General features: G+C 65.7%; 50 protein-coding genes and 6 pseudogenes. 32 read left to right on the top strand and 24 right to left on the bottom strand.

The features are described 5' to 3' along the window. Positions 1-92: 92 nt before the first annotated feature. The 3 genes and pseudogenes from M8859_RS37810 to M8859_RS31070 form a co-directional block, all read left to right on the top strand. Complete coding sequence (locus M8859_RS37810) at positions 93-383, top strand: HAD hydrolase-like protein (RefSeq protein WP_372492957.1); 291 nt, start codon at positions 93-95, stop codon at positions 381-383. Next, on the top strand, positions 384-1,052 hold the full coding sequence (locus M8859_RS31075; RefSeq protein WP_249645336.1) for a hypothetical protein: 669 nt from the start codon (positions 384-386) through the stop codon (positions 1,050-1,052). A 92-nt stretch (positions 1,053-1,144) separates the two neighbouring features. Next, a pseudogene (locus M8859_RS31070) lies at positions 1,145-1,360 on the top strand (IS21 family transposase); the annotation flags it as partial. 67 nt (positions 1,361-1,427) lie between these two features. Here M8859_RS31070 and M8859_RS31065 read toward each other — a convergent pair. The 3 genes from M8859_RS31065 to M8859_RS31055 are packed head-to-tail and all read right to left on the bottom strand — an operon-like array spanning position 1,428 to position 6,243. Next, a complete protein-coding gene (locus tag M8859_RS31065; protein ID WP_195140906.1) occupies positions 1,428-3,842 on the bottom strand; it encodes a hypothetical protein in 2,415 nt (804 codons plus the stop codon). Between the two features lie 9 nt (positions 3,843-3,851). After that, positions 3,852-5,024 (bottom strand): alpha-xenorhabdolysin family binary toxin subunit A, encoded by a 1,173-nt coding sequence (locus M8859_RS31060; protein WP_159989404.1) that lies wholly within the window; start codon positions 5,022-5,024, stop codon positions 3,852-3,854. 34 nt (positions 5,025-5,058) lie between these two features. Continuing rightward, positions 5,059-6,243, bottom strand: coding sequence for an alpha-xenorhabdolysin family binary toxin subunit A (locus M8859_RS31055; protein ID WP_249645335.1), 1,185 nt, complete (start codon positions 6,241-6,243; stop codon positions 5,059-5,061). A 710-nt stretch (positions 6,244-6,953) separates the two neighbouring features. Between M8859_RS31055 and M8859_RS31050 the strand changes: the two are divergent. From M8859_RS31050 to M8859_RS37805, 3 genes and pseudogenes are all read left to right on the top strand, one after another. Next, positions 6,954-7,450 (top strand): annotated as a pseudogene (locus M8859_RS31050) (recombinase family protein). A gap of 199 nt (positions 7,451-7,649) precedes the next feature. Next, positions 7,650-8,786: an IS30 family transposase gene (locus M8859_RS31045; RefSeq protein ID WP_195140933.1), complete on the top strand. Its 1,137-nt coding sequence runs from the start codon at positions 7,650-7,652 to the stop codon at positions 8,784-8,786. A gap of 47 nt (positions 8,787-8,833) precedes the next feature. Next, a pseudogene (locus M8859_RS37805) lies at positions 8,834-9,025 on the top strand (hypothetical protein); the annotation flags it as partial. On the opposite strand, the gene M8859_RS31040 reads toward M8859_RS37805, so the two are convergent. From M8859_RS31040 to M8859_RS31020, 5 genes and pseudogenes are all read right to left on the bottom strand, one after another. Further along, positions 9,008-9,532: a GNAT family N-acetyltransferase gene (locus M8859_RS31040; RefSeq protein ID WP_249645339.1), complete on the bottom strand. Its 525-nt coding sequence runs from the start codon at positions 9,530-9,532 to the stop codon at positions 9,008-9,010. The pseudogene M8859_RS37805 and the gene M8859_RS31040 overlap by 18 nt on opposite strands. Positions 9,533-9,652: 120 nt before the next feature. Further along, a pseudogene (locus M8859_RS31035) lies at positions 9,653-10,024 on the bottom strand (ISL3 family transposase); the annotation flags it as partial. 12 nt (positions 10,025-10,036) lie between these two features. Beyond that, complete coding sequence (locus M8859_RS31030; protein ID WP_249645333.1) at positions 10,037-11,989, bottom strand: gamma-glutamyltransferase family protein; 1,953 nt, start codon at positions 11,987-11,989, stop codon at positions 10,037-10,039. A 231-nt stretch (positions 11,990-12,220) separates the two neighbouring features. Continuing rightward, on the bottom strand, positions 12,221-13,183 hold the full coding sequence (locus M8859_RS31025) for a LysR family transcriptional regulator (protein ID WP_308221241.1): 963 nt from the start codon (positions 13,181-13,183) through the stop codon (positions 12,221-12,223). Beyond that, entirely contained in the window at positions 13,180-13,875 is a 696-nt protein-coding gene (locus M8859_RS31020) for a CTP synthase C-terminal region-related (seleno)protein (protein WP_159928919.1), read from the bottom strand. The genes M8859_RS31025 and M8859_RS31020 overlap by 4 nt, the downstream gene beginning before the upstream one ends. A 124-nt stretch (positions 13,876-13,999) precedes the next feature. Here M8859_RS31020 and M8859_RS37800 point away from each other — a divergent pair, with 124 nt between their 5' ends. The 3 genes and pseudogenes from M8859_RS37800 to M8859_RS31010 all read left to right on the top strand — a co-directional run bounded on the left by M8859_RS37800 (position 14,000) and on the right by M8859_RS31010 (position 19,307). Beyond that, a complete protein-coding gene (locus M8859_RS37800; RefSeq protein WP_372492958.1) occupies positions 14,000-14,299 on the top strand; it encodes a tyrosine-type recombinase/integrase in 300 nt (99 codons plus the stop codon). A gap of 443 nt (positions 14,300-14,742) precedes the next feature. Further along, a complete protein-coding gene (locus tag M8859_RS31015; protein WP_249645331.1) occupies positions 14,743-15,888 on the top strand; it encodes an MFS transporter in 1,146 nt (381 codons plus the stop codon). 401 nt (positions 15,889-16,289) lie between these two features. Further along, positions 16,290-19,307, top strand: a pseudogene (locus tag M8859_RS31010) (Tn3 family transposase). A 510-nt stretch (positions 19,308-19,817) separates the two neighbouring features. Here the strand turns inward: M8859_RS31010 and M8859_RS31005 are convergent. Next, a complete protein-coding gene (locus M8859_RS31005) occupies positions 19,818-20,462 on the bottom strand; it encodes a class I SAM-dependent DNA methyltransferase (RefSeq protein ID WP_195095703.1) in 645 nt (214 codons plus the stop codon). Between the two features lie 338 nt (positions 20,463-20,800). On the opposite strand from M8859_RS31005, the gene M8859_RS31000 reads away from it, so the two are divergent. From M8859_RS31000 to M8859_RS30980, 5 genes are all read left to right on the top strand, one after another. After that, positions 20,801-21,805 (top strand): tyrosine-type recombinase/integrase, encoded by a 1,005-nt coding sequence (locus M8859_RS31000; RefSeq protein WP_195095704.1) that lies wholly within the window; start codon positions 20,801-20,803, stop codon positions 21,803-21,805. 139 nt (positions 21,806-21,944) lie between these two features. Continuing rightward, a complete protein-coding gene (locus M8859_RS30995) occupies positions 21,945-22,214 on the top strand; it encodes a hypothetical protein (RefSeq protein WP_159928911.1) in 270 nt (89 codons plus the stop codon). Next, positions 22,207-22,542, top strand: a complete 336-nt coding sequence (locus M8859_RS30990) for a hypothetical protein (RefSeq protein WP_159928909.1) — start codon at positions 22,207-22,209, stop codon at positions 22,540-22,542. The genes M8859_RS30995 and M8859_RS30990 overlap by 8 nt, the downstream gene beginning before the upstream one ends. A gap of 230 nt (positions 22,543-22,772) precedes the next feature. Continuing rightward, positions 22,773-22,895: an IS3 family transposase gene (locus M8859_RS30985; protein WP_249645330.1), complete on the top strand. Its 123-nt coding sequence runs from the start codon at positions 22,773-22,775 to the stop codon at positions 22,893-22,895. A gap of 184 nt (positions 22,896-23,079) precedes the next feature. After that, positions 23,080-23,424 (top strand): phosphomannose isomerase type II C-terminal cupin domain, encoded by a 345-nt coding sequence (locus M8859_RS30980; protein WP_223522060.1) that lies wholly within the window; start codon positions 23,080-23,082, stop codon positions 23,422-23,424. 323 nt (positions 23,425-23,747) lie between these two features. Here M8859_RS30980 and M8859_RS30975 read toward each other — a convergent pair whose 3' ends face one another. The 5 genes from M8859_RS30975 to M8859_RS30955 form a co-directional block, all read right to left on the bottom strand. Next, the gene (locus M8859_RS30975; RefSeq protein WP_195072154.1) at positions 23,748-24,098 is read right to left on the bottom strand and encodes a hypothetical protein; all 351 of its coding nucleotides are present in this window, start codon (positions 24,096-24,098) and stop codon (positions 23,748-23,750) included. Further along, a complete protein-coding gene (locus tag M8859_RS30970) occupies positions 24,095-24,334 on the bottom strand; it encodes a hypothetical protein (RefSeq protein ID WP_159928903.1) in 240 nt (79 codons plus the stop codon). Before M8859_RS30970 ends, M8859_RS30975 begins: the two co-directional genes overlap by 4 nt. Positions 24,335-24,403: 69 nt before the next feature. Beyond that, positions 24,404-24,604 carry a hypothetical protein gene (locus tag M8859_RS30965; protein ID WP_195072155.1) on the bottom strand — a complete coding sequence of 67 codons (201 nt, stop codon included), beginning with the start codon at positions 24,602-24,604 and terminating at the stop codon, positions 24,404-24,406. Between the two features lie 287 nt (positions 24,605-24,891). After that, on the bottom strand, positions 24,892-25,125 hold the full coding sequence (locus M8859_RS30960; protein ID WP_249645329.1) for a hypothetical protein: 234 nt from the start codon (positions 25,123-25,125) through the stop codon (positions 24,892-24,894). 218 nt (positions 25,126-25,343) lie between these two features. Next, positions 25,344-26,246, bottom strand: a complete 903-nt coding sequence (locus M8859_RS30955; protein WP_195140897.1) for a LysR family transcriptional regulator — start codon at positions 26,244-26,246, stop codon at positions 25,344-25,346. Between the two features lie 155 nt (positions 26,247-26,401). On the opposite strand from M8859_RS30955, the gene M8859_RS30950 reads away from it, so the two are divergent. From M8859_RS30950 to M8859_RS30930, 5 genes are all read left to right on the top strand, one after another. Further along, a complete protein-coding gene (locus tag M8859_RS30950; RefSeq protein WP_159928897.1) occupies positions 26,402-26,713 on the top strand; it encodes an EthD family reductase in 312 nt (103 codons plus the stop codon). 207 nt (positions 26,714-26,920) lie between these two features. After that, entirely contained in the window at positions 26,921-27,256 is a 336-nt protein-coding gene (locus M8859_RS30945; protein WP_249645328.1) for a hypothetical protein, read from the top strand. A gap of 397 nt (positions 27,257-27,653) precedes the next feature. Beyond that, entirely contained in the window at positions 27,654-27,965 is a 312-nt protein-coding gene (locus tag M8859_RS30940) for a hypothetical protein (RefSeq protein WP_249645327.1), read from the top strand. Positions 27,966-28,885: 920 nt separating this feature from the next. After that, complete coding sequence (locus M8859_RS30935) at positions 28,886-29,602, top strand: hypothetical protein (RefSeq protein WP_249645326.1); 717 nt, start codon at positions 28,886-28,888, stop codon at positions 29,600-29,602. Beyond that, positions 29,603-30,127, top strand: a complete 525-nt coding sequence (locus M8859_RS30930) for a WS/DGAT domain-containing protein (RefSeq protein ID WP_159928889.1) — start codon at positions 29,603-29,605, stop codon at positions 30,125-30,127. It abuts the gene before it with no gap. A gap of 52 nt (positions 30,128-30,179) precedes the next feature. Here the strand turns inward: M8859_RS30930 and M8859_RS30925 are convergent, their stop codons facing one another. Next, positions 30,180-30,593 (bottom strand): hypothetical protein, encoded by a 414-nt coding sequence (locus M8859_RS30925; RefSeq protein WP_159928887.1) that lies wholly within the window; start codon positions 30,591-30,593, stop codon positions 30,180-30,182. Between the two features lie 331 nt (positions 30,594-30,924). Further along, positions 30,925-31,872, bottom strand: coding sequence for a universal stress protein (locus M8859_RS30920; RefSeq protein WP_249645325.1), 948 nt, complete (start codon positions 31,870-31,872; stop codon positions 30,925-30,927). A 589-nt stretch (positions 31,873-32,461) separates the two neighbouring features. Between M8859_RS30920 and M8859_RS30915 the strand changes: the two are divergent. From M8859_RS30915 to M8859_RS30905, 3 genes and pseudogenes are all read left to right on the top strand, one after another. After that, positions 32,462-33,195 (top strand): annotated as a pseudogene (locus M8859_RS30915) (DUF4389 domain-containing protein). A gap of 113 nt (positions 33,196-33,308) precedes the next feature. Continuing rightward, positions 33,309-34,169 carry a universal stress protein gene (locus M8859_RS30910; RefSeq protein WP_195140895.1) on the top strand — a complete coding sequence of 287 codons (861 nt, stop codon included), beginning with the start codon at positions 33,309-33,311 and terminating at the stop codon, positions 34,167-34,169. Between the two features lie 139 nt (positions 34,170-34,308). Then, entirely contained in the window at positions 34,309-34,473 is a 165-nt protein-coding gene (locus M8859_RS30905; RefSeq protein ID WP_195140894.1) for a hypothetical protein, read from the top strand. A 134-nt stretch (positions 34,474-34,607) separates the two neighbouring features. Here M8859_RS30905 and M8859_RS37055 read toward each other — a convergent pair whose 3' ends face one another. Further along, complete coding sequence (locus tag M8859_RS37055) at positions 34,608-34,871, bottom strand: SulP family inorganic anion transporter (protein ID WP_195140893.1); 264 nt, start codon at positions 34,869-34,871, stop codon at positions 34,608-34,610. Beyond that, entirely contained in the window at positions 34,868-35,785 is a 918-nt protein-coding gene (locus tag M8859_RS30900) for a SulP family inorganic anion transporter (RefSeq protein ID WP_308221240.1), read from the bottom strand. The genes M8859_RS37055 and M8859_RS30900 overlap by 4 nt, the downstream gene beginning before the upstream one ends. 654 nt (positions 35,786-36,439) lie before the next feature. On the opposite strand from M8859_RS30900, the gene M8859_RS30895 reads away from it, so the two are divergent. Together M8859_RS30895 and M8859_RS30890 are read left to right on the top strand one after the other, a co-directional pair. After that, positions 36,440-37,348 carry a universal stress protein gene (locus M8859_RS30895; RefSeq protein WP_249645324.1) on the top strand — a complete coding sequence of 303 codons (909 nt, stop codon included), beginning with the start codon at positions 36,440-36,442 and terminating at the stop codon, positions 37,346-37,348. Between the two features lie 14 nt (positions 37,349-37,362). Next, a complete protein-coding gene (locus M8859_RS30890; protein ID WP_195140890.1) occupies positions 37,363-38,226 on the top strand; it encodes a universal stress protein in 864 nt (287 codons plus the stop codon). Positions 38,227-38,278: 52 nt separating this feature from the next. Here M8859_RS30890 and M8859_RS37795 read toward each other — a convergent pair whose 3' ends face one another. Next, positions 38,279-38,677 (bottom strand): glycosyl hydrolase family 65 domain-containing protein, encoded by a 399-nt coding sequence (locus M8859_RS37795; protein ID WP_372492956.1) that lies wholly within the window; start codon positions 38,675-38,677, stop codon positions 38,279-38,281. 135 nt (positions 38,678-38,812) lie between these two features. Between M8859_RS37795 and M8859_RS30885 the strand changes: the two genes are divergently transcribed. From M8859_RS30885 to M8859_RS30875, 3 genes are all read left to right on the top strand, one after another. Further along, on the top strand, positions 38,813-39,817 hold the full coding sequence (locus M8859_RS30885) for an Acg family FMN-binding oxidoreductase (RefSeq protein ID WP_249645323.1): 1,005 nt from the start codon (positions 38,813-38,815) through the stop codon (positions 39,815-39,817). An 85-nt stretch (positions 39,818-39,902) separates the two neighbouring features. Continuing rightward, positions 39,903-40,175, top strand: coding sequence for a hypothetical protein (locus M8859_RS30880; RefSeq protein ID WP_249645322.1), 273 nt, complete (start codon positions 39,903-39,905; stop codon positions 40,173-40,175). A gap of 110 nt (positions 40,176-40,285) precedes the next feature. Beyond that, complete coding sequence (locus M8859_RS30875) at positions 40,286-40,801, top strand: SRPBCC family protein (RefSeq protein ID WP_249645321.1); 516 nt, start codon at positions 40,286-40,288, stop codon at positions 40,799-40,801. Positions 40,802-40,938: 137 nt separating this feature from the next. Here the strand turns inward: M8859_RS30875 and M8859_RS30870 are convergent, their stop codons facing one another. The 3 genes from M8859_RS30870 to M8859_RS30860 all read right to left on the bottom strand — a co-directional run bounded on the left by M8859_RS30870 (position 40,939) and on the right by M8859_RS30860 (position 42,609). After that, on the bottom strand, positions 40,939-41,223 hold the full coding sequence (locus M8859_RS30870; protein WP_195140885.1) for an efflux permease Rv1217c-related protein: 285 nt from the start codon (positions 41,221-41,223) through the stop codon (positions 40,939-40,941). 175 nt (positions 41,224-41,398) lie between these two features. Then, entirely contained in the window at positions 41,399-42,073 is a 675-nt protein-coding gene (locus M8859_RS30865; protein ID WP_195140884.1) for an alpha/beta fold hydrolase, read from the bottom strand. Further along, positions 42,070-42,609, bottom strand: coding sequence for a YbfB/YjiJ family MFS transporter (locus tag M8859_RS30860; RefSeq protein ID WP_249645320.1), 540 nt, complete (start codon positions 42,607-42,609; stop codon positions 42,070-42,072). The genes M8859_RS30865 and M8859_RS30860 overlap by 4 nt, the downstream gene beginning before the upstream one ends. Before the next feature lie 243 nt (positions 42,610-42,852). On the opposite strand from M8859_RS30860, the gene M8859_RS30855 reads away from it, so the two are divergent. The 5 genes from M8859_RS30855 (at position 42,853) to M8859_RS37380 (ending at position 48,077) form a co-directional block, all read left to right on the top strand. Next, positions 42,853-43,731 (top strand): DUF302 domain-containing protein, encoded by an 879-nt coding sequence (locus tag M8859_RS30855; protein WP_249645319.1) that lies wholly within the window; start codon positions 42,853-42,855, stop codon positions 43,729-43,731. Positions 43,732-44,050: 319 nt separating this feature from the next. After that, positions 44,051-44,707: a response regulator gene (locus M8859_RS30850; RefSeq protein WP_195140881.1), complete on the top strand. Its 657-nt coding sequence runs from the start codon at positions 44,051-44,053 to the stop codon at positions 44,705-44,707. Between the two features lie 486 nt (positions 44,708-45,193). Then, positions 45,194-46,939, top strand: a complete 1,746-nt coding sequence (locus M8859_RS30845) for a GAF domain-containing sensor histidine kinase (RefSeq protein WP_195140928.1) — start codon at positions 45,194-45,196, stop codon at positions 46,937-46,939. Between the two features lie 239 nt (positions 46,940-47,178). Continuing rightward, a complete protein-coding gene (locus M8859_RS30840; protein ID WP_308221239.1) occupies positions 47,179-47,937 on the top strand; it encodes a universal stress protein in 759 nt (252 codons plus the stop codon). Next, positions 47,895-48,077 (top strand): universal stress protein, encoded by a 183-nt coding sequence (locus M8859_RS37380; RefSeq protein ID WP_308221238.1) that lies wholly within the window; start codon positions 47,895-47,897, stop codon positions 48,075-48,077. Before M8859_RS30840 ends, M8859_RS37380 begins: the two co-directional genes overlap by 43 nt. Before the next feature lie 630 nt (positions 48,078-48,707). On the opposite strand, the gene M8859_RS30830 is transcribed toward M8859_RS37380, so the two are convergent. Continuing rightward, complete coding sequence (locus tag M8859_RS30830) at positions 48,708-49,184, bottom strand: pyridoxamine 5'-phosphate oxidase family protein (protein WP_195141107.1); 477 nt, start codon at positions 49,182-49,184, stop codon at positions 48,708-48,710. Continuing rightward, positions 49,184-49,780, bottom strand: coding sequence for a sigma 54 modulation/S30EA ribosomal C-terminal domain-containing protein (locus M8859_RS30825; protein WP_249645318.1), 597 nt, complete (start codon positions 49,778-49,780; stop codon positions 49,184-49,186). Before M8859_RS30825 ends, M8859_RS30830 begins: the two co-directional genes overlap by 1 nt. Between the last annotated feature and the right edge of the window lie 183 nt (positions 49,781-49,963).

Here is a 49,963-nt window from a genome sequence, read left to right as displayed (position 1 = left end):
GCTGAGTACGCTGCGGCCTGCACCCACACCCACCACCCGGTGGACTGCGGGATCAACTGACAACTGACGAACAACCCGGGCTCTACTCCCGGGTGGTCGCATTATCGGGGACCGGCCAACCGCGCCAGGTCGTCTACGTCGGAGACAGCCTAATGAAGGACGTGGCAATGGCCCAGCGAACCGGGGCCCACGACGTCCACGCGCAGTACGGCGTCGTGCAGAATCGGGCAGAGTATGAGCTCCTCCGCCGGGTGTCGCACTGGACCGACGAAGACATACAGCAAGAGAAAGCCATCTCCGCCGGACGCGCTCTGCAGGCGAATTACACTCTCGCAAAAACGTTTTCGGAGCTCCTGCTCCACTTTGATTTCAGGGAGGCGTAGTTGGAAGAGAAGGACATCCACCACTACCTTGAGATGTGGAAGAAGACAGTGGAGGTACAGCAGCACTTCAACGACCTTGAGTGGCGCATCCGGGGACTGGCCATGACCGTCTTGACCTTCGCGTTCGGTGCCGCCGCAGTGGCAGCCAAAGACGGCACAGCAGTCAAAGTCTTCGGCTTCTCACTTCAGCTGTCCTGCATCGTGCTGGTTCTGGGCTTCGTTCTGTGGCTGGCCTTCTACTTCGTTGACAAGGTCTGGTATCACCAACTCCTGACCGGCGCTGTCAAGCACGGCGACGAGCTCGAACAGGAGCTTAGAACCCAGCTGCCACACGCAGGGCTGACCGGGCAGATCGGAAGAAGTAGCCCTCAGGTGATCAAGATCTTCTTCTGGAGTAAAGAACTTCACTCGACCGGAAAGCTCCGACTTTTTTACGCGATTGGAGCCGCAGCATTACTTTCGCGGCCATCGCCCTCCAGCTCGGATCGACTCCGCCAGCCCAGCCCAAACGAGCCGAAACAACCACTTCGATGGCCAGTTGCAACTCGCTCAGCCAGCAGGAACTACGAGCGTCCTGCGATGCCGACAGTACAGAGCCCTGTCGAACACAAAGCGCAGCAATTTGAGAAGCGGCCCACCGAAGCTCAAAATGGACCACCTGGTCGGTGACCCTGGCTCTATCCGAGCTAGGGAGAACCGAAGGGATGCTCGCTGTGGAGGATTGGGCTGAGATTCGCCGTTTGAGAAGGTCAGAGGGGCCGAAACAGCTCCCGGTGTTGACTATGGTTCTGGGGTATTCGCGGTGGCTGATGGCGCTGCTGGTCCCGACCCGGCATGCCGATCTGTTCGCGGGCTGGTGTACGCTGATCCAACGGTTGGGTTCGGTGCCAAAGGTTCTGGTCTGGGATGGTGAAGGCGCGATCGGCCGCTGGCGGGCAGGCCGCAACGAGTTCACGGCCGAATGCCAAGCCTTCCGTCGTGCGCCCCGAAATCGCTGCGAGCGCAGAGACCAGCATCGACACTGGCCTCCTCGGCGGCGGTCTGTCACGCGTCGTGGATTATCGAGCCGGAGAACTGCATGGTGATCGAAGTCGCGTTCGACAAGTCGGTTGTCGACGGGTCGACCGTGATGTTCCATCCGGCGAAGGGGGTCGGTTCGAAGTAGGCGTAGCTCACCTCATGATCGAGGGCGCCGTCGACTTCGACGTAACCGTAAGTTCCGTCGTCGAAGCTCCAGTCGGGTGGTCCGTTCTTCTTGGCGGTGACCCGGTACTCGAAGTCGAGAGCCAAAGGCTTGGAAGTGAATTGATACGTTTTCCCTCGATAGCGATCGAGGTAGTTGCCTTGGTTGCCGAGGGTCAGGTTGATCGAGCTGCCGTTTCGCGGCACGGCTTTGTCCACCCATATCCGGACGCGGGTGAGCCGGACTCGGCCGAAACCGGCGAACTCGTCGGTGTCCAGGGGTACCTCGAAGCGGGCGGTCCCTGTCTTCTTGAATCGGGCGAGGACCTCGGGGGCGTTTGTGCTGTCGATGGTGTATCTCTTGTCGGCCAGGACCTGCGGCGGCGGGGAGAAGTGTTCCAGCGCCGTCGCGGAGTCCATGGTGATGCTTGTCAGGTTCGTCAGTCCGGCATCGAGTTCGCCGATGTTGTCGAGAATGCGTGGGCGCACTACCGAGGGTGCCAGTGCCCAGTAGAAGTACGAGGCGCGGTAGCCCTGTAGGGCGGTGAACAGCGAGCTCTTGGTGTCGAGGTAGCGCTGGTACAGCTGCTGCATCAGCGCTGCCAGGGGAGCCTCGCCGTGGACCAAGGAGTCCAGGTACTGCTGCAGCCGCTGCTGTTCCTGTTCGGCCAACTGTTTTTGCAGACTGACCGCGGCGTACTGCTGGCCGGCCGCGACCGCGGCCGCTTGGGCGGCAGCCAATTCCTGCCCGTGGATGGCGACGGCGTCGACGGCTAGTTCGAGCTCGCGTGCGTAGCGGATGCCTTTCTGGACCGGATCGGCGAGCATGGCGTCGGTGTTTTGCTGGTAGATCCGCCACTGGAAGGTCGCGGTGAGATCTGCCCCGCCGGTGTCGAGGTTCATGTCCCGTAGCTTGGCGGCGTATTCCTCGGCGTCGTGGAAGTTCTCGACGGCGTCGACGATCTCCTTCGACAGGTCGTAGACCTTTTTCAGTGCCTCCGCGATTTTTTTGAGCTGGCCCATGCAGTCTTTGAGGCTCGCGGCCAGGTTCGCGATGTCACTGCCGGCCTGGGCGGCGGCTTCCACCGCCTCCGCTCCCTCGATCGCGCTGCCCGCGGCGGCGGCGCCTGCCGCAGGGTCGCCGACGAACATGGCGCCGATCCCGACGCCGAAGGTGATGACCGCGGTGCTGAGGTCGATGATCGCCTTGAGGATCTGTTGATTCTTCCATTCGGGTACGCCGATCTCCTCGAAGTCGATCTGGGTCTCCTCGGCAGTGTCCTGAGCCGCCGTCAGCCGTTGCTGCGCGGCGGCGACCGCGGCGCTGGCGTTGTCGAAGTTGTCTTTCGCCTGAGCCAGCAGTTGAGTGGCGTATTGGGTCTCGTAGGTCTTGTTCGCCAGCAGCGCCTTGGCGAGCTGGATGAAGTTGTCGGTGACGACGGTCTGGGTGCTGAGGGCCTGGTAGTCGGCCTCGTACTGTTTGGCTTCGGCGACGAAGGCCTTCGCGAGGTCGGTGTAGACCTGCCGACTCAGATACGGGACGAAGACTGTCCCATCGGATTCCGCGTTCATCTGCGCGGTGAGCAGTGCCAGCAGCGAGGAGCTGCGCAGGAGCACGCCCAGCAGCTCGACGTTGTAGCTCGACCAGTTCTTCAGCCATGCCAGCTGGCGTAGCGCCAGGTCCGGATGGGTGTCGTAGAGCAGCGAGGCGAACACGAACTCGGTGCGCATCGCCTGTTGGAAGTAGTCCGGGGCCGACAGGGCCGCGACCCCCTGGGCCCGGTCCAGAGGGCTTTGGACCGGACCACTGCCCTCGACATACTTGATCAGCACACCGCCGGAGGGCGGTGGAGCATCGATGACGGGTAGAGCGATGGTCTGCTGAGAGGCGACCACAGCCTGACCCTGCACGCTGCCCGCCAGCTCGTCGCAGAAGAGCACGAATCGGGCACCGTGATCGCTTCGGTAATCGAGGGTCACGGTGAACGGCTCATCGCTCTGCATCCGTCGCGCCTGGATCCACAGAACAGTGCGCTTCAGCTGCCACGAGATTCCGGCGGGTACGTTCACGACGTCGGCTACCAGCGTCACCAGGACAGGATCGAAACCCGAGTCGTGCAACGCGGTCTGTACCTCGCCCAGGTCGAGGTACATGGCCCGGAACACCGCGTAGGTGGCGTCGATCACGGTGGCCGAACAGCAGGGCACGTTGCCCTGCTGTTCGATGTCACCGTAGAGCGTGCGCCAATCGTAGGACTGCGCCGCAACGACATTCATGGCGCGGTCCTACACGCCCGCCAGGACGAGGTTCGGCGTGATAAGGGTCTCCAGCCGCCATGCCTCCACCGTCCACTGGTTGCGCTGCTGCTCAGTGACGTAGGCATTCATGCGGAAGCTGTCGGCCTCCTCGGCCACCGCGGCCCACTTACGGATGGCCGCGTCGACGCCCAGGTCCATGATGAGCGGGGGAACCTGCTCGATGTTCTTGTCGATCATCGTCCGGATCGTCTCGAGGTCGCTCGAGATGGCCCCCCAAACGCCCTCGATCTTCTGGATTACCGGCAGCACCGCGGTGAGGTCCTGCCCGATCGTCGTGGAGCTGTCCTTAGCGGATTCGACGGCGTGCATCAGGTTCGCGTAGGCGGCGTACTTCGCCTCCAGCGAATTGATGAGGTCCTTGGCGGCATTGATCCTGTGCAGGGCCTCCACGGCGCGACTGCCGTAGACGCCCGCCACGACTGATGCCGCGATGAAGCCGGGCAGTCCCAGCCACGCGTAGGTCGGCGTCGTCGCGGCCACCACGACATCGTGGTTGTACTCGTCGTTCGCTGCCTTCAGTACGGCCTTCGCGTCGGCGATCTGCTTCGTGACGTCGGCGACGTCCTTGCTGGCTTTGCCGTACTTGTCGTTGTAGTACGCGACGAGGCCACCATCACCGCCCGTCCCCACCATCGTCGTCTTGTCCGTCTCGGTGTCCTTCGCGAACTGATGGATTTGGGCGGTGACTGCGGTCGCTTTCTGCACCCGCGTGTCGGCGTCCTTCTTCAACACGTCCAGAATCGCCTTCAGCTTGTCTTTCGCCTGCTGGTCGTTCGGGTTGTCCGTCAGTTTTTGCGCCAGGTCCTTGATGGGCGGGTAATAGATGGGCGCTTTGTTCGAACCGTAATCGTTGATGTCGCTGGCCAGGCTGATCGTGGCAGGATAGATCGTCTCGCGCCACGTCGTGACGTGCTTGTTGATCTCCTGGTAGGCGTCGATCAACTTGGTGAAGTCGGATAGATCGCTGGGCGCGCCCGAGCCCAAGTTGTTCCGGAACTGGGTCTCGGTTGTCGGGAGAACAAGGGCCTCCTGAACGTAGGCCTGGATTCTGACCCACTCGGCCCGGCTCAGCGTAAACGCCGGCCCGCCCTGCTCGCCCGGGTCTGCCAGTTCCCGGGGCCCGATATTCAACTCCGCCATCGCAGAATCTCCTTCCAGGTGGTTGCAGTGACAGTCACCGGAGCGCGCCTGCGAGGACGCGGTTCGGCGTGATGAGGGTCGCCAGCCGCCATCCCTCCACGGTCCACTGCTCGAAACCGTCGGGCTGCTCGCTGACGTGGGCGTTCCTGAGGAATTTCTCGGCCTCTTGGGCCACCGCGGCCCACTTGGCGATGGCCGCGTCGACGCCCAGGTCCATGATGATCGGGGGGACCTGAGCGATGTTGTTATCGATCAAGTCAAGGATGTACCCGAGGTCGTCGAACAAAGCACCCCATACTCCCTCGATCTTCTGGACCACCGGGAGAACTGCCGTGATGTCCTGCGCGATCGTCGAGGAACTCTGCTGAGCGGACCGAGCGGCGTTCATCAGATTCGCGTCGGCTGCCAACTCGGCTTCCAGCTTGTTGATCTGCGCCTTGGCGGCTTTCACTCGTTTCAGGGCTTCGACAGCGCGAGCGCCGTATTCACCGGCCACGACCGCTCCGGCGATGAACCCGGGCAATCCCAGCCACGCGTAGGCCGGCGTTGTCGACGCCACCACCACATCGTGGTTGTACTCGTCGTTCGCCGCCTTCAGCACAGTCTTCTCGTCGGCGATCTCCTTCGTGACGTCGGCGACGGCCTGGCTGGCTTGACCGTATTTCTTGTCGTAGTACGCGACCAGGCCGCCATTGCCGTCCGTCCCCACCAACGTTGTTTTGTCGGTTTCGATGTCATACGCGAACTGGAATGTCGTGCTCGACACCAAGCGCGCCCACTGTACCTGCTTGTCGGCCTCGCCCCGCAACGTCTTGAGAACCGACTTCAAGTCGTTCTTCGCCTGCTGATCGTTCGGATTGTTCATCAGCCGTTGCGCCAGGTCCTTGATGGGCGGGTAGTAGACCGGGACCTTGTCCCTGCCGTACTGAAGGATGTTGCTGGCCACGCTGATCGCCTTGGGATAGATCGAGTCACGCCAATTCTTGCCGTCATCATTGATCAGTCGATAGACATTGATCAGTTTGGTGAAGTCGGACAGGTCATTGGGCGCGCCCGGGCCCAAGGAGTTCCTGAACTCGGTCTGTGTTGTCGGAAGGACGAGCGCATCCTGGACGAAGACCTGGATCTTGATCCACTCGGGCCGGCTGAGAATGAAATTCGGCCCGCCCTGCACGCCGGGCTCGGACAACTCTCCGGGTCCGATATCCAAACTGGTCATCGATGACCTCCTTGTTGAGGGAAACCGGCCGGATAACACCAGCGAATGTCCTCTGTCGCTTTCGGGCACCGGCTGTAGTCAGAGCATCGGTATCAACATGCCCGCAACGCAATGAGCGACCAGTCGACCGATCGGCGGGTGCGATGGGGAAGATGGTTTCCGAACTCGAGCCTCACCAGGTTCGTAGATTTCGCGGCCGACAGTGGCACGAGGTATGCGGCGGTACGCGATCGTGCGCGCACGCTCGACTCACGCCCTTCACCCGAGAAGGTTCGTCCGATTTGCCTTCGCTTGCTCCGGTCCAGTGTTACTGCCGGAGGAGAGATTTGCTGACAGTCCTGTCCTGGCTCCACTCAGTTTGCGCCGAAAGTACGCGTTGTGTCGACATGATCGCCCTAACGACTCCGCCACTATTCCACGGTCTGACGCCGCACCTATTTCAGACCTGGGGTCTGCAATGGGCAGAGTTTCGAATGGCCAGGCTTCGTTCCTGCACGCGGTCGAAGAAGAGCGTCACGTCCTGGTCCGAGAACAGGTCCATCCGGGCGGTTTCTTCCCTCGAGAACTCCGCTTGCAAGTGCAGATGCACAATCGGTGCGCCTCATCGACCCGATCGGACCCGGCCTTCGAGCAGCAGACCGAGCGGTTTCCTTCGTCGTCCCATTGCAATAGGACTTGCAGCGGCATGGTGACCTGGCGGGCTCGACGGGATCGCCGTCGAACGCAGCTTCACCGACAAGGCCTCCGGGAAGTACACCGCACGCCCACAGCTGGAGGAGCTGATCGCGTTCGTGCGCGACGGCGACACCGTGATCGTGCACTCCATGGACCACCTCGCCTGCAACCTCGACGACTTGCGCCGGTTGGTGCGCACTTTGACCGGCAAGGGTGTGCGGGTGGAGTTCGTGAAGGAGGCGCTGACCTTCACCGGGGAGGACTCACCGATGGTGAATCTGGTGCTGAGCGTGATGGGTGACTTCGCCGAGTTCGAACGCGCCCTCATCCTCGAACGCCAGCGCGAGGGCATCGCCGCGGCGAAGGCTTGCGGCGCCTACACCGACGCAAACCCGCCCTCACCGCCGAGCAAGCCGCCCAACTGCGCGCCCGCGCGGCCGCCCGGAGTGTCGAAAGCGGAGCTGGCAGGGAGTTCGGTGTCAGCCGCGAAATCGTCTACTCATACCTGCGAACCGACGCCGCCGCATCCTGAACTGCGGATTGCACAGTTTAGACCACCGGACCGTGCAGACACCCCTGCGATAGGTCTATCGAAAACGAGGGCTGAATCACCGGTCGGGACAACTCACCGGACCCCGCAGGCGTCGCAAATCGATCTTGGGCTCAAGGGGTGACTGCATCACCGCGTGGATGATCATGTCGGCGTGGAGGTTTGGGTGCGGGACTATGGAATGTCTGCGGCTCGTCAGGACGAGTTGTGGCGTAGGTGGCGAGCGGGAGAATCGTTCAGTGCGATAGCGCGATCCCTCGGGATGCCGCTGCAGCACGTCAGGCGATTCCTGGCCCAAACCGGAGGACTCCAACGCCGACCGCCGCAGCGGCGCATCCAACATTTGACGATGGCCGAGCGAGAGGAGATCTCCCGCGGCCTGGCCGCGGGCAGCTCGGCCCGCACGATCGCCACCGGGCTGGGCCGTTCGCCCTCGACGATCGCGCGCGAGATCGCGCGCAACGGCGGATACGGCGCCTATCGGGCAGCGGTGGCTGATCAGCGGGCCTATCACCGTGCGCGACGGCCGAAACCAGCCAAGCTGGTGCAGAATCCGATGCTGCGAGAGCTCGTCGAGGGCAAGCTCTCGGTTCGTTGGTCGCCTGAGCAAATCGCGGGATGGTTGCGCCGGGAATTCCCCGGCGACGAATCGAAGCAGATCTCTCACGAGGCGATCTACCTGGCGTTGTTCGATCCCCGACGTAGAGCGATCGAGAGAACACTGACGCGCCGACTACGAACCGGCCGGCTGATGCGACATCCGAAACGAGCCGGCCGCCGTCGAGACGGTCGCGGAGTCATCACCGACCTGGTGCCGATCAGCGAACGGCCGATCGAAGCCGAAGACCGCCGGGTCGCAGGGCACTGGGAAGGCGACCTCGTGATGGGCTCACGCCCGTCTACCATCGCGACACTGGTCGAGCGGACCAGCCGATTCACCGCACTGGTCGCGCTGCCCGAGGGCATCAAGGCGCACCAGGTCACCCCCTACTTGACGAAATACCTGCTCAGCCTGCCGACAACGATGCGCCGATCCCTGACCTGGGACCGGGGCCGCGAAATCGCAGGCCACAAGTCCATCACTGCCGCGACCGGCACGCCGATCTATCTGTGCAAACCTCGAAGCCCGTGGCAGCGAGGCACCAACGAGAACACCAATCGCCTACTGCGCCAATATCTACCGAAGAACGCCGATCTTCGCCGGTTCACCCAGGACGATCTCGACGCCATAGCCCTCGAACTCAACCACCGGCCCCGCAAGATCCACGGGTACTGCAGCCCTGCCGAGGTCTACGCTGAGCGTCTGAACAGTGGGTGACGCGCTGACTGTTTGAGCGCACCATCGTTTTACGGACAGGTGTGGATGCGGGATTGAGATTGAGTAGACGACCACACCGACAGCTCTCACCCTCAACAAACTTCGAGGTCGACATCGACGCCGAGCTGGCCCAGTTCGGGCCAACCGGGTATCGGCCCCTGCGAATGTGCGATACACAGCTGCCCCGGTCGGAAGTGACGGGTTTGGTTGATGCGTTTTTGCTATCGATCGGTGGGTGAGTGGTCACTGATCGACCGGGTCAGTAGCAGGGTGGTACTGCCATCATTTTCCGGGATGTCCCGGATATGCTCGAAACCGACTTTGCTTAGAACATGCAGCGAAGCCTTGTTCGCCGCGGCCACGGTGGCGTGCACCTCGGTCAGTCCCAGGGTGTGGAAACCGTAGGTGACAAGCGCTTCTGCCAGATCGACACCCAAACCGCATCCCCACACCTGTGGGGTCAAAGCGTAAATGATCTCGTAGCCCTCGACGACGTCAGTCGGCTTGATCTCGGCATGCCCGACCAGGCGTCCGTCCTGACGAACGGCCCAGACGTCGAACAGATGGTCCGCATAAACCTTGGTGAAGATGCGCCCGAACAAGGCCCGGTCGGCCGCTTCGGAAGACGGGCCGTCACCCATCCACCGAGACACCCTCGTGTCCTGAAACAAAGCGACGAAGCCTTCCTCGTCCTCTGGGACGTACCGCTCGAGGACAAGACGCTGGGTACGCAGAGTCGAAGTCACAACTTGGGACGCTACCCGCGAGCTGGCGTTGGACTCGCTGGTGATCGCGGCCGGTGAACTGGCCAGTGCCGGTCTGTCCGCGATCGAGAAGTGGAGGCGGAGGCGGCAGGAACCGGACTTACGGCCCTGTGTGGGGTATTTCTGCAGAAAATTGAGGCTGCCGGTGTAGCTGAGGGCTTTGATCTCACCGAACAACTCGACGACCAGCACACCGGGCTCGGTAGCGCGGCGTATTCGCAGGTGATCGCGGTAGGGATCGACCAGACAAGCACGGTATTGCGGTGGCCGGCGCAGTTTTCGGGTTCGGCCGCTCGGGCATAGCGTTTGACCGTGTTGAGGCCCACGCCCAGTCGGCGGGCGCAGTCCATCAGCCCGACTCCCTGGCCGAGCAGGTCGTGCACGGGCATGCCACCGCTGCAAGGTGGTCGTCTCGCGGGTCATTGTCCGCCGTTTCGGTCCGGCCGCCGCCCAGCAACGACTATGGGCCGTGACGACCCGACATGGTCAGCGGGTATCCCCGGATACTGCACCTTCGCGTCGAGGATCGGCGCCGCCGATCCAGCCGTCGCTGTCTCGGCGGATGGCGGTCAGGCCGCTGGATTGCCGGGCGACTGAGACTTGGTGGCCGAGTTCGCGGAGGCGGAGGACCAATGCGTCGTGGTCACCGTTGTCGGCAGCGTCGAGGTTGGGGTGTTCGCCGCCGAGGCTGGTGGATTGGTCGTTACTCGCTCCGAAGGTGGGCGCCGAGACTGCCTGCTGTGGGTCGAGTCCCCAATCCAACATGCCGATCAACGTTTTCAGAACGAACTGGATGATCAGCGAGCCGCCGGCTGATCCCGCGACATGGGTGAGTGGGCCGCGAGATCCGTCTGCGGCCTTACTGAACACCAGGGTGGGTGAGACCGAGCTGCGGGGGCGCTTGTTGGGCTGAATGCGGTTGGCCACCAGGATGCCGTCGGTGCCCATCGGGTCGGCGGAGAAGTCGGTGAGCTGGTTGTTCAGCAGGAAGCCGTCAACGAGATGGAACGAGCCGAAGGCCGCTTCGATGGTGGTGGTCATCGCGGCCGCGTTGCCGTACTGGTCGACAACGGAGATGTGGCTGGTGCCGTGTTCCGGCGGCTGTGGGCCGACGCCGAGCGGGACCGGGCCGAAGTCGCCGGGCTGGGCGGTGCCCATGCTGCGGTTGCGGTCGATCAGGCCCGAACGCTGTTTCAGGTACTCCTTGTTCAGCAGCGTCTGTGGCGAGTTGCCGGGCAGCGGAATGAAATCGGTATCGGCCACGTACTTGTTGCGGTCGGCGTAGGCCAGCCGCTCGGCCTCGGCGATGAGATGAACCGCATCGGCCTTCGGCTTGCCGCCGTTGCTGGCGGTGTCGGAGTCGGCCCCGAGATCGTCCGGCTTCAGCGCGGCGAGATCGAAGTTCTCCAGGATGCCGAGGGTGGACGCGACGGTGATGCCCCCCGACGAGGGGTTCGGCATGCCGCAGATCTGATGGTTGCGGTAGTCGGTGCATAGCGCGGTGCGCTTCTTCGGCTGGTAGTTGGCCAGGTCGGCGACCGTGATGAGACTGGGGGTACGACCACCGGTGCCCGCGGTCGCGGCGGCGACGATGTCCTGCGCGATGGCCCCGGTATAGAAGGCCTGCGCGCCGTCGGTGGCGATGGCGCCGAGCGTCTTCGCCATGGCCGGGTTGGTGAGTACGGTATCGGCGGCCTTGCCCGTGCCGTCGGGATTGAGGAAGTACGCCTTAGCGCCGCCATCCCGTGCGAGATCGGTCGCCGAGTCGGCGATCTGCCCGGCAAGCCGGGGACTGATCTGGAAGCCGCGATCGGCGAGCCCGATGGCCGGGTCGAACAATTCGCGCCAGCCCTTTTTGCCGTGCTCGCGGTGCACCATCTCCAGCATCCGGATCACACCGGGCACGCCGATCGAGCGGCCGCTGGCCCGGGTGTTTGGCTTCGGTTCGGTGCGATCGGTATCGCTGACCCAGCGCAGGTAGTTCTCCGTCGCCGCCGCGGGCGCGACTTCGCGCCCATCGTAGGCCTCTTCGGACTTGGACGCCGCGTCGTAATACATCAGGAACGCGCCGCCACCGATCCCTGAGGATTGCGGCTCCACCAGCCCCAGCGTGGTCTGCGCCGTGATCAGCGCGTCGGCTGCGGTCCCGCCAGTCTGCAACACCTCACATGCGGCCTTCGTTGCTGCCGGATTCGCCGTGGCCACCGCGAACGTCTTCGATCGCACTGGCATCATCCCCGACCGATACCCTGTTGCAATCTCCGGACTCGTCCCGATGTCCCGCGTTTTCCCGTCGGCCGTTCCCGTCCCCGTCCCCGTAGCACCGTCAGCGACGGTTCCGCAGACTCCAGCCGCTTCCTCATACCTACAACTGGTAACCGCCCCGAGAACCAGTAGCATTGCCGCCAGCCCGGCCCATGTTGCTCGCGCTCGCATCATGCGACCCCAGCGATCGACGCTGTCACACCCAGCGATGGAGACATCGCGCAGCGATCCAAGTCGCCGATGACTCGGCGGCGGACGGCATCAACTGCGGCCGACACGGACCGACTGGGCTGCCCATGCGCGCTGGCCGACCTGCACACCGCGGTCGCCGAACAACCATCGAACCGAGTCACCATTGGCCGCGCCGAGCTCTTTGGCTGCGGACGCGGCGGGCGCTGCACGGTGTCACTCGTCACCATTGAGTACTCCATCAGTGGATTGGAGTTCCGTCGATTCCGGGTGCGGAATGGGTGCGCTCGCGAGTTCGGCGAAAGCGATTGCCATCGGCCGGGGGTCGGCGGGCAAGGCAAGAAAGATGATCCGGTCGGCGGTGGGGTCCAGCGGGATCGTGTGTACGCCCGTGTGATGTGCGGGTAGCGAGAGCTCGGGGGCGATGCTTACCCCGAGGCCTTCTGCGACCATCGCCAGGATGCTGTTGATATCGCGAACACGATAATGGCATTTCAGGTTCGCGCCTGCTGCGCGCGCGAGTGAGGTGATGAGCGGTTCGCAGCCTCCGGCGGACATGATGAACGGGTGACGGGCCAGTTGGGCCATTGAAACCGAGGGGAAGTCGCCCAGTTCGTGACCGCCCGGAACGACGGCCAACATGCGATCCACGGCGAACGGCCACGCTGTCAGTCCGGCGGGAGCGGGAATCCCGGCTGCCTGTTCGATCGACGATCGGGTGGTGCCCTCGATGCCGGATGCCAGGGTGGCGATATCTGCCGCTCCTGTTTGGAGCCATTCGAGTACTTCCTGATCCGAGCCCTCCAGCACGATCAGCCGCACCTGCGGGTGCGCACCGGTGAACCGCCGCAGGATCGGTGGCAGCAGTCGGCTGTTGGCGCTGGGGATGACACCGACCCGCAAGCTCCCCCGCTCGTGCTCCCGTGCTGTGGCCGCATCGTGTTTCAACGCCTCTGCCTGTGTGAGGATGAGCGTGGCGCGACGGCAGACAGCGCGTCCAGTGGTCGTCAAACTCACGCCGTGGTTGCCGCGGACCAGCAGCGCGATGCCGAGTTCATTCTCCAACGAGCGCAGCGCATGGCTGACCGCGGACTGCGTGGTGGACAGTTCCTCGGCGGCACGGGTCATGCTGCCTGTCCGCGCGACCGCTTGCAGAATTCTGAGCTGGGTGAACGTCACAGTGCTGCCCGCAGCAGGCCGACGACCAGTGGATGCGGGGCCTCGGGTCGTGAGCGGGCCTGGGGCACGAACAGAGTAGCGACGTAGAACGGGTGGCCGGGGACTTCAAGCACCCTGGCTGCTCCATCACCGTCCACGCCGGTGACCAGGAACCCACCGGCGTGTAGGACATCTTGTCGGTTGGTGTCGAGCCCGAAGTTGCAGTAGTACTCTTCCTCGACTTCGGTCCTTCCGTACAACGCGGCCACCCGGGAACCGGAAACCAGGGAAACGGGCATCGTTTTGCCGGCCAGTGAGCAGGTCAACTCCGACACGAACAGAGTTGAGGCGTAGGGGTCGTATTCGGCATGCTGGGCGTCTGCGTAACCGAGCACCGTGCGGGCGTACTCGATGACCATGTGCTGGCAGCCACCGCACGTCCCGAGCGTGGGTACCCCGCTTTCCCGGCCGTGACGAAGCGCGGCGACGGCGCCACGCAGGCTGCGATACGGACTGCCCGGCGCGCACCAGAGCACATCGGCGGTCTTGACCTCGCCCAGGTCCGCCTCCAGTGGTTCGGTGGCCAGCCAGCGGATGTCCACCTCGATACCAAGATGCGCCGCGGCATGCTCCAACGCGTCGTCGGTAGCCCCGTGGGGAACAAAGTTCGGATCACGGTCACCGACGACCGCGACGAGAAGGGATCGGTCCATGATGATCACTATGCGACAGTTGCAGCCTCGTCGCCCATGCCGAACTCGGCGACCACCATGAGCAGACACTCAACTTCCAGCATCGTCCCATGGCCCTGCGGCCCTCATTGCGTGACCCGGACAAATAGAAATCGACATCCATCAGCTGCGGCATTCGCACGCGGCCGAGCTGATCAACGTCGGCGTCTCCATCGAGGGCGTGGGCAAGCGGCTCCGGCACGCCTCCACCGAGACCACGCAGGTATATGCCCCGTCGCGGACAAGAACGCCGACAATGATATCTGCGCCGCCCGGCGGCGAAGGCCGAAAGCCTGATCGTGGAGGCGTGCAGGGCCGCCAAGCGAGCTGTGAGGAATCTGTCGAATCAGCTGCGGTGGTGGGCGGCGGAGTAAGACAGCGGTCAGCCGGTCTCGCGGATCGTTGAGACCCGCTGACGGACTGCTGCCCAGAGCTCCGTTGGCAGGTGCGGCCTGGTCAAGTCACGACCACGGATGGACACGGTCACCTCGACCCATGAGCTGGCGATGCTGTTCGCGTCGGTGAACAACTACCAGGGCGCCCCACGCGGGGTGTCCGAGCCGCTACCGACGGCGCTCGCCTCGGAGACCCTGAGTCTGATGTCCGGTGTCATTCCGTTCCGCAAGAACACCACCCCGACCCTCAGCGCCGAGCCGATGCCGACCGTGACCTCCGAGCAGATCCCTGGACTGCTCACCGCGGAATGGGCCGCGGCGCTGGCGGATCTGTCGGTGGAGGACTGCTTCTTCCGGATGCTCGGCCCGCACGAGGTCGGCAGGGGCTGCGGATTCGCACCACCTTCCCCGGGCGTCTGCCGCGGGGTCGTTGGTCAGTGTCGCCGGGGACTCGATGGCCGCGATCATCGCCGGCCGCGGCATCCAGGGCGTCGCGGGCGCGATCCTGCCGCTGTGCTACGGCCTCGCCCGCGAGGCCCTGCCGCCCGGAAAGGTGTCGCTCGCAGTCGGATTCATCAGCGGCGCCGCGCTGCTCGCCGGGTCCGGCGGTTCCCTGATCGCGGGCGTGCTGCTCGATGTCACCGACTGGCACATGATCTTCGTCTTCGCCGCGGTACTGGCCGTGGTGGCGTCGGCCGTCGCGACGGCCGGACTACCGCCTTCCTCGGCCTCCGGACAGCTGCACCGTTTCGACTACCTGTGCGCCGCGCTACTCACTCCAGGTCTGACCGCGCTCCTCTACGGCATGACCCAGGGGCCGCGATGGGGCTGGTCCAGTCTTGGCGTCCTCGCCTTCATCGGCACCGGCATCACGATTTTGGCAGGGTGGGCCCTCTGGGAGCTGCGCCGGGGAGACCCGCTGGTCGACCTGTGGGTCCTGGCCGACCGGCAGATGGCGCTCAACCTGATCGCGCTGTCGGTGCTCGCACTGGGCCCGGCGGGCGCTGTGCAGATCGTCACCCCGATGATCCTGCAGTCCCCCGCGACACTGCCTGTCGGGCTGGGCATGTCGGCTACGGTTACCGGTCTGGTGGCGGGGCTCGGCGCGATCGTCGGATTCGCGGCTTCCCCCGTAGCCGGACTGGTGGCCGGGCGATGGGGCGGGCGGACCGCGTTCCTCGCCGGTGCGGCGCTGTTCGCGCTCGCCAATGTCATGATCCTGCTGGGCCACCGGTCCTTTCCGGTAATGATCGCGGTGTTCGTGGTCGGCGCGGTCGCCACGGCCTTCGCCTACACCGGGTACCCGAAGATCGTCATCGAATCCGTGCCCGAGGACGTCACCAGCGTCACCACCGGCGTGCTGTCCACCGCCCGGCAGGCGTTCTCGGCGGTCGGTGTGGCGATCGTGTCGGTGATGTTGTCGCTTTCTACCGTCCCGGGAACCACCTCCCCCACGCTGTCGTCGTTCACCCTGGCCGTCGGATGGTTCATCGGATGCTCGCTGGTCGTGGCCGTGATCTGCCTGTTCATCGGCCGCCCACGACCCGCCGCCACCGCGGTCGGCGAGGACATCACCCGCACATCCGCCGCCCATGGATGAGCAGAGCGGCGGCCCCGCGGCGATCACCCCGCGGTGCGTCCCGCGGCCGTCCGCTCAGTGGCAACCGAGCGCCCACGCCGCCGGTGTCCGCCGATCACCATGACCGATGCCTGCTGCACCCTTCCGGCGAGGCGCGCTGGTGGCTGCCGCGAGCCCGGTCCTCGATGTCGGCCCGAGGCCGCGGAGCGCCCGGCGAATCCGATCGACAAATCAAAATCCATACGCCCGGTGCATGTGTCGTCGTTTCTGATGACGTGGGGTTCCGGTAGTAACCGCCGAAAAACCAACGGATATGGCGTAGCCGCAGCTGGCCGCTGGTGAGGCCAGGTTCGGTCTGCGGTGGAGGCGAGTTACTGGTTGGCTTGGCTCCCAACGTGGTTGGTTGGTGGGAGGTCGGTTTCGTGGCGACGCGGGTGTTCGCGGATGAGGAGTTGGCGCGTCTGCGGGAGTTCCCGGAGATCGGCCGCGAGGAGCTGTTCCGGTTCTTCACGCTCTCGCCGGCGGATCTGGCGTTCGTCGATCCGGGGCGCGGGCGTGGTCCGGCTGATCGGCTCGGTATCGCGATCGCGTTGTGCACGTTGCCGTGGCTGGGGTTCGTGCCCGACCGCGTGGTGAGCGCCCCGCCGGTCGCGGTGGCCAGGCTGGCCGAGCAGCTGCGCCTCGACGGTAGCGAGATCCGTTCCTACGGCCGCCGCGCCCAGACCCGCACCGATCATCTGCGCCTGGTCGCCCAGTATCTGGGCTGGCGGGCGGCTGGTGCGCTCGAACTCAAGGAGCTCGACGAGTTCCTGCTCGCACGGGCGATGGAGCACGATTCCCCGACTCTGCTGTTCCGGTTGGGATGTGAGTACCTGATCTCGGCGCGGGTGATCCGGCCCGGCCCGGTGAGCATGGTCGAGCGGATCGCCCATGCCCGCGAGCAGGCCCAGCGCGAGACCTACGACCGGCTGGTCCACGAGTTCACCCCGGCACGGTGCGCCGAGCTGGACGCGCTGCTGGTCACCGATGCCTCGTTGGGGGTGTCGCGGTTGCGGTGGCTGTCGACCGGGCCGGTGGAGGCGTCGGCGGCCGCGGTGCGCGCAGAGGTCGACAAGCTGGCGTTCCTGCGCGGGCTGGGCGCGGATCGCCTCGATATGTCGGTGCTCCCGACCGAGCGGCGGCGGTTCCTGGCCACGATGGGGCGCCGGTTGACCCCGCAGGCGCTGGAACGCCGGGACCCGCAGCGCCGGTACCCGATCCTGCTCACGGTGCTGGCCCAGTCGGGCACCGACGTCCTCGACGAGGTCGTGGCCTTGTTCGATCAGGCGATCTCGGCGAAGTTCGGTGCCGCCGAACGCCGGATGCAGCAGGAGCTGGCCGAACGCGGCCGCTCCGGAGAGGACCGCCAAGCCCTGCTCGACGACCTGCTGGCGATCGTCACCGACCCGGCGGTGGCCGATGAGGAGATCGGCGCGCTGATCCGCGGCGATGCGATCGGGTGGGAGCGCCTGCGCGCGGCGATCGCTCAGGCCAAACCCCGGTTGCCGCGTGATCACGGGCATCTGGCCGCGCTGGACTCCTCCTACAACTACCTGCGCCAGTTCACGCCCGCGGTGCTGTCGACGGTTGGTTTCGCTGGCGGGACCGCCGCGTCCGAGCTGCTGATCGCAGTGGCGATGCTGCGCGAACTCAACGCCACCGGGCGCCGGAAGGTCTTCGACGAGGCCCCGACCGACTTCGTGCCCGCGAAGTGGCGCGGCTACCTCGACGCGGCCCGCAAGTCCGGCAGCACCACCGCCTACCGGCACTACTGGGAGCTGTGCGTGTTGCTCGGGCTGCGCGACGGGCTGCGCAGCGGGGACGTGTACGTGCCGGGCTCGCGCCGCTACGCCGACCCGGCCGCCTACCTGCTCACAACCGAGCAGTGGGAACCACAGCGCGGTGAGTTCTGCCGTCTGGTCGGGCGCCCGGCCGACCCCGGCGTCGCCCTGGCCGCCGTCATCGACGAGCTGCACACCGCGGTCGGTGAACTCGAAGCGGTGCTCGCCGAGGGTGAGGGCCCGGTGCGGCTGGACGGTGAGTCCGGAGAGCTGGTCATTTCCCCACTGACCGCCGAGGACGTTCCGGCCGAGGCGGTCGCACTCAAGGCGGAGCTGACCGAGATGCTGCCGTTCGCGCCGATCGTGTCGTTGCTGATCGAGCTGGACAAACGCACCGGCTACCTGGACTGCTTCACCCACGCCGGCGGCCAGGCCACCCGCAGCCCGGAGCTGAAACGCAACCTGATCGCGGTGCTGCTGGCGCACTCGACCAACCTCGGGCTGACCCGGATGGCCGAGGCCTGCGGCATCTCCTACGACATCCTGTCCTGGACCGACGAATGGTATATGCGCGAGGAGACCCTGCGCGCGGCCAACCTGGTGATCATCGGCTACCACCAGCGGCTCCCGCTGACTCCGGTGTTCGGCACCGGGACGCTGTCGTCGAGCGATGGGCAGCGCTTCCCGACACGCGGGTAGTCCACGACCGCGCGGCCGATGAGCCGCTACTTCGCGAACGAGGGCCTGTCGACCTACACCCACGTCACCGACACCCACGCCACCTACGGCACCAAGATCATCGTCGCTACCCGCCGCGAAGCTCACTACGTGCTCGACGAGATCCTGGGCAACGCCACCGATCTGCCGATCACCGAGCACGCCACCGACACCCACGGAGTCACCCTGGTCAACTTCGGCCTGTTCGACCTGCTCGGCATGCAGCTCTCGCCGCGGATCCGGGACCTGGGCCGCATCACCCTCTACCGGCCGGGTCCGCGCGCGGGCGCCGAGGCCCGGTTCCCGCACGCGGGCCCGTTGATGACCCGCAAGGCCAACCTGGATCTGATCGCCGGGCACTGGGACGATCTGCTCAGGTTGGCCGGTTCGCTGAAGTTCGGGCACGCCACCGCCTCCCTGCTCGTCGGCAAGCTCTCGGCGTCGGGTCGCCAGAACACCCTGGCAGCGGCCCTGAAGGAGTACGGGGCGCTGCGGCGCACGATCTACGCCGCCAAGTACCTCGCCGAGCCGGACTACCGTCGCAAGATCGCCCGCCAGCTCAACAAGGGCGAATCCCTGCACGCGCTGCGCCGCGACCTGCTCTACGCCCACGAGGGCACGATCCGCGCCCGCCAGCTCGCCGACCAGACCGAGCAGGCGTGGTGCCTGACCCTGGCCACCAACGCCGTGATCGCCTGGACCACCGAGTACTACGGCCTCGCGGTCGAGCAGATGCGCCGGGCCGGACAGCGAATCGACGACGAGGTCCTGGCCCACATCAGCCCCGCGCACAGCGCCAACATCAACTTCTTCGGCGCGATCGAAGTCGACATCGACGCCGAACTCGCCGCCCTCGACCCGACGGGCTACCGGCCGCTGCGGGTGCGCGACACCCTGTTCTGACCGGTCCCGGCGTTACCCCAGGGCCCGGTTCGTGTGCTCGCGGTCGAGCCATTCGGTGGCCCTCATGTCCGGGATCAGGTCCGCGCAGGATCGTCCGTCCTGGGGCCAGTCGTGGTCCCAGGCTCGCGGGTAGTGCGGTCCGGCGAGGTAGAAGGAATAGGGGCGCCCTCGACTCCGATCCGCAGCTTGTCGGCGGTGATTCCCGCCCATTGGCGTCCGAAATGCCAGCTGATCACCCACCACACCCGGCCGGTCCACACGTGCAGGGCATATTTCGGGCTCGCTGTGGGTGACGCCGGGATTCCATGCCGGCTCCTGGGTCGACTGCGCGGGCGGGGCGTCTGGTCGGCCGGTGACCGCGGCGCCGAAGAGGCGGCGCGGCAGTGGGGGGCGATGCGGTTCGGCGTCGCGTTGGTCGGTGACATGCGTACCCCAGGTCCACGCTTCCCGCCGGGCCGTGTACGTCGGGGACCCCGCGGTTCCGAATGGCGAGCCCGACATATGCAGAAGTTAGGACTTACTGCGTGCGAAAAGAATCGCTTGCTGAGCTTTCGCATCCGGGTCGAGCAGCATCTGGGCCTCGACCACGAATCCGGCATCGTGCAGCCAGGACGCCACCTGGTCCGGCTGACGGCGGTGGACATGGACCTTCATCGGGTGACCGCCGTAGCCCTCCGTCTTCAACAGCGACTCGTCGCCGACGTGAAACAGGAGTTGCAACGGTCCGCCGGGACGCAATGCTCGGTGGAAGCGCCCGAATACAGTCGGCACCTCGTCGTCTGGGATGTGGATCAACGACTGCCAGGCGAGCAGGCCGGCCACCGAAGCGACGGGCAGGTTCAGTTCCGTCATCGAGCCCACCTCGAACCGCAGGCCGGGATGGTCGCGCCGGGCCACGTCGATCATCGCCGGGGAGAGATCGACACCGAAGGCGTCGACACCGAGCTCATGCAGGTGGGCGGTGACCTCACCAGGGCCGCAGCCGACGTCCGCGACCGGTCCGCCGCCAGCGGTCCGCACGCTGTCGGCGAACAACGCCAGAGCCGCGCGAAGGTACTGGTGTCCGGCGAGGGCGCCGCGCACTTGGTCGGCATAGCTGACCGCGACCGTGTCATAAGAGGTTCGGGTGTCGGCCAACCAGTCATCCGTGGTCATGACCGGCACGATATTCCATGATCGCGGCGGACTCGGCGCTAGCCGGGAACGACGAAGGTGCCTCCACCCGGCCGGGTGGAAGCACCGGTAGGCAGGACGGCGTGGCTCATTGCGCGGGCCCAGAGACCCTGGCTGACTCTGTCATCCGGTGGCGTGGGCATCGGTGACTGCGGCGAACGGCGGTACGCGTCTGGCCGTGACCGCTCAACGATAGCAGTGGTACCCCGGATAATGGTCTGTTATCCGGGGTATCGTGAGGTTCGACTGCGGCGGACCTGCTCCGGCGCGTACACGAAGCGGCCCCGTTATCCGGGTCAAGCACTGACGAGGGGAATCCGATGGCCGCGAAGGTGACCCGGCTGCGCACCGCCCCGCCGGCGCGCACCCTGCGCACCGCCGCCGAAGCGTTCCTCGACACCATCGGCTCGGCGAACACCCGCCGCGCCTACGGCATCGCCATCGTCAAGACCGTCGACCAGCTCGACGGCCGCCCGCACGGACTCACCGCCACCAGCCGCGCCCTGGACTCGGTCACCGACACCGAAGTCGGCGCCGCACTGGAAACCCTCTGGGGCACCGCCGCGGTGAACACCTGGAACGCGCGCCGCGCCGCAGTCGGCAAATGGCTGTCCTGGTGCGCCGAGCAGGGCTGGACCGCACCGAGCGTCCCGGCCTCGGTCGCGCGGTCCACACCGCCGGACTCCGACACCCCCGTCCGCTCGCGCACCGCGATCGACCGGCTCATCGCCCGCCGCGAGGTCCACCTGCGGGAGAAGACGCTGTGGCGGATGCTGTACGAAACCTGTGCCCGTGCCGAGGAACTGCTCCAGCTCAACATCGAAGACCTCGACCTCGCAGGGCGGTGCGCGGCGGTGAAGTCCAAGGGCGCCAAACCCCGCACCCGCCGCCGCGGCGCCGCCCACCACGAACACGTCCTTGAGAACGTCTACTGGGACGCGGGCACCGCCCGCCTGCTGCCCCGGCTCATCCGCGACCGCACCCGCGGGCCTGTGTTCGTGACCCACCGCCGACCCGGGCCCGGCAAGTACCTCGCCGACCGCGACATCTGTCCCGACACCGGCCTGGCTCGGCTGTCCTACGACCAGGCCCGCGACCTGCTCGACACCGCCACCGCCGTCGATGGCCCCGGGACCGGCTGGGACCTGCACGAACTGCGCCATTCCGGCCTGACCCACCTCGGGGAAGCCGGGGCCAGCCTGCTGGAACTGATGGCCAAGTCCCGCCACCGCAAAGCCGAGAACCTGCGCCGCTACTTCAAACCATCCCCGCAAGCGATGCGTGAGTTGACCTCGATCCTGGGCCCGGACACCAACCGCCGCTGAACAAGCTACGCCATATCCGTTGATTTTTCGGCGGTTACTACCGGAACCCCGACGTGCTGGTTCTCCCATCTTCCCCGGTGGGTAGTCCCTAGGGTAGTCTCACAATGCGGCGATCGAGTGGTACTGGGCGCTCGCCCAGGTGCTGGCGCGAACAGGCGTCGGTCCCGACGACGTATTCGACTTCGTGGATGCCTGGATGAAGGGCAATCGGCCGGTCTGGCTACGGACAGCCGCCGACTCGGCAACCGGGCCGAGGTCCCTGGTGATCTGGGGCCGTGCCGACGACGGCACACCGTTGTCGGTCTTCGCCCGTCGTCTCGGTCGCGACATCGAGGTGTACAGCGCCGCATACCTGACCGCCGACCAGGCCGCGGACTTCGAGAAGTGGGAGGCGACCCGCAATGACTGATCCGTTCTTGAACATGAGCCCCGCCGAGGTAGCGGCGATGACCGAGCGCCTCGAGTTCACCGATGAACCGGTCACCCCGCCGATCGAGACCGGCCCGGGCACCGAACCGGTCCTCATCCCCCGATCGGTGAAACTGACCCGTGACCTCGACCAGGCGTGCAAGCGCCGCGCCGCGAACCTCGGCATGTCGCAGTCGGCCTACATCCGCTCACTGATCGAACGCGACGTGGCCGAGGCCGGAACCGGCGAGCAGCGACCGGCGTGGGTGCGCGAACTCCTGGCCGTGATCGCTCAGCACGAGAACGACGAGCACCGCAAGGCATCCTGAGCCGAGTTCAGCGGTCGACGGCGACAGTCGGGATGACCGTTCGCCTACCCAGGAGTCGCTCACTGTCAGCGCACGTCCGCTCGCACAGTGCCGCCGGACCCGGGCGGGCGACTGATGGGTTCGACAGACGCTGCGGGTATGGATCGTGAAGGCACAGGCTGAGCCCGGCAAGGCCACGCGCCGGCGTTCTGCACGCTCGATCGGATCATGCGGGAGTTGGGCATGAACGGATGGAATGGGTCGACTGGTACAACAACGCCCGCCTGCATTCCCGGCTGGACTACCTGGCCCCCGCCGAATACGAGAGCGCCTACTACGCTCAACAACCACCACGCCGACCGGCGCTGGTCTAAACCGGAAGCCGGTCCCGAACCCGTGACGGTTCACGGCCAGATCTATTGAGACGAGACATTGTTGGTAGTCTCATTCAATCTGACCAGCGCGGAACCGCCTCGGCAGGCGGGGTTCCGGAGCCGATGGCGTGGTGGCCTGATGTGCAGGAGGTTCTGGTCGGACCACCAATACAATGCCTTGGTGATGGAACGCAGTGAACGCCCGTGGGGCGTCTACCAGGTCCTTTCCGAGGAGCCGACGTTCAAAGTCAAGACGATCACAGTCCGCCCCGGTCGGCGGCTCAGCTATCAGCGCCACTCCCGGCGTGCCGAGCACTGGTTCGTGGTGTCGGGCGAGGGGGTCGTGACCCTCGATGGCCAGGAACGCTTGGTGCAGGCCGGTGACGCTGTCGACATTCCTATGGAGACTGCGCACCGTATCGCCGCGACGGGCAGCGAAGATCTCGTGTTCGTCGAGGTGCAGACTGGCACCTATTTTGGTGAAGACGACATCGTCCGGCTCGAAGACGACTTCGGCCGCGAGGGATAGTCGCTCGCGATATTCCACCGGAGCCAAGCCACGGAATCCGCGTCTCGATCGGTATGGCCTGCGGAGCCGTCGTGCGGGAGGTTCACATGCCGATCGGCGGGGCGTCGCCGGAGATCATGCCACATTGGCCAACAACACTGAGACAGTGGCCAGATAACCAGTGCAACGGCCAAATTGAATGATACTTGGCCATATTCACTGAGACGGGACAGCTTGGGGTGCCCAGTTCTCGGAACTACTTCAGGTTGACGTCCGATAATGCGGATCAACAGACGTCAATTGCTCGAATGCCCAGTTGAGGCGCAGACCTGTCGGGAACTCCATCACATGCTAGGAGCCACGGTGAGTTCGGCAAGCAGGGCTTCTACTTGATTGGTTGGCGCTCCTGTCGCCAGGGCGATGTCCCCTGGCGTTGTCGAGGCCAGTGCCAGGGCAGCCACCGCCTCGCGCAAGGCCGTCATGTAGGTGTCCTCGACCGACTGCAGGTTCTCCAGCTCTGGTGTCACTGCGATGACGGTGACCTCGGCGGTCACGCCGACATGCTCGAGCCCGTCCTCGATGCTCTCGCGCACCGCTTTCAGCGTCCGCCCGTACCCGTACACCCCGTGCGCGGGAATGTGCGCCACCCAGTCGCGACCGCGCCTGTTGGCCCGGCACTCGATCCTGTCGCTCATGTCGGTTTCTCCATGTCGGCGATTACCTGTTGCACGACCATGTCCGGCATCGGGGTGGGCAAAACCGCCTTCCGCCCGCCGATCCGGCACACCGTGTGCGTTTCACTGCTACTGACTGCCGTGACGGTGAACCCCAGCCGACGGGCCGCAACGCGAATCCGCAACAGCGAGCCGCCCTCCTGCGCCCCTGTGCGCAGCGCCGCGGTGACTTCCTGGGCTTGCTTCCACTCGTGCACGCTGACCGCCGGAGGACCCGGTCGCCGGACACGGCGGCCGGATCCTCGCCGACGGTCTCGGCGGGGTCGTCACCGCCGCGGGTCGCCTTCGCATTTCAGCAGTTCCGACGTGGACGTGACCCGGGAGTCGAACACCGTCCAGAGCGACCCGTCCGTCAACCGCCGCAGGACGAACCGGTACTTGCCGTAGCACGCCCGTGAGGCCGTCGTCAGGCGAGTCCTGCCCACCACTCGGTAGGGATACCCGTCGATGCGCACTGTCGGGTTCATGGTCTAATCTCCCCTTTCGCCGTTGTCGATCATCGGCGGCCAGAGTGGCAGGGAGGCCCTGAAGCCACGCTGAAGCGGCCTGAAGGCCGCTTCAGGAAGCAGGGAAGATGCCGCTCGGAAGCGCTGGCGAGGTCACCGGTGGGCCTCCTACCAGCTGTGCTACCCGCCGATCAACGCTGCCGGTGAGATAGTCGACGGCTGGACGGCCGAGACGTGGTGGACCCGAGAACGCATGTACTGGGCCGAGAAACAGGCACGCACGGTTGTGCGCGCTCGCCCATCCGCTGTCAGTCGAACCGAACCAGCTTGCTGATCGTGCACTCGGTCGCGCTTGTGTAATGGATCCGAACGCGATCACCCGCGCGCAGTGGCACAACTCCTTCGATCGGCACACCGCCTACGGTGACCTCCTCTTCTCCGCTCCAGCCGTTGGTCTTGGCCTCGGCGATGCGGTCGCGTAGGTTGACGGTGATCTCGGCCAGGCGGTCGCGGCCCGCATGGGCGACGCGGAGGCTGGGCATCTGATGCATGCTTCCCTGAACTAACTGGCCATGCCCATCCCGGCGTCGCCCGAACGCACTCTTCTGCCGGATTGCGGATGGTCGTCGGTTGATCAATATCCGCTATTTGTACGAAGTCTCACAGACGTATGGTCGAGTACATCCGCTGTGGAGTATGCGGATCCCCTGTGGGTCGGCCTCGCCACCGTTGACGTCCGTCTCGCGTGACCTGCTGCGCGTCAGTCCGGCAGCCAGTGCAGCTCGTGTGCGAGAGTTTTGGCGACGGTACGGATGCGGCGGTGAAGTGGTGACTGCACGCGCGGGAGGACCAAGTGGATCGTCAAGGTGGGTGCGCCCCGCAGCGGTCGCCACTCGAGACCGGCCGGTAGTGCCGCGACCGCGGCTTCACTAGCCGGGGCGAGGGTGACCCCGTCGCGCAGGTCGCGCTGAGACATGTCGAAAGAGACTGCGGGCGTGTGGAATCGGGGGCTCGGCCGGGTGTCGCGGAACAGTGCGGACAGCTGATCGTGGATCACGGGGTTGGCCGCACGGTCCGGGAGTCGCAGCGGATACGCGGCCGCATCGGCGATCCCGATCTCCGGGTGTTCGGCCAGCGGATGATGCTGTGCCAATTGGACCCCGACGCGCTCGCGCCGCAGCAGGAACCGGCGCACGCCACGACCCGGCTGTTCACCGCGGGTGATCCCCGCATCGATGCGGCCGTCGGCGACCGCGAGAGAGATCTCCGGTGTCGCCATCGGGACCGCGCCGACCTCGAGGCCCGGGCTGCTGCGAATGAGCCTGTCCACCAGGGCCGGTGCCGTCTCGGCCCCCGTGCTGAGGCTGTATCCGATGCGCAGCGTGCCCAGTTCACCGGCCCCCGCGTTACGGGCGGTGTCCCATGCTCGGTCCAGCGCCGCCAGCGCGGGCGGCGCGGACTCCGCCAAAGCCGCACCGGCCGTGGTCAATACGACGCTGCGCGTGTTGCGGACCAGCAGGCTCGTACCGAGTTCCGCCTCCAATCGGCGCATCCGGGCACTGAGTGCGGGCTGCGCGATACCGATCCGTGCGGCCGCGCGGGTGAAGTTCAACTCCTGCGCCAGTACCAGAAAGTGCCGCAGGCTCACCGTATCCGGCGCCACTTGCCCTCCCTGCCGATTGATAACGATTCGTTCTGAGTCTATCCCGTCCCGGTCTTTCCCTCGACCTCACATCAACCCCTAACCTGCGCATATGACGATTCAACCGACCGCGGTACCGGACATCGCACACACACCTAGCGACGCAGGAGGCAGTCATGCATAAGTTGGTAGTCCTATATCCCAAGCCCGCCGACCCTGACCACTTTCGCGAGTACTACGTGACCAACCACCTTCCACTGGTCATGAAGATCCCCGGCCTGCTTGCATGGCGCTACAGCTTCGACGTAGCGGCGACCAACGGAGAATCGCCGTATTTCGCGGTCTTCGAAGCCGACTACGCTGACGCCGCCGCCATGGCCGCGGCGTCAGCGTCGCAGCAAGGCCAGCGGGCGGCCGCCGATGTGGCCAACTACGCCACTGGCGGTGCGGTCATCATCGACTATCCGGTACAGGACGGCACCAGCTGAGGCAGGACGGAACGCTACGGGACGCGTTCGGTCGCCCGTTGCGGCCAGGTCCAGCTCTCGGCGGAACGCCGTTCCCGTTCGGAACTACTCGTTCGCGAACCCCGTGTCGTCGTCACCGACAGGGATGACCTGCGCCGCCGGCTCAGTGCCACACTGCGAGCTCTGTGCCACGACACACCGAAATTCCCAGGGCAGTTCATCTTCCATGTGGAATCGGCGGTCGATGAGAAGCTTTTCGTCAGCGTGTGGAATGTAGGAGGGATCTCACCACCGGAGCATTCTTCCACCATCCGGATCTGCCCGACCCGAGCCGGCTCATCGAGCTCGGCTGACACCAAAAGCGGTCTGTGGCAGCGGCACTTCCGCAACACGATTTCCGACGAGCACGCCGACACCACGGCAGAGCTGTTGGTGGACGCCCTGCAAACCCTGGGGGTGGACCTGACCGACCTCCAATACACCGGCACCGTGAGCGGTCGCGGGCAGTTCGTCACTGTCTACCTCCCCGAGCTCGGCCTGCGGCGCGGTGAAGTCGTCCCCTGACGCACCCTGGCGCGGCTGGGACCAGTTCGACTAGCGCGGCGCCATGTCGCATACCGCATCGGCGGCCTGCCTCATGCCTGCAAGTGTCTCGGCCTGCACGCATGGTTCCACCGTCACCGAGTGCGCAGGTAGCCTGCGTCGCGCGCGCCCTGTATGGAGCAGCCAACGACAACCTCACCACGCGCGTTCGGTCCATGCCGCAGTGTGGCGTTTCGGCCTGCCGTCGTCGACGCACACTGTCTCTACCGGCAGACCGCACCATTGCGAAACGTCGTGTTCACACCGGTCATGCTTCGTGTCCGGCCGTACGCCCCGCCTCGGAGCTACCCGCATTTCGGGCGGTGGATCGGCAGCGGATACAGTCCGGATAGACAGGGATCGCAGGAGGGTATCGCTGATGTCCGTGAATATTCATCTCTCGCTGTACGTCGAAAAGCTCTCCTCGCCAGCACAATCCGACACCATCGAGATGGCGCTGGACAAAGTGCTGAAGGAGCACAGAATCGACTCCTGGATGCTGGTGAGCGTCTTTCACAACCCGCCCTGGGTGAAGGCATCCAGCGAGAACGGCCCGATCATCGTCCGCGGATTCAGCGAATGGAGCAAGACCTTCGAACGCGACGTCACAGATGTCGTTCGCGGTATTGCGCCCGAGGCGGACATCGATCTGGAATGGGGTTATCCGGACGAGGAGCGACCTGCCGGTTGACCTTGCTGCCGGCGCGGGTGGGAGCAACCGGTCAACTGGGCTGGGGCCGTGATGGGTGCTCGGCCCGCAGTTGGCAGCCGATCACCGAGGTCGGGACTGTGGTGCGGATGTCATGTTCTATCCACTTCAGGGGACCTACGGCCATAGCGTAGATACTCGACGCTCGAGCCGTTTCCCCCCGTGCGCGATGCGCCTTGATGATCACGGCGACACCAGTGATCAGTTCGCCGACCAGATCGGATTCGATGGGCGGGGCGTGAACTTCTCGGCATAACTGGGCCAGAACGTACGCTGCCGTTTCCAGATCCGGTGTGGGCGGTCGGAAGACGAGCGGGCGTGCGCAGCTCCCGGCGACAAGTGCCGACATACCCAATTTGTGCGAGGCGACGGCGAACGGCCCTCTCGCGTCCGGCTCCGTCCGCCACGACCAGACCGCCAGCACGCCGGAGACACGGCTTGCGCTCAGGCCGCATCAGCATCGGTGTCCACGCCCCGTCCTCGGCAGCGTGCGTAAGCTTCGAGCGACGGAGCTGAGGCAGCGTGAACGGTCCGCGCGTGAAATCGCTCGTGTAATGCTCGAACAACTCGGCCGCTCACCGATACGACAACCGCTCAGCGCAAGGTGAGTGGGTCGATGTCGTCCATGGCCACACCGTGTTTCGCCTTGCGGTCGGTCAGAAAGACCGGGCCCTCAACGATCACGAAATGTGGGCCAGAACCAAGGTTCGGCGACGTTTACAGACATGAGGAAACCGCGAGCGCTCATCCGTTGCCGAAATCTGCCACTCGCCTCGAGGTGCCCTCCTGAACTTTCCGTCCACACTCCCCTTTGTCGCTGAATTCGGAAAGATTGCCTTTTCCTTGCGGGACAGGGACCTTTGAACCTGTACGGAAACCATGCGATGGCGAATCATCAAGACATGACGCACAGCACCGATGCCGGGAATCGGGCGATCCCGCCTGATCAACGCCTCTCACGGCAACAGCGCAGCGACGAGGCGGGCGTGGACGACATCGCAGCGGGTTTCTCGAGAAGACGGCTGTGGCGCAGGTGGTTCCAGCTGGTAACCGTCGGTGAATCGCTCGGCTTCCTCGCGCCCGCGGCGGCGGGCGCTGTGATCGCGGATCGTGGTGGCCTGCCTGCTGCGACCGCGCTGCTCGTCGCGGGCGCGGTGGAAGGCGCTACGTTGGGGTGGTTCCAAGCTCGCGCGCTGCAACCGGCTCTGCCGGGACTGCCGAGCCGCCGCTGGGTCGCGGCGACGATCTCAGGTGCGGTGGTCGCCTGGTCGGTGGGCGCGTTGTTCGTTCTCACCGACGGAATGTCCGGATGGACGTCGCTGCCGCAATTGGGCACGTTCGTGGCAGGTGGACTGGTGATCCTGCTATCCATCGGAGTGGCGCAGTGGGTCGTTCTACGCGGGTACGTGCGCGGGGCGGTGCGCTGGATTGCGGCGACCGCCGCGGCTTGGCTGGCCGGATTGACTGCCTTCGCCGCGTTCACCACGCCGCTCTGGCAGCCTGGACAGTCGCCCGCACTGGTGGCGGTGATCGGCGTATTCGGCGGACTGCTCATGGCAGCCGCGATGGCCGCGGTATCGGGCCTGTTGCTCGTCCGTCTGCTGGGAAAGAGCCGATGAATGGACTCGGCCCCTCGACTCCTCACTCCTGTCTCCACTCGGTCGGCGGGGGCATCCGGACGGCTGGACAACCGGGTCTCGATGATGTTGCCGGTGGTACCGGTCGATCTCGACGATCCGGTGGAGAAGCTGAACGTGGTACGTAAGCGGATGGGCAGGCTCAAGAGCGGCGGAGAATCCGACGCGGGGCAGACGCTGATCACCTTGGCCAAGCTTGTGCCGTTCGCGTCGGTGGCGTGGGCGGTAAGGACGGCGCTGCGCTACCCGCAGCACGGTGTCGCCGCTCTGGCGACGAATGTGGCAAGGCCGACGCAGACGCAGCGAATGTTCGGCGCCGATGTGCTCGATATCTTCCAATTGGCCCCCATCGCGATGCGCTTGCGCATCGGCATCGCAATGCTCAGCTATCACGGCATGCTGAATTTCGGAATCACAGGCGATTTCGACGGCGCACCCGATATCACCCTCATCGCGCAGACGATTCCGGCGCCAGTGCGACAGCTGCTCGAGCGCGCCGAGGCGTAGTCGTCGACTATCCCGCGCCAGCCCTCAGCCCTCAGCCCTCAGCCCTCAGCCCTTAGCTCCGGCGATAGGCGAGATGTTTGCGCGCAGCGCTGACGATTCCGGCGGCGCAGACCAGTATCGCTGCGATAGCGCTGAGACCGATCCCGATGTCGAGAGCCCTGCCGAGATCACCCTTGTCGCCGTCGTGCAGGCTGGCGATGAACTCGGCTGTGAAGTAAGGCCGGTGCACCAGGACCGCGACGCCCGTAATGACGGCGAGCAAATCCACCGCGATCGACAGCGCGGTGACCGGCAGCGTCCACGCACGCACGACCAGTCGCGCGCCGGCGACGATCACCCACAGCACAGCGACGACAACCACCATCGGCAAGAGCCGGTCGACCACGCCGGGATCGAGACCTTCAGCGGTCTCGGCGAGGAACGACGGCGCAAGTTCAGGGAAGAGGCACAGCGATCCGACTAGCACCTAACCGATGCCGACAACGCCCGGACCTCACCACAGTGACCGGGCCACAATTGGCCGCGGAAATGCACTCCGCCGCGCTCCCCCAATACACGCCGACCGTCGCTCTGATCGTGTACACGGCGTCCACGCTGCCGACACCGAAGCTGTACCGGCCAGCGCGGGGCGTCACACGTCCGCCGGGAGTGCTGCGGGTAGTCGGTACCGACACCCCCAATGACGCGAGGCAGCGTGTGAGGATATCGGCTCCCTGGAGGAACATTCCGACAACCGACCTGGCCGCGATCCGCCGCCACGGCGGCAAACAGGTCGACCGGAAGGGGCCGCGCCGACGTCAGTGGCGGTGTCCGCTGCCGCCCTGATCATCGTGCGGATGGACGACCATCACCGGGCACGACGCGTGCTGCACCAGAGTGTTGGCCGTCGAACCCAGGAGCATGCCCGCGAAACCTCCGCGCCCGCGGCTGCCCACGACCACCAACTGCGCCACCTTCGACCAGTCCAGCAGATGCGAAGTCGGCGCGGCCACCTCCACCTTCCGAGCGACGCGGACTTCCGGGAACTTCTCCTGCCAACCCGCCAGACGCTCGGCAAGAACCGCCCGTTCGACGCTGTCGAGGTCGAGCTCACCCAAGCTGGCGTGCCCGGCGAACCAGCCGAAGTCCCAATCACTCCACACATGTACGGCGACCAGTTCGGCTCCACGCTCGGCCGCTTCGGTGAACGCCGCGGCGATCGCCGCTTCACCGACCGCGCTGCCGTCCACGCCCACGACCACCGGCCCCGAGACGAGCGTCGTGTCGCCGGCGTCGCGGCCGGTGCGAACAACCACCACCGTGCCCTGGGCGTGTGCGGTCACGGCCAGCAGCGTAGAGCCCAGATGGGTGAATGTGCCGGTGTTGCCGGTCGCGCCGATCACGACCGCATAGGCCTCGGCGCTGTGCTCGATCAACAGTTCCCTACCGGTGTCGGTGGACACACGAGTCGAGACACGCAGTGCGGGAGCGGTCTCGCGGGCCAGGCGTTCGGCGCGCGCGACCACGTCTTTGCTCTGTTCGCGCACCGCGTCGATCACTGTTGGCATGACGACTTCGTAGTCGCCCAGTACCCAACCGGTGCCCACGAGATCCATGCCGTGCAGGATCTCGAGCTGACGTCCGCGTTCGGCCGCGAACTGCGCCGCCCAACGGACAGCGGCCCATGACCCGTCCGAACCGTCCACACCGACGATGACCTTCGCCGTGGCGAGGTGATGTGGATTGTCGAACCGACGCTCTGTCATGGCATGCCTCCTGAGCCCATGTGATCGTGTAGCGCCCGGCCGGGCGCTACCCCTCAACCGTATGAGCCCCACCACAGCCGCGAATGCGGCTTATCGGCCCAGAGGACAGGGACGAAAGGCCTCAGACGAACAGGGAAAAGCGACACGCAGGTCCCTCGATGCCCGGGCCCAAGGTCTCTCGCTCGCGAACGAATTTTCCGCGAGGCCATGTCGGTCATGGCCGCTCGCTTCCCTCCGGGGCCCGTCAGTCCTTCCACTGGTGGGACCGGCGGTTCCACGGCCTGCTGTGGCGTGCGGTGCGTATCCTCTGGCTGGCGCGCGATGCTGCACAAGCAAGCCGATTAGGGTCCCTTCCGCTCGACGCTCGATCGAGACCGCAGCGTCCGCCTCGCGTAGCGCTGGATGTTAGCGATACGTTTCGGGACGAGGCCGTTGTCCTCGGGTGTCCTGGTCGACCGGCCAGATCACCCCATTTACGGCTCTCTGCGGAACGTTCGGGGCGCAGACGCCGAATCCGCGGCCATCCGAAGGTAGTTGTGACGGGCGGCATTTCGAGGCTCGCACCATGACGCGATAAGGAGCGTCGACCATGAATTCAGAAAGCACAAACGCGGCCGGACGGGACATCGACACCGCGTCCGCCTATCCGGTATACCTGCGTGGCGACCTGGAAGAGCCGCTGTCGCGCTGGCTGTGGCTGCTGAAGTGGCTGCTGGCGATCCCCACTACGTCGTCCTGTTCTTCCTGTGGATCGCATTCGTGGTGCTCACCGTGGTAGCGGGAGTGTCGATTCTGTTCACCGGCCGTTATCCGCGGGCGATTTTCGCGTTCAACGTCGGCGTGATGCGGTGGTCGTGGCGGGTGCAGTTCTACACTTATGCCGCGCTCGGCACCGACCGGTACCCGCCGTTCGCACTGCGCCCCACCGGATATCCCGCCGAAATACAGGTCGACTATCCGGATCGTTTGTCTCGTGGCCTTGTGCTGGTGAAGTGGTGGCTGCTGGCCATCCCGCGCTACCTCGTCGTCACAGCGATGTGGGGCGGTGCGGTAGTGCTGGCGGGCGCCGACGCCGACAGCCCGACCGCCATCCCGCTGATCGGCGTGCTCGTACTCATCGCCGCGGTCACCCTGCTGATCACCGGGCGGTACCCGCGCCCGTTGTTCGACTTCGTTGTCGGCATCAACCGCTGGCTGTACCGGGTGCTGGCCTATGCCGCGCTGATGCGAGACGAGTACCCGCCGTTCCGCCTCGATCAGGGCCCACGTGAACCGGTCGATTCCCGTACCCGCCCCAGCTCCGAAGAGCAGGCCAGAGGCTGAGTAGTCGCAGGTATCGGTCTCGTCAGATAGCGTCGAGTCGGCCAGTGCACCAGTCAGCTGACGTCCGAACGCGGGCGAATGCCTGCGATCTGAGAGGCGACATCGTTGTGACTATGCGTGCCGTTCGTCCTGTTGTCGTGGGCGTCGACGGTTCGGCGGCCTCGTTCGCCGCGGTTCGTTGGGCAGCCGTGACAGCCGCCCGGCGTTACGCGCCGTTGCATCTGGTCCACGCGATCGGCGTCCCAGCCGACGCTGTGCCCGTGTTGGGCCGGTTACTGTTCGACACGAGCGGATTGCGCAAGGTGGGCGATTCCGCGCTCAGCGCGGGACGCAGCATCGTGCAGGAGGCCGCCGGACCCGTCGGCGTGACCGCGGTCGAAACCTTTGTCGAGTCGGCTTCTCCGGTACCCGCGCTGGTCGGTCGATCCGCAGCCGCCCAGCTTCTGGTGGTCGGCGCCCGCGGGCTCGGCGCCTTCGAGCGGGTGATGCTCGGATCGGTCGGAATCGGGCTGATCAGGCATGCCAGATGCCCCGTGGCAGTCGTGCCCGATGTCGAAGAATCGGTTCCGCGTGCGCCACACTGCCCGGTTGTGGTCGGCGTGGACGGGTCGCGCTGCAGTGAACTCGCTGTCGGGATGGCTTTCGACGAGGCGTCGACACGGCAAGCCGGACTCGTAGCGGTGACCACCTGGTCGCGCCGTGACCCACTCGCCGATGCGCAGGAACGAGCGAGCGCGTTGCTGGAGGAGACATTGGCGGGCTTCACGCGAAAGTACCCCGAGGTCGGTGTCCGCCATGTAGTCACCGAGGGATCTCCCGCCCAGCGGCTCCTACAGGAGTCCCGCAAAGCACAGTTGATCGTGCTCGGCAGCCGAGGGCGCGGAGGCGTCGTGGGCGCGGCCCTCGGATCGGTCAGCCAGACAGTACTCCAGGAAAGCCTCATTCCGGTCCTCATCGCCACACGTCGGCAGTGACTCCGCCGGACGCGAACCGTAGCGGGTGACAGTCGGCGGCAACGGCACACCTCACCGCGACGCTCTGGCCTGGACTTGACGGCTGTTCACACCGGGACAGACGCTCCGACGCGGACTGCGTTGCCGACGGTGAGGAATCGTGGCCCTGCTGCTGGCCGGATCGCTACATCAGTTCGCGTATATGTCGGCCATGGTCTTCCAGGCGCGCGCCGCCGTACCGGGCGCGGGATTCGACTCCGCGGAGCCGTTCATCGCAGGGGCTTTCGTAGGCGCGGCCGCTCTTCTTCTGTACCACTGTGCCTGAGGGCCGACACGGCACCCTGACCTCGCCGCATCCGATGGCCGGTGACCCGTCAACGCGTGAAATCGGCTTCCGCCGCATCGCAGGAAGGCAGTGGGCCTCGCGGATCGAACGGCCGTCCGCCAGGTATGGCCAAGTCACTGCGCAGCAAGGTGCGCGAGCAAATGCGGAAAGGCCGACGAATCACCCGTCTGCCCCGGACTTACGAGCCAGCGGTAGTCCGTGCCCATCGACGATCTGGTGGATCTTGGTCGACAGGCGGCGGCGGTCGGAAGAGCTTCGAGGACGCCTCGTGCCACGAGCAGCACCGCCACGACACCGCACAGTGAGACGAGTGAGTACAGCTGGGTGCGGGCGCCCATCGCGTCGGCGATCGTGGTTCGACTGCCAGAACAGCTCACCGGGAATCCGTGCAGTAACCCGGACGTGAGGTGGTCGCGCCGAGAGCCGCGAGTTCGGTGTTCGCCTCCACACGGTCGCCGTGCCGCGCCGCGAAAGCCCGGGCAGTCAAGACACAATCGGAGAATCCGACCACCGCGATACCGATCGCGGGAAGGATCAGAGCGGTTACGTCGGTCATCGTGACTGTGCCCGAGCCGGGCGCCGGAATCCCAGTGGGAATCGCGCCGATCAACCGGATACCAAAACGATCCAACGAGAACACCGTGACCACCGCGGTCGCCGGCAATACCGCGATCAACGGGCCCGGCGTGCGAGGAGCGCGCCACGCCAGCAGCAGAAGCCCGGCCAGCACGGTCGCCGCGAGCCAGAAAGTCACCCAATGCCAGTGGTCCAGGTTATCGGCGAATGAACGCGTTTCCGCGAGAATGGATTCGCCTTCTACCGGTACACCGGTCACCGCCCCGAGCTGACCGACGATCATGATCCCGGCGGTTCCCGCGAGATACCCCACCAAGACCGGTTTCGACAACAGGTCCGCCAGCACCCCCAACCGAACGGCCGCACCGGCCAGAGCCAGCACACCGACCAGCAGCGCGAGCACAGCCGCCAGCGCGGCGTACCGCTGCGGGTCGCCCATCGCCAGCGGAGCCAGCGCGACCGCGGTCAGCAGCGCGGTGGTCGACTCCGGCCCGACCGACAGCTGCCGCGACGTCGCCAGCAGGGTGTAGACCGCCAGCGGTCCGATCGCCGCCCACAGGCCCGCCACAGGCGGCAGCCCAGCGATGGTCGCATACGGCATGTCTTGCGGAATCAGATAAGCGGCCCCAGTGACACCCGCGAGCAGGTCCGGCCGCAGCCACGCCCGCTGATAACCCTTGAACTGCTCCAGTCCCGGAAACAAACGTGCCAGCACCGTTCCAGCATCACCTCCCCACCGCTCCTGAGTCGGCCGAGATCGGACTTGTGACGGCAACGCCACCAGTACAGGGCGGAAATTCCATGGCGATGGTCGCTTCGACCCTGTACCAACGCCGACGAACCTCCCTGGTTGCCGGGCTCGGCCGCACGCGGTATGGGGAACGGCTGTGCCGGTAGGGCTATTCTCTCGCCGATCATCTCTCGCCGATCAGCCAGTGGGCTTTCTCGTCGAAGACACGACCGGCCCCCTCCCTCCCGGAGAACTGGACTGCGCGCGTGTCTGGGCAGGACGGATTGCGCATACCGAACTCGACCGGATCACGCACCACACGTGACGTGCCAGCAAGCGCGAACTCCCACCACATGTCCACGCACTACCGGACGGGACCAGCGCGTCCGCATGACGACCCTGCCGCGAGACCGGCCCTTCGGAGCGCACCGTATGCCAACCGGCCCAGGGGCGAGATCCCGAAACACGACCCGCTGCAGGCCAGGGTTCCGAACAAGCCCTGGGACGTCGATCTCGGACCGGGCGCCCGAGTGTGTGGCCGAAGGCCCTCGGAATTCGGGACCAACGCCAGACGTCTGTGGGCGCGCCGGTTCCTACGCTTCGAGTACAGGAACTGCACTCTCCAAAGGGGTTACCACCATGTCCGCCTCTTCTCCGGACAATCCGCACCACTTGGCATCGGCTCCGGTTGTCGTCGGCATCGACGGTTCGGAAACTTCCGATCCGGCCGTGTGCTGGGCCGCCGAGACAGCCGCTCGGCGTGGACGCGGGCTGTTGATCGTCCACGGCCTCGACCTGGCGGCCAGCCAGGCCATCTTCGGCATGTACGACCTGATGATCCCCGCTGTCGCCCAGCGACTGCGAGAAGAAGGCGCCGCCCGATTGGCCTGTTCGGCACGGTTGGCCCGCCGCGTCGATCCGGGACTGCGCGTCGACACCGAGTTGTCGCCTGCCCACCCGGCCACCGTCCTCATCGAGCACTCCGCATCCGCGCACCTGATGGTGCTCGGCGCCGGGCGAGGCGGCGAACTCGCCCACATCGGATCGACACTGCTCGCGGTCACCGCACACGGCCACGGCGGCATCGTGGTCGTGCACGACACCGGCAGTGAGCAACGCACGCGCACCGACGGACCCGTCGTCGTCGGAGTGGACGGCAGCCCCGCCGCCGAAGCCGCGGTCGGTGCCGCATTCGCCGAGGCCGACCTCCGCGGGGCTTCGTTGGTCGCAGTGCATGTCGCCACCGACTTCGCCTTCCATTCCAGTGCCACCGAACTCCTTCCGGCCCGCGAGCTGGAGACCGCCGCACAACTTCTGCTCGCCGAGCAACTCGCGGGTTGGCAGGAGAAGTATCCCGCGGTCGAAGTCACTCGCGAGGTCGCCGTCGCCCGGCCATACAACCTGCTCACCGCATGGTCGAAGTCCGCGCAACTGCTCGTGGTCGGCAGCCGGGGGCGCGGCGGATTCCGCGGTCTGCTGCTCGGCTCCGTCAGCAATTCCCTTGTCCAGCATGCTCACTGCCCGGTCATGGTCGCCCACCAAGCGTAGAGAAAGCGAAAAACATGTCTGACGATATCAATTCCCCCGTCCTCGTCGGCGTCGACGGGTCCGACTCCGCGCTGGCCGCCGTGCGCTTCGCAGCGACCGCCGCGGCCCGCCGCCACGCGCCACTGCACATCATCGAATCGATTCCCGTGCCCGCCGATTTCGGACCGGGCGTCGCACTGGAGCAGATCGACTACGACAGTTACCGCAGGCAGGCGAAGGCGGCACTGATGGCCGCGCGAGATGCCGCCGCGACAGCGGCCGGCCCCATCGGTGAACTGGAGATCAGCACTGAGCTCGCCGAAGCGCCTCCGATCCCGGTCTTGCGCGACCGATCGAAGTCCGCGCGGTTGCTCGTGGTCGGCACCCATGGTCTGGGCGCTTTCAGCCGCAGCATCCTGGGTTCGGTGAGCACGGCACTGGCCCGGCACGCCGCCTGCCCGGTCGCCGTGGTGCCCATCGACGCCGAGCGTGCCGACGGCCCAGTGGTCGTGGGCGTGGACGGCTCGGCGTGCGGTGCGCGTGCGGTCGAGATCGCCTTCTACGAAGCGGACCACCGCGGTGCCGAGGTGGTCGCGGTCCATACCTGGTCGGAGTTCTTCCGCTATGCCTCGCGCGCCGAGATGCAGAGCGAAGGCGAGGAAGCGCTCGCTGAGAGCCTGGCCGGGTTCGGCGAGCAGTACCCGCAGGTGCGGGTTCGGCGCGTCGTGGTCGAAGATCGCCCCGCCAGACGCTTGCTCGCCGAGGGCGCCAACGCACAGCTGATCGTCGTCGGCAGTCACGGCCGTGGCGGTTTCGCGGGAATGACTCTCGGTTCGGTGAGCCAGGCGGTGCTGCACGGGGCCACGGTGCCCGTGATCATCGCCAGGTCGCAGAGCTGACCGCCGCACCCGACGCGACCGAGTCATCCCGGGGACGTCGGAATCGAGTTCATCAGCCGGACCGTGTCGCCGGGCGCCAGGCGTGCGGTCTGGTCCCGGCAGGTGATGTCGATCGGCCCGACGCGCCGGGATCCGAGCTGATCTCGATGCCGTTCCCGCTGACTCGCACGGTCAGCCGGTGGCCGCGATAGATAACCGGGAACGACAGGGCACCCAGTGAGACGGGCCAGTACGGGCAGAAGACCAAGCGGTCCTGGCGCGTCCGGTGAACTGTGAGCGTTCCTGTCCGGTGCCGGCCGGACGGTGATGTAAGAAGGCGTCGAACAGTTCCGTCCAGGCCGCGGCGTGGATCGACGCACCATCGGTCACCACACCATCCATATCGAAGATCACCGCGTCGTGCCTGCGAGCATCGATCAGCGGTCCGGCCGCAGCAGCTATCTCCACACATCCAGCCTGAACGCGCTGATAACTCCCGTCCAGTGGCCGAGGTCCCGCAACAGCTGTCCCGGAAAGGACCGCCTGCGGTGCAATTCGGGACCTACGACTCCTCCGGGGCATCGGTACGGATGCCTACCGTGACGGTATGAACCAGCAACCGACCGGGGAAACCATCGAGAAGGCCGTCCTGCTCGCCGGCCGGGCGCCATCGCTGCACAACAGCCAACCCTGGCACTGGAGCTTCGACGGCCACATCCTGCGGCTGTTCGCCGTGCCCGAACGCATGCTCCCGGCGACGGACACATCCGGCAGACAGATGCTCATCAGCTGCGGCATCGCCCTGGACCATCTGCGCGCCGCGATGGCCGCCGCGGGCTGGCGAGTCCATGTCGCCCACTTCCCCGACCCGAACCGCTGCGAGCACTTGGCCAACATCACCTTCGAACCAGCCCGGATCATCACCGAAGCCGACCGCGCCCGCGCCGACGCCATCCTGCGACGGCACACCGACCGGCTCCCGTTCCGATCGCCCACCGGATGGCCCGACTTCGAATACGTGCTGCGGTCGACCTTCGATCCCTCCGACGCCACACTCGATGTACTGGGCGACGAAAGCCGTCCCGCTTTGGCCCGCGCCTCGGAGATGAGCGCTGCGCTGCGCCGCTACGACGCCGGCTACCACGCCGAACTGCAATGGTGGACCGGACATACCATCGCCGACGCAGGGATCCCGAGCGAAGCGTTGATCTCCCGAGAGGAACGGCAGCGAGTGGCCGTGGGTCGCGAGTTTCCCACCACTGCCACCGGCAACCGGCGCGGCGAGGTCCCCGAGGACCATTCGGTGATCCTCGTGCTCTCCACCGACCGCGACACACCCGAGGACCTGTTGCGCTGCGGTGAAGTGCTGTCCACTGTGTTACTGGAATGCGCCCTCGCCGGATTCGCGACGTGCCCGCTGACCCATCTCACAGAAATGCCAGGCGCCCGATCGGTCGTGCGCGGGTTGATCGGCCCGAGTGGCCACTCCGGCCTCCCGCAAGTCCTCATCCGCGTGGGTATCGCCTCCGAGTCCGATCGGAACACGCCCGCGACCCCGCGCCGCCCGCTCAGCGACATCCTCGCCATGCCCGAAATCGACCCGACGCAGTGATCCAGACCCGCATCCAGGCTATCCAACCCGTCCAGGCGGGATCGATGCCTTGCTTCCACCCAGCCGCGCGAACAGGCAGTGTGAGATGACAACCCATTCGACCTTCAGAGGCAGACCCCGCCAGGAACAGTCTCGAGATGTCCAGCCGCTGGCGGTCCCGGCGATGCTGATCGCCTCGGTGATGCTGGTCGGAGCGCTCGTAGGGCTGACCATGCTGCCGGGCTGGGCGCACGACTACGGGCCGGAGTTGGTGTATTCCGCTCTTCTCATCTACCTCGGTCTCGCGCTGCAGCTGTGGTGGTGGGGCCTCACACTCTGGCGTACTCGCGCGAATTCGAAGAGAGATAGCACGTCATGAACACGACATCTGCCGCCATCATCCCCCCGATAGCCCGCACGCTGAGCAAAAGTCGGCTGCACACCAAGCTTTCGACTTGGGGAGCCGCGGGTGAAGAGATCGCGCGTGTGATGCCCGGCGACGATCTGCTTGTCGAGGCCGACATCGTCTCGACTCGCGCAATCACCATCCGCACGGGCACCGCCGCGATCTGGCCTTGGCTGGTCCAGATGGGCCCGGGCAGGGGCGGCGCGTACACCTACGACTGGATCGAGAACCTGCTGGGCCTCGATATGCACAGCGCCCAGCAGATCCTGCCCCAATTCCAAAACCTCACGGTCGGTGACACCTTCGCTCTCGGCACGTCGGGGCCCCGTATGCGAGTGGCGCTTCTCGATCCTGAACGTGCTTTGGTGTTCGCCTCCAAGGACGGACGTTGGGTATGGGCGTTCGGCCTCTACCCGATGGGCGAGACCACCCGGCTGGTCAGCCGCAACCGCATCGCTCTGACCGGCGCATCTCAGCTCACTCGCCTGTTCTACCTGCTCGTGATGGAACCGGGCAGTCTGCTCATGGAGCGGAAGATGCTGCTGGGAATCAAACAGCGCGCGGAACGACTCGGACAGCAGCGCCAGTCAGCGATGTGACCAAGACCCTGCCCGGCGGGCGCAAAGGCCGCGCTACATCGATGACTACGACGACTTCGGCCACTCCCCGGGGTGACCACCCTCAGTCGCGCTCGGTTATACCACCCGCCTCGAACCATGCCACGGAATCGAGAGTCTCAGTAACCGGCGTCGCGGCGGCGGAATCCGACCGATCCCACGACCAGAAGGGCCACCGTCGGCACCGTGATCACGAGCATGTCGGCGGCGGTGACGGTTTGGAGAGGCACCTTGGGAATATGTGCGAAGGGCGAAGCGTCGTCGAACCAGGCGGGCAGATCGAATGCCGCCGTGAAGAGCGCTGCCACAGCGCAGTACGCGAACACAGCCCATGCCAACGGCACAGCATTTACCCTCATCGTTCGCTGCGTCGTTGTGCTCGCGTAAGAAGCGAAAGTCACCACCGGGCAGTCCTTCTGACTATGCACCGGACTCGATTCGAGGCTGATCGAGCGGATCGACGAATTCGAACACCGAAATCGGACAAGGATCCAGACTCTGGCGCCTCAACTGCTGGGCCTGCTCGGTTGCGCCTGATTGAGCGCCGCGAAGATCGTGTCCGAGACCGCCGGCTACCGGTCAGTGCGCTCTGGTGGTGCTGAGCAAGATCTTCAGCAGGCCTTCGGGATTGTCCCGCATGAGGTTGTGCCCACCATCGAGCGAATACGTCGTCCAGGCGGGTTCTCGGCTCAGGCGCGCGTGAACGGTGGTGAACGGCGAAGGAGTTTCCCATCCGGCGGCGTAGACGTAGGTGCGGCTGCGGATGTGGGCGAGATGGCCGGTGAGCTTCAGTGGCTGTAGCACCGAGGCCAGGGGATGCGGTGTCGCACGGGGGTCGAAGAACGGGAGCGGGCGGACTGCATCGCCGGTGTCCACCACGTCCAGATACCACCGATGCTCCTGCTCCGAGGCGAGATCCCAGCAGGAATCACCATGGTCGGGCACCATGGCGTCCACGTACACCAGTGACGTGACTCGATCCGGCGAGCGGTCCGCTGCCCCGGTGATCACCATGCCGCCGTAGCTGTGGCCGACCAACACCGCCTCGTGCACGTTCTCGGCCGCCAACACTGCGGTGACATCCTCGATATGGGTGTCCAGGTTCACGACCGTGTGGCGCAGGTGGCTTCGTTCGCCCACACCGGTCAGCGTCAACGGAAGTACCCGATGTCCTTGTTCGCGCAGCTCATCGGTGAGGTTCTCGAAACACCATCCGCCGTGGCACATGCCAGGAATCAGGACGAAGGTTGTCATGGGTGTTCGTTCTCCTTCTGGGTGGGATCGGGAAGAGATTGCGTCGCCGCGAGGATGGATGCGACGGCGCAGAGCAGCACAGTCCACAGCACGGGCGCGGTGGTGCCGAGGCGATCGGCGAGCGCGCCGGCGGCCCACGGCCCGAGCGTCTGCCCGGCCGCGAAAACGACGGTGCAGGCGGCGAGTGTGGGGGTCCAGTCCGCTGCCGGGGTGTGTTTCTTGACAATGGCGGTGACAACGGCAGGAACAGTCATGAACGTGGCCCCGAATACAGCTGAAGAGACCAGTGCGACAGCGGCATTCGAGGAGATCAGAGCGAGCGCCGCGCCACCGCCGAGCGCGGCCAGTACCCCGGCGAGCACCCGGTGGCCGGGCCGGCGCGCGATCGGCCGACGCCACAGCGCGGGTCCGATGATCACCGCGAGCCCCAGGGTAATCCACACCCCCATGACCTGAATGGTCGGCGCCGACCGGTCGAGCAGGTACGCGGACAGGAATGTGATGTAGGTGATGTGGAGGAACTCGTCGTCGAGCAAGTGCGCGCCGAGCCGCCACTATCCGAGCCGCCCACGCGCGGTGGCACACAGCATCAGGCGGCAAGCGGATGTGGTGCCGGTTGCGGTGCTCATTGCGGCAGGGCGGGGACCTCCGCTGGTAGTGCACTTCCGTCCTCAGGGTCTAGCGCGGTAGTACTACCCACAAGAGCAGGACCTTCGCCCCTGTGCAGCCGCAGCTGTCAGGGCGCACGCTCGTGGCAGGACAAACCAGAGGAGGCGTCAGTGGACTACCAGGTGGCCTTGGTCGAGTCGGCGCCGGAGGCGGTGCTGCGGGTGCCACGCGAGGTCCGACCGGATCTCCTGGGCGAGGACATCGTCGAAGGCATGCGAGAGGCGACCCGTATCGTGCAGCGTGCCGGGCTGACCGCCAGCGGCGCGCCGACGATCACATTCCACGACGAAATGCCCGCAGACGAGGCGATCGCGGTGGAATTCGGCGTCCCGGTGGAGCCCGCGCCCAACCTCGGACCGAGTTACGGCGCGCAGGTAGTCGTAATGGCCGGAACCTTGGTCGCCCGCACCTGCCACCGCGGTAGCTACCACAACCTGAGTGCGGCCTATCAGGCGCTACGGCAGTGGATGCGCGATGGCGGCTACCGCCCGATCGGACCGCCGACCGAGGCTTACCTGATAGGCCCGGACGAGGTCACCGATCCCCGGAGTCTACTGACCGAGATCCGCGTGCCGGTCGCGCCGGCCACAACCATCGCGGTCCGTCTCGACGTACCGTTCGGCGTCGCTGTCGAACGTACCAAGGAAGCATTGCGACACCACGGGCTCATCGTGACGGCCGAGGTCGACGTCCAGGCCATGCTGCGGGAGAACACCGGCGAGGACATCGAGGACTACTGGATTGTGAACGTCTGCGCTCCACGACTGGCATATCGGGCGCTGGTCACCGACCGGCAGGCCGGCCTGGTGATGTCCTCCAGTGTGGTCATGCGCTCGGTCGAGAACGGCACAGTGGTCGAGGTGATCGATCCCGATGTACTGGTCCATATCATCGCCCGCGCGCAACTGCGCTCGGTCGCCGGTGACGTGCGGCGGCGGCTGGCCGCCGCCTTGGACAGCCTGCGAGCCGAGGCGCCGGCGTCTACCTGACCGGCCTGATCGAGGTGCGTCGGGGGCTTCCTCGTAGGCGACTTCGATGGCGGGCACGTTGCTTACGGCGTCGTCCTGTCCGAGAAGAACTGGATTTACCAGCGGAGACGGCGCCGGGGGCACGGAAAATCTCGCCCCCATCATGGCCGGGATATCGACGGACCTGAGCAGCCGGCGGCGTTGCGAATGCACGGCCCGACTCGAGACTCGATGAGACGGGTGAAGCGGTCACCGGTCACCTGCGAAGGAGACTGATCCGTCCGGGAACTCCGCTCGTTGCGTAATCTCGACGCAAAACTCTTACCGGATTGGACAACCGATGATCACGGTGTTTCTGGTCGACGATCATGAGATCGTGCGCCGCGGCTTGGCTGATCTGCTCTCGGCGGATCCGGAGTTGTCGGTCGTCGGTGAGGCGGGTGATGTCGCCCAGGCCCTCGCTCGTATCCCGGCGCTGCGGCCGGACGTCGCCGTGCTCGACGTGCGCCTGCCCGATGGCAACGGAATCGAACTGTGCCGCGACCTGCTGTCGAAGCTCGACGGCCTGCGCTGCCTCATCCTTACGTCGTTCACCGACGAACAAGCCATGCTCGACGCCATCCTGGCCGGGGCCAGCGGTTACGTGGTCAAGGACATCAAAGGCATGGAGCTGGCCAAGGCCATCAAAGAAGTCGGCGCGGGCCGCTCCCTGCTGGACAACCGCGCCGCCGCCGCTCTGATGCAACGGCTGCGCATGAACACCCAGCAGGACGGACCTCTGGCCGGGCTTACAGACCAGGAGCGCAAGCTTCTCGATCTGCTCGGTGAAGGACTGACCAACCGGCAGATCGCCGAACGCATGTTCCTGGCCGAGAAGACGGTCAAGAACTATGTCTCCCGATTGCTGGCCAAACTCGGTCTCGAACGGCGAACTCAGGCGGCCGTCTACGTGTCGAAACTGCGGTCACAGCGGTCCGGCCCCGACGCCGGCTACTGAACACTGGATCGCCCTGCAACACCTCCGCCACCACCGGCCGGCCGATAGGTTGTCAGCTGACGAACGGCAACTACTGGTAGCCATGACGGCGATCATCGGGCACCTGTATCGCAAACCGCAGGCCGACTATAGGCCTCTCGAAAGCGGAGTTCCCATACCGCGATCGCGATCACCGGGAGATCGCAGGCTAGGCTCAGGTGAGCGAACCGCACGCGACCAGCGCGGATCCCTTCGCCGAGCAGGTAATGGCAGCGAACGTACGGCACAGGCCCCTGTCATGGGGCCGCGGACACCGATGCGAGTCCCACTCGGAACCGTGGTCCCACGGACATTCCGTAATCTCGAGGCAAGTGTAGCTTCGCAGTTACTACTCGAGCTCGGGTCGAACGTCGCATCTGAGCTGCGAGAAGCACCCTGCCAATCCGCCCGGTCCTGATGATCGGCTGTGAGCGGAACCGACTGCTCGATCATGGGAGAATGCAGTCCATGGAGGGCCAGCAGTTCACGCCCAGGTCCAACGGCCGGGCTTCGGTGACGGAGACCTTGTCGCAGTTGCGGCTTCGTGAGCTGCTCATCGAGGTGCAGGACCGGATCGCGCAGATCGTCGACGTACGCGATCGAATGGACCGGCTCATCGAAGCCATGCTGGTGGTCACCGCCGGACTCGACCTCGACAACACCTTGCGCACCATCGTGCACACCGCCATCGAGCTCGTCGACGCCGGGTACGGCGCCCTCGGTGTCCGCGAAACCGATGAAGCCAGCAATCAGCTGGCCGAGTTCGTCTACGAAGGGATCGATGACCGCACCCGCGTCATGATCGGCGACCTACCCCGCGGGCACGGCGTACTCGGATTGCTTATCGAAGAACCCAAACCGCTACGACTGGCCAGAATCGCCGACCACCCCGCCTCGGTGGGTTTTCCCGCACACCACCCGCCCATGCACACCTTCCTCGGTGTGCCGGTCAAAGTCCGCGAGGAAGTCTTCGGCAACCTTTACTTGACCGAAAAGGCAGATGGGCAAGAGTTCACCGATGACGACGAGGTAGTGGTTCAAGCGTTGGCCGCTGCGGCAGGCATCGCCATCGAGAACGCTCGTCTTTACGAACAATCTCGAATCCGGCAACAATGGCTCGAAGCTATTCGCGACGTAGCAACGGAGCTCCTGGCCGGTGGCGAACCGGAGGAAGTCCTGCAACTTGTCGCCGAGCGCGCACTGACGCTGACCGACTCCGCGATCACATTCCTCGCTTTGCCCGAGGATCCGGACATTCCCCACGATGAAGTGACCGAGCTTCTGGTCACCGCCGCCGCCGGGCCGAGTTCGGAAGCGATGAACGGCTTGTTTGTGGGTGTCGAGGGGTCGCATGCGGGCAACGCATTCCGGACAGGACAGCCCGTCTCCGTCGATGAACTGCGGGATGGGACGTTCGCCGAGATGGTGCCCGAGACCGGACCTGTCTTGATCATTCCGCTGCGTGCGCGTGGCTCGGTGATCGGCGTCCTCGGCTCTCTGCGGCCGACGGGAGCGGCACCGCTGGATACCGCCACCCAGGCCATGATGGCGGCCTTCGCCGACCAGGCGGCCGTGGCGCTGCAATTAGCCGACACCCAGCGGCGGATGCGTGAACTCGACGTTCTCTCCGACCGCGACCGCATCGCCCGCGGCCTGCACGACCATGTGATCCAGCGGCTTTTCGCGGTGGGCCTGTCCCTGCAGGGCACAGCGCAGCGGGCACGTGCTCCCGAGGTCAAGTCCCGGCTGATAGACACGATCGACGACGTGCAAAGCATCGTTCAGGACATCCGCCACTCGATCTTCGATCTGCAGAGTAATTCGGCGGCGGACTCGTCGAAGTATCGGAAATACCTGCATGGCATCGTGGTCGATATGACCGCTGAGACCGGCCTTCGGACCACCATCCGGCTCGCCGGCCCGGTCACCGTGCTGACACCACCCCTGTCCGACGACGTCGAAGCCGTGCTGCGGGAGGCGGTGAGCAACGTGGTCCGACATGCGGCCGCGAACACCGTAGCGGTCGAATTGCAGATCAACGACGACGTCACGATCGAAGTGGCAGACGACGGCGCGGGCATTCCGGAAGACATTGCCCGCCGCAGCGGACTGGCGAACCTGGCGGCACGGGCGGAGAATGCCGGCGGCAGCTTCAGCCTGACGAACCGGCCCGAGGGCGGTACCGTGCTGCGCTGGTCCGCGCCACTGCCGTGATTGGGATTGCTCGGCCCGAAGCTCTAGTGCCGACAGGCTGTGGACTCGAGCATCGTCTCCCTCGCGATGCTTGTCGGAAGGGTCATTCGTAGCGGTCCGGTAGTCGCAGGGTACTCACCGACCGACCCCGGGCCCGAGACGGCCGATCGACTCCTCGGTCGATGACCAAAGCCAGCTGTCGTGGACAACGCCGCTTCCTACGCTATCGAAGAGACTTCCCGGAACCGAAGGGCATCGCCATGACTGACCAGCATGACGTGCATCCGCACACCCTCGCCGACGCGGCCATAGTCGTCGGCACCGACGGCACTGCCCCGGCCACCGCCGCTGTCCGTTGGGCAGCCCGGACGGCGGCGCATCGCTGCCGCCGTCTGCTGATCGTGCACGGAATCGATTTCGCCGCGACTCGCGCGGCACTCGGCAGCTATGACGTGATGGTGCCCACGGTCAGCGAGACGCTGCGCGCGCGAGGAGCGGAACTTCTCGTCGAAGCCGCAGGGCAGGCACGCGCGGAGGCGCCCGCGATGCCCATCGCCACGGAACTCTTCGAACAGAACGCGGCACAGTCGCTGGTTGCGCTGTCGACGCACGCGCACCTGGTGGTCCTCGGTGCCACACCGGGCGTCGGAACTGTCGCTCATCTCGGATCTACGCTGCTCGCGGTGACCGCACACGCCCATGGCGCCACCGTGGTGGTGCGGGGCGATAGGCAGGCCGGCGATACCGGGCCGGTTGTCGTAGGGGTCGACGGCAGTGAAGTCGGGGAAGCCGCCATCGCCGCCGCGTTCAGCGAAGCGGCCGAGCGCGGCGCCGAACTTATCGCTGTCCATGCATGGAGCGACCTCTCGGCCGGGGAGTTCGCCGGAACGTCCTACCTCAAAACTGCGAAATCGGCGAGCACGCGCTGTTGGCCGAGCGGCTCGCGGGCTGGCAGGAAAAGTATCCGGATGTCAGCGTGGTCCGCAAGGTCTATCCGACCGGCCCACGTGAGCGCCTGAACGAGTGGTCGAAGCAGGCGCAACTGGTCGTGGTAGGAAGCCGCGGCCGTGGCGGTTTCCGTGGCCTGCTCCTCGGTTCCACCAGCAACTGGCTCATACAGCACGCCGACTGCCCAGTCATGGTCGTCCACCCGAGCTGACCGATCGCCAACCTGCGACTGGCATCCTCAAAGCCATATGAGCAGGGTGGCCGGATCGAGCATGCCTCGGTAACAAATCGCGGTCTTGTCGCATCGGGTGGTGATGGCCCGATACTGCTCGAGCGGGATGAAGCAGCGTTCGACCACATTGCGGCGCCGGTACGCAGTCCGATCGAAGGTCGGTGGACGACCACCAGCACTGCCCCGACGGCGACGGTTGGCCTGCTGATCGCTGCGTAAGGGGATCGTGGTGTGATATGACGCTGTCGAAGGTGCCCGCGGATCGCTTGGGTCGAATAGCCCTTGTCTGCCGACACCCGCCCGAGTCGACGGCCGACTCCGACCCGGTGGTGACATCCAGATCCCGGCCAGGGCCTGGGTGAACATGGTGTAGGCGTTGACATTGCCAGCAGCAACGGCTCGACGATCCGCTACTGTCCTTCGGTCAACTCGTGCCTACGCACCACGACCGAGAATCAAGCACATCAATCACGCCAGCTTCGAGGACGGATTCTTGTGCCACCCGGGCTAGTTGGGGAAGCAACTCAGTACTCGGCCGGGTTACTGCCGTAGCGCGCCACGACCACCGCTACCTCGTGGTCGGTCACGACGAGACCGGCGACGCCGCGCTCACAGTATGACCCCGGATGGACCGTCGACGTCACTCACAGTTGGTTGACTTTCGATGAGCCTGATGCCGGAGACGATAGCCGGCTCGATCGTGATGACACTGTCCATCACCCCTTCGACCCATGGCCGAAGCAACTGCTCGTATCGCGCAATTCGCTCCGCATCGGTAACCGTATGCGCCAGCCCCGTCACCGAGACCGACCAGCCAACGCGAAGGATCGGGTCGATGTCGTCGGCGGCGTATGTGACTACCACCGGAGAATTGCCGCTTACGGCGCCGGCGAGCCGGGAGGTGAGACGAGTACGAATTACGATCAGCCCACGATCGACCAGGTGATTCACCGGACGTATTGCGGGTAATGCGTTGCGCGTGTACACGACTCGGCCGAGCGGAGTGGACGCCAGCAGGCGTAGCGCCTCGGCGCGGTCGAGATCCACCACATCCCGCGGCGCGGCGCCTTTTGTTCCTGGCTCGATCACGACAACCCTTTCGCCGCACCGTCGGATTCGGAAACCGCAGGCATGACAACCGCTAGGTCCCCGTCGTACCTGCGGTACACCAGGTGCCCACGGTGGCTGCGAGGATCGGTGTAGAACAGAAACGGAAGGCCGTATCGGCAGAGCCGAGCGGCGGCCTCTTCGTCGGTCAGCCACGGTGCGGGCTGCGGCTGCACGGTGAACATCGGTGCTGCTGTAGTCCGTTGGAGTAGCAGCTGATGTTGCCGGGCCACCCGCACCCCGAGCGGTCCCGCCCAGAAGACGATCGCGTCCTCACCAGTGTGGTCATCGACGAACAGGTGAGCGTCGTAGTCCATCGCGTCCATGATCGCGGCGGCCTCGGCCGGGTTGGTGCAGATCGGGTCGCATACTTTGCGTCGCACGATCGGCCGCTGTCGGGACACCAGCGCAAGTGGCGGACGAGCGGGGTCGGGCCAGTGCCGGGATCCTCCTTGCCCGGCCAGCCGGGTCAACTGCTGATCGAGTCGCCCAGCTGCGAAGGCGGCGACGAATCCGCGCGGGCCGCTGATCTGAACCCGGGTCGGCACATCGAGAAATCGGACGTTGACCTGCACGAGGGCTGGCTCCCCCGTGCCCCTGCAAGGACAGACGAACTCGCGCCGTTGTGGTGATGTCGTGGCGTCCCAGCACTCCGGTCAGCACGCGCGCCAACCGAGCCGTTTCACAATCCACCATCTTCCCACGTGTCTCGATCGCTATCACTGGATCGATCGGGGGCGACAGCGGCTCGATCATTG

Source organism: Nocardia sputi, assembly GCF_023501985.1.
Note: the sequence above shows the minus strand (reverse complement) of the source record. Positions and strands in the feature narration are given on the sequence as shown.

Bases quoted from the DNA above. Each gene is read 5' to 3' on its own strand.
- M8859_RS31065 (WP_195140906.1), bottom strand. From the start codon at position 3,842: ATGAATGTCGTTGCGGCGCAGTCCTACGATTGGCGCACGCTCTACGGT.
- M8859_RS31060 (WP_159989404.1), bottom strand. From the start codon at position 5,024: ATGGCGGAGTTGAATATCGGGCCCCGGGAACTGGCAGACCCGGGCGAG.
- M8859_RS31055 (WP_249645335.1), bottom strand. From the start codon at position 6,243: ATGACCAGTTTGGATATCGGACCCGGAGAGTTGTCCGAGCCCGGCGTG.
- M8859_RS31045 (WP_195140933.1), top strand. From the start codon at position 7,650: ATGTCTGCGGCTCGTCAGGACGAGTTGTGGCGTAGGTGGCGAGCGGGA.
- M8859_RS31030 (WP_249645333.1), bottom strand. From the start codon at position 11,989: ATGATGCGAGCGCGAGCAACATGGGCCGGGCTGGCGGCAATGCTACTG.
- M8859_RS31020 (WP_159928919.1), bottom strand. From the start codon at position 13,875: ATGGACCGATCCCTTCTCGTCGCGGTCGTCGGTGACCGTGATCCGAAC.
- M8859_RS31015 (WP_249645331.1), top strand. From the start codon at position 14,743: ATGGCCGCGATCATCGCCGGCCGCGGCATCCAGGGCGTCGCGGGCGCG.
- M8859_RS31005 (WP_195095703.1), bottom strand. From the start codon at position 20,462: ATGACCACGGATGACTGGTTGGCCGACACCCGAACCTCTTATGACACG.
- M8859_RS31000 (WP_195095704.1), top strand. From the start codon at position 20,801: ATGGCCGCGAAGGTGACCCGGCTGCGCACCGCCCCGCCGGCGCGCACC.
- M8859_RS30990 (WP_159928909.1), top strand. From the start codon at position 22,207: ATGACTGATCCGTTCTTGAACATGAGCCCCGCCGAGGTAGCGGCGATG.
- M8859_RS30985 (WP_249645330.1), top strand. From the start codon at position 22,773: ATGGAATGGGTCGACTGGTACAACAACGCCCGCCTGCATTCCCGGCTG.
- M8859_RS30980 (WP_223522060.1), top strand. From the start codon at position 23,080: ATGGAACGCAGTGAACGCCCGTGGGGCGTCTACCAGGTCCTTTCCGAG.
- M8859_RS30975 (WP_195072154.1), bottom strand. From the start codon at position 24,098: ATGAGCGACAGGATCGAGTGCCGGGCCAACAGGCGCGGTCGCGACTGG.
- M8859_RS30965 (WP_195072155.1), bottom strand. From the start codon at position 24,604: ATGAACCCGACAGTGCGCATCGACGGGTATCCCTACCGAGTGGTGGGC.
- M8859_RS30960 (WP_249645329.1), bottom strand. From the start codon at position 25,125: ATGCCCAGCCTCCGCGTCGCCCATGCGGGCCGCGACCGCCTGGCCGAG.
- M8859_RS30950 (WP_159928897.1), top strand. From the start codon at position 26,402: ATGCATAAGTTGGTAGTCCTATATCCCAAGCCCGCCGACCCTGACCAC.
- M8859_RS30940 (WP_249645327.1), top strand. From the start codon at position 27,654: ATGTCCGTGAATATTCATCTCTCGCTGTACGTCGAAAAGCTCTCCTCG.
- M8859_RS30935 (WP_249645326.1), top strand. From the start codon at position 28,886: ATGACGCACAGCACCGATGCCGGGAATCGGGCGATCCCGCCTGATCAA.
- M8859_RS30930 (WP_159928889.1), top strand. From the start codon at position 29,603: ATGGACTCGGCCCCTCGACTCCTCACTCCTGTCTCCACTCGGTCGGCG.
- M8859_RS30920 (WP_249645325.1), bottom strand. From the start codon at position 31,872: ATGACAGAGCGTCGGTTCGACAATCCACATCACCTCGCCACGGCGAAG.
- M8859_RS30910 (WP_195140895.1), top strand. From the start codon at position 33,309: ATGCGTGCCGTTCGTCCTGTTGTCGTGGGCGTCGACGGTTCGGCGGCC.
- M8859_RS30895 (WP_249645324.1), top strand. From the start codon at position 36,440: ATGTCCGCCTCTTCTCCGGACAATCCGCACCACTTGGCATCGGCTCCG.
- M8859_RS30890 (WP_195140890.1), top strand. From the start codon at position 37,363: ATGTCTGACGATATCAATTCCCCCGTCCTCGTCGGCGTCGACGGGTCC.
- M8859_RS37795 (WP_372492956.1), bottom strand. From the start codon at position 38,677: ATGTGTGGAGATAGCTGCTGCGGCCGGACCGCTGATCGATGCTCGCAG.
- M8859_RS30885 (WP_249645323.1), top strand. From the start codon at position 38,813: ATGAACCAGCAACCGACCGGGGAAACCATCGAGAAGGCCGTCCTGCTC.
- M8859_RS30880 (WP_249645322.1), top strand. From the start codon at position 39,903: ATGACAACCCATTCGACCTTCAGAGGCAGACCCCGCCAGGAACAGTCT.
- M8859_RS30875 (WP_249645321.1), top strand. From the start codon at position 40,286: ATGCCCGGCGACGATCTGCTTGTCGAGGCCGACATCGTCTCGACTCGC.
- M8859_RS30865 (WP_195140884.1), bottom strand. From the start codon at position 42,073: ATGACAACCTTCGTCCTGATTCCTGGCATGTGCCACGGCGGATGGTGT.
- M8859_RS30850 (WP_195140881.1), top strand. From the start codon at position 44,051: ATGATCACGGTGTTTCTGGTCGACGATCATGAGATCGTGCGCCGCGGC.
- M8859_RS30845 (WP_195140928.1), top strand. From the start codon at position 45,194: ATGGAGGGCCAGCAGTTCACGCCCAGGTCCAACGGCCGGGCTTCGGTG.
- M8859_RS30840 (WP_308221239.1), top strand. From the start codon at position 47,179: ATGACTGACCAGCATGACGTGCATCCGCACACCCTCGCCGACGCGGCC.